The following is a 57,671-nucleotide window of genomic DNA, read 5'->3' on the forward strand; positions in this document are numbered from 1 at the left end:
CCAATGATGGCCCTTGCCTGCGTCGATTCCGACCCATGCGTGGGTGTGAGTTTCTCTCATTCGCTCCTCCATGTCGCCGACTCGTGTCAGGCCCGAGGAACACCCCACCGTCATCTCCGTAAACAGTGCTCGAAGCACATTTTTCAATCAGCAGCCAGGGCGTCCCGAAGCGCTGGGCGGCCACTCGTTTCGAGCCACACAAGGCAAGACACCATCAGCCACACCCAGCACTTCCGGACCAACTAACAACTTACGGAGGACACCATGACCGCAGCAGCATTCACCTTCACTCCCGATGCAGACTTCGTCGACCGCGCACTCGACGCCGAGCTCCGCCGCGACAGCGAATCCGTCGACCGGAAACTCCGCACCATGCTCGCAGCCCTCGACGACTCCCTCGCCGGAATCAGTGATGCACGCGAAGAGCTGCACACCCTCTACACCGCCCCCGGCACGGACACCGCCGAAGACGTTGCCGCCCATGACCAGGACATCGCAACTCATCTCGCCGAGGCTGCCCGCAACCTCCGCGCAGCTGCCGAGATCCTGCGCAGTCACCGGCAACTCACCTCACCGCGACCCTGACCTTTCATGCCCACCGGCGACAGCAAGGACAACACGATCTCGTGGACCTCGTTCAATCGACGTTGGCGCTTTTTGACGATCTGCGGCTCGAATGTCCCTTCCCGATCACGAGGGACCTCGATCGGAACGTGACCGCTGGCCTCGGTCAGCACCGTTTTCGATCTGGTTCCGTTTCGAATGTTCGTAGACTCCCGATCGGGCGGAGCTTGGTTTTTGTCGTGCCCGAGGTGCTCGGTCATCTCCTCGTTCAGTGCGGTTTCCAGGACGGTTTTGGTGAACTGTTTGAGCAGGCCGTCCGGCCCGGTCAGCGACAGGCCCTGCTCCTTGGCCAGGCGCACCAACTCTGCGGCCGCCGCAGCTTCCGCGGAGGGCTCGGCCCTCTTCTTCGTCACATCTTCCAGTGTCGTCATCTCGGCACCTCCTCGCCGAGCATTCACTCAGCGTCTCGGGCCAAAACACCGATTGCGAAACAGTCCCGGCAGCCACCAATACTTTGGAAAACATCGTTCTTCTGAACCTCGGCTCGTTGCTCGGATGGCGTGGCAGGGAGGGAAGCGGTGCATGCGCCCCGGTTGTCAGGGGGTCCTGCTCGCGGCATCGGTGCGGGTGAACCGGGTGAAGTACCGCAGGGCGTCGGGGTCGTCGATCGTGTCGGATCCGATGATGCGATCGACGTCCGCTCCTTGGACGATGCGTTTGATCGGTATCTCGATCTTCTTGCCGGTGCGGGTGTGCGGGATGGCGGGTACTTCGATGATCTCGTCGGGAACATGGCGAGGGGACGCGTGGGTTCGGATCGCGGTGGTGATGCGCTCGCGGAGCTCCTGGTCGAGTGACCTTCCCCGTGCGGGGACGACGAACAGCGGCATCCAGTAGCCGCCGCCGTCGAGTTCGATTCCGACGACGAGTGCCTCGCCGACTTCCGGCAGGTCTTCGACGATGTCGTAGATGTCGGCGCTTCCGAAGCGCACTCCATGACGGTTCAGCGTTGCATCCGATCGACCGGTCACGACGACGCTGCCGCGTTCGGTCACGATTACCCAGTCGCCGTGACGCCAGAGACCGGGATAGGTCTCGAAGTAGGAGGTGCGATACCGGGTCCCGTCCGCGTCATTCCAGAAGAAGACGGGCATCGAGGGCATCGGTTCGGTGACCACCAACTCGCCGACGTCGCCAATGACGGGCCGACCGTTCTCGTCGCGGGCTTCCAGGGCCACACCCAGCATCGGTGCGGACAGCTCGCCCGCCCACACCGCCGTGTTCGGGGCGCTGCCGGCGAACCCGCTCACCACGTCGGTTCCGCCGCTGACGGAGGCCACCTGGATCGTCGATCCGACGTGGCCGCGGACCCAGTCGTACTGTTGCTCGGCCAGGGGTGCGCCCGTGGATCCGAGTATCTTGAGGTGGCTTAGATCGAGGTTTCGGGCGGGTTCGACACCCATTTTGGCGCAGGTGAGCAGGTATCCGGGGCTGACTCCGAGGACGCGGGCTCGGCAGTCCGCGGCGATCGTCCACAGGCGCTGCGGGTTCGGATACGTCGGACTGCCGTCATAGACGACGATGGTCGACCCGAGCAGGAGTCCGGACACGACGAGGTTCCACATCATCCAATTAGTGGTGGTGTACCAGAAGAAGCGGTCTCCCGGCCCGAGGTCGTGGTGCAGGCCGAGCAGCTTGTAATGTTCGAGCAGGACTCCGCCGTGTGAATGCACGATGCCTTTCGGTATTCCGGTGGTCCCGGACGAGTACAGCACCCACAAGGGGTCGTTGAAATCGACTCGCTCGAACTGCACCGGCGCGGGGCGAGCGAGGATGTCGGCCCATGCGTGAGCATCGGCGACAGCGAGGGCGTCGGTCAGGACCGGGACGTGCACGGTGGACCGCACCGTCGGCAGCAGGTCCTGCAGCGCGGCGACGTCGCTGCGCCGGTCGTGGGGACGACCGTGCCAGGTGTTCAGATGCGCAATGGCATCACGCTGCAGACCGCGAGCGTGGTCGAAGTCGAACTCCTCCAACGATTTACGGGCAGGGAAACGAGCGGCGCGGATCCGGGATTCGCCGCCGTGACTTTCTCGCGCGGAGACTTCCCGCTGCAGGCACGCGACCAGAAATTCTTCGTGAGTCCAACTCTCTTCACGTGCTCGTTCGGTCAATCGTCCGGCGGCATCACGCAAGGTCGGTGCTTTGAGGGCGCGGGACAGGAAATTCAACTCGGCGGTCAGATCATGCTGAGGCTGCCGGGTTCCGCTGTTGTTGGTGGTCATAGTGCCTCCGTTCCATCGTAGTCAGGGACGTCGAACATGGCGTCGTAATCGCTCAGCGATCGAATCTGAACCTCCGGTTCAGCCGCCGGGTGAACCACTGTGATGCGGTTATGGCGCAGTGTGACAGCAGCTTTCACGTGATCGGAATCGGAGATCGTCTGATGTTTCGCCCACGCCCGAACATGATCAGCGACGCACCGGCCCGCGCACCACACTCGCACCCGGGCCAGATCGGCGGTGACCTCGATGCGCTGTCCGATCACCGACGGATGCACCGAGTAGTCGTTCGAATCGAGTCGGATGTAGTGATCGCGGGCCAGTCTGGTCGAGTACTGCCATCCGGTCACCGGTGGCACGGGCGGCAACTCGAGCATTCGGGCGCGGTCGGCATCGATGCGATCGGCCGGGGCGCAGCCGAGGGCGCGTTTGCGACGGCTGTTCGCGATCGCTAACCACGCCGACAGTTGCCGGTTGAAATCATTGGGACCGGTGAACGAACGGCCGGGCAGAAACGAGGTCTCCAGATAGTCGTGATTGCGTTCGATGATGCCCTTCGCTTCCGGATCGGCCGGCTTACAGACGAGCACTTTCGCACCGAGAGTGCCGCGAAATCCCTGGCAGTCCTGCGTTAGTTCCACCTTGCGGTGCCGCCATCGGCCGATGGCACCTTCGCCGTCCCAGACAAGTACTCGGGGCACTGCGCCGAGCCCGACGATCAGGTGCCACCAGCCGGCGAACAGGTCTTCGGCGCCGCGGGTGGGAATCAACAAGGCAGAGAACCAGCGCGAATATCCGCAGGTCATCGTCAAGACCGGTAGTTTCGTCGCGGTCCGAACATGGCCGTGATCGATCGGCAGAGTGATCGGAGGGAACCAGAAGTCGCACTGAGCGATCTCGCCGGGAAGATACGTGGTTCGTGAAGCCGGGTCCGGCGGCAGATAGACCGGTCGGAGTTCGGCAACCCTTGTGCTCAGGGTTCGGATTGAGCGGTCCCAGCCGATGCGTTCGGCGATCACCGTTGCGGGCATCGTCGGGAACTCGTGGAGCAACTCCCGAATGCGGGGTTCGACGACGTCGACGATCGAACCAGATTTGGCGCGTTGATATTTCGGTGGTCCGTCGGCGGCTAACGCCGAGCGGACGGTGTTGCGGGAAACTCCCATCAGGCGAGCGATTGCCTTGATCGGCAACCTTTCGCTTCGATGCAGACGCCGGATTTCGGCCCAATCTTCCACGGACAGCATCCCTTCGTCCCTCCTGGCTCGACTAGAGCCAGGATCGGCGGTCAGGGGTCAATATTGGGCTCTCCGCATTTGAGCGGGGCGTGTGCTGATTTCATGCTGCTGGTCTCTGCCCTCGGGTGAGGGCGATGTGGACCATGATGCGCCTTCGGTAGTTGTCCATGTTGGTGAAGCCGCATCCGACACGCTTGGTTTGCTTGATGATCCGGTTGAAGCCCTCGGTGCGGGCGTTGGTCACGTCCTCGGTGAGCGCGACGAGCACCGCTGGCCACCAGGTGTCGATCGTGGTCGCCAGGCGGCTGGTTTCCTCCATGTCGGCGCGGGCGGCGGCGTCGTAGAAGTCGTACAGCCTGCGCCGGATCTGGTGCGGCTGGTGTTCGGCCAGCAGCAGGCGCAGGCGTTCCTTGACGGCATGCGCGGCGGCGATCTCGTTGGTCGGATCCTCGGCGGCGAGGGCGGCGTTGAACCGGGCCTTTTGCTTCACGGTGAGGTGCTCGTAGCCGGTGAGCAGCAGTTGCCGGCTGGCCCAGACTTTGTCGGTGGCGGTGCCGCGGCGGCCGTGCAGTTGCCGGGTGATCCGTTGACGGACCTGGGTGACCATGAGGTTGGCGAGGGCGACGAGATGCCACTTGTCGACTGCGATCCGCGCGTCCGGCAGGGCGGTGCGGATCCCGGATCGACAGGTACAACAGCGCCCGCCCGCACACCCGCCTCGGCAACGCCCCACCCGCCGAGTACGAGGCAGCGCACTGCGCTGAGCCCACCAAGTCATCGCGACCGGCAATGACACCTGCATAGACGTGGCATCAACGCGTAGATGTTTCAGTTTCTTCTGTGCTGGGGCTGTGTCAGGTGCTGGACCGGGTGTAGGCAGCGGCGCGCACCACATCGTCGTCCTCCAGTCCAGCTCCTAGTGCTCCGCCCACGGTGGCCAGGCTGGCGGTGAGCCAGCTGATCTTCGCGTAGTCCAAAGCGTTCACTGGGTGACCGGCGACACCGGCCAGTACCTGCTCGTCGATGAGCAGCAGCGCGCCGACCCAGGACAGGATGAATAAGCCGAGGTAGAACACCACAACCCCGATGGCCACGGTCGCGGTGGTGGCCAAATTGAACAGGATCACCTGCTCACGTTGGGCTCGCCGCCGTGGGCGCTCCCACAAGTCGGCTCCCAGGATCAGGGTGGCACTCACCGCCCCGATCGCCATCACCGCCAGCAGGACCAGGCGCACCGGCCCGTAGGCCATGGCCAGTACCCATAGGTCCGAGGCCACCAATGTCAGCATGCCGGTGGCCGCTGCCACGACCATCGCCCGGGAGAGCCGGGCCACGAAGGCCCAAGGCTGGTTGGCGCGGATCATGCCCAGCAGCAACCGCACGTTGCCGCTCAGCACTCGGGCCGTGAACTGCACGACGTTGTCGTCCGGGCGTTCGTCGAGATCGGTGGACAGCTGGTGGGCTCTTCGAGCAAGATCCCGCTGGGCGTTGAGGTCTTCGGCGTCGTAGCCCAGGAGCTGCCCGACCACGTGCACGGTGGTCTCTTGCACCTTCTGCCGCACGTGCACGGCTCCCAGGGTTGGGACGGAGACCAGTCCTACCCCGTGCACGGGGCTGAGCTGGGTGAGCACCGGACGTCGGCCGGTCTTCAGGGGGATCTCGGTGAGCACCACGGCCAAATCCCAGTTCTCCTCCAGCACGCGGTTTCGGGCCGCCTCCAGCAGGTCCAAGGTCTCGGTGGGTGGATCGACCAGCCGGTCTTCGGCCATCTTCAGTTGCCAGCGCACTCCCGGATACCGCTGCACCAAAATCTTGCGCACCGAGGTGGTGACCTCGGGGCCGAGCATCGCACTCAGGGATGGTGAGACCACCAGGCCGATGAGCAGCTCGGCATCGGAAAGGGGTTCGGCAGGATCGGCGGTGGATCGGCAACGCTTAGCAGTCATCGCTCCATGGTGAGGCAACCACGGGCCGATTGCCACTGGCTCGATGGAGCCCCGAAGGTTTCGTGCAGCACCGCGGGCCGGATTCGGTGGTCGCCTCGATCCCGGAGAGAGCGGTGCTGCTCACTGCGAAATCCTCTCCCCGCCGACGCCGCCAGCGCGAAGACATCACAGCCAGCGGGCCCGGGACCTGCCGGTGTCGAGGACGGCTTCTCGATGATGCTGCAGTGACGGATCGGTTGAAGTGCTTCGGCGGTGTGGGAGCAGTGATCAGCGTGGGGGCGGTCGATTCCGTTCGGACAGGTGATGCATCGACTGCCCAGCGGCAGGTGCGGTACTGATGCGGGGGTACCCGGTGCAGGGGTGTCAAGGCCCAGCTCCGAAGACGGCAAGCCGGGCACGTGAAAGGCGAATTATGGCCCGCCGCAACCCGAGCGGGAAGGCATGTGTGTCACGAGGCGCCGAAGACGGGCCGGGCGTTTACTGCAGAGATAAATGGCTCTCCGCATTTGAGCGGGGCGTGTGCTGATTTCATGCTGCTGGTCTCTGCCCTCGGGTGAGGGCGATGTGGACCATGATGCGCCTTCGGTAGTTGTCCATGTTGGTGAAGCCGCATCCGACACGCTTGGTTTGCTTGATGATCCGGTTGAAGCCCTCGGTGCGGGCGTTGGTCACGTCCTCGGTGAGCGCGACGAGCACCGCTGGCCACCAGGTGTCGATCGTGGTCGCCAGGCGGCTGGTTTCCTCCATGTCGGCGCGGGCGGCGGCGTCGTAGAAGTCGTACAGCCTGCGCCGGATCTGGTGCGGCTGGTGTTCGGCCAGCAGCAGGCGCAGGCGTTCCTTGACGGCATGCGCGGCGGCGATCTCGTTGGTCGGATCCTCGGCGGCGAGGGCGGCGTTGAACCGGGCCTTTTGCTTCACGGTGAGGTGCTCGTAGCCGGTGAGCAGCAGTTGCCGGCTGGCCCAGACTTTGTCGGTGGCGGTGCCGCGGCGGCCGTGCAGTTGCCGGTGAGCAGCAGTTGCCGGCTGGCCCAGACTTTGTCGGTGGCGGTGCCGCGGCGGCCGTGCAGTTGCCGGTGAGCAGCAGTTGCCGGCTGGCCCAGACTTTGTCGGTGGCGGTGCCGCGGCGGCCGTGCAGTTGCCGGGTGATCCGTTGACGGACCTGGGTGACCATGAGGTTGGCGAGGGCGACGAGATGCCACTTGTCGACTGCGATCCGCGCGTCCGGCAGGGCGGTGCGGATCCCGCCCGCGTACGGCGCGGACGGGTCGATCACGACCAGGTCGATGCCGGCCCGGAACGCGGGTGTCTGCAGCGCGAGCCAGTCGATCACGCACGCCCCGGAGCGTCCCGGGGTCAGCCCGAGAAGGTGCCCGGGCAGGGTGGGGTCGGCGTTGACGAACGAGGTCATCCACGGGTTCGACCGTGTCCAGCCGGCCTCTTCGAGCACCCAGCGCACCGACCGGGCGCGGGTCTCGTCGATGCCGAGCACGCGGGTGGGTTCCGGCTCGGGCAGCCACTGGTTGGCCAGTGCGATGAGCGCCCGGTGCGCGGTCGACCACGCCACCTGGTACTCGCTAGCGACCTCGCTGACGGCGCGGTTGCCCGACGCGATCGCCGAACCGATCTTCTCTCGTAGCCGGGTCGTGAGCCGCGACCGTGCCGGCACAGCGCGGGACTGCTGCGTGAATGTCGCTGTCCCACAGGCCGGTTCGCGGCACACCAAGCGCCGTTTGAGCCACCACAGATCGGTTCTTTGGCCGGAGGCAGGCAAGTCCTTGACTCGAACCAGTGGCCGCTCCTTGATCCTTGAGGTGAGCACCCCGCACTCGGGGCAGGCGCCCTCCGGGTCGATGACCTCGATGACGACACGCACCGTGTCGGCATCGATTCGTTCGAGCTGCAGGACGGTGAACTCGTCCTCCAGCCCGAGCAGCACTGACGTACCCTCGTTCATGCTCGTGGCCTCGCTGTTGTCGCGTTGTGAGGAACCAACAGCATGTCGGGGCCACGAGCCCCATCAACTACCGGGCACCCCGCTCAAGCGCGAAGAGCCCAATATTGAATTGCCGTACTTGATCAGTTTTCACGTGCCGTCGACACCTGTGGTTTCGGGTCTCGGCGGGTTCCGCTGCGGTTTCTGCCGTCGCTTTGCTCGCGCTGGTTGTCGTGGGGATCTCGAAGGAATGGCTGGTAGTGCGGTACAGCGCAGTATTGGCCCCGTTGGGCGCGATTGTGGCGGCGTCGATTGCATCGGCTGGTGCCGCGCGATTGGCGATGGCTCAGACCGCAAATGCTGACAGAACTCGGCTCGAAGATGCCGAGAAAGATCTGTGGAGTCGATTCGAGGGGGCTGCGAAGCAGCTCGCTGATGAGTCGCACTTCGCGATTCGGGTAGCAGGGGTTTACGCCTTCGTCGGTTTGGCTGACGACTGGCTCCGGCTTCGACGCAAGAAGAATGTCACCGCTCGGGAGAACATCGTGCGAGCTGAGTGCGAGACGATCACAGACACCCTGTGTGCCTACCTCCGTCAAAATAATCGCAAAGTCCCGGATGTCACTGGTCCGAACGATGAGTCGCGCGCACGAGTAAAAGCTCAGCGAATAGTGAACGAGGCAATAATCAGCCAGTTCCGGATACATCTGCAGTTCGAGAAGAATGGCGAAGAAGCCGGGGGCCTGTGGGCTGACATTGGGCTGAGACTTGATCTGCGCGGCGTCGACATTACGAGCGCCTATTTCGACGGGATGGATCTGAAGGATTCGGTGTTCGTAGACGCTGACTTGTTCGACGTCGACTTGAGTCGATCCAACCTCAATGGTGCGAATCTGCGACGCGCGGACTTGTCCGGTGCGGATCTTACAAAAGCGTCGGTGGAGGAGACCAACCTTGAGTCGATCAAATACGACAGTGAAACGAAGTGGCCTGACGGTTTCAGACCGCCATCTAGTGCGACAATGCGGCGAGTGCCTCGCCGACACGAGCTGATCTGACGATCGGGGTGGTGATTGTGAGATTACGGTGGTCTTAAACCGATCAATGGAGAGAAACCGTGCGGAAAGCCCATAAACGGCGGGGAATTAGTCAAAAGTCCTTGACGTCAACGGATCTCCATATGTCGGTCGCAACTGCGCCGGCTGCATCCCTGCTGAACCTCGGAGATGAGATCCGGCAATCGCAGTCGGCTCTGCTATACGCCGATACGGTCACGCTCATCAGCCCACGTGCCACTCTCATTCATTCGATCGCGGTCGTCGAGGATGCCCCGGATTTGGAGATGCTCGAACTCTTGGTGGCGGTCGCGCCGGTTTACGCGCCACAAGCTACACACCAGCTCAAAGAAATTCTCCATAGGGTGCGTTCACTTCCCCCTGGCAACCAGCTTAACAGCACGCAACGCAAACGGCGGCGCCAGGCGCTCGGAGAGTTGTTCGACGCGATCCGTCCCGGCATCACAGAACTTCAAGACCGAATCGGTGAAAGCTTGGAGAAGATGCGATATCGGGAACTGGCACTCGCTATGGACGCAGGGCTGCTGACCATTGATCCACTACCCGACATCGATGTCCGCAACGTCGGCGACGACGCTGACGACGACATCGCCGCGAGGTATTTTGCACGTGTGCAACAAGCACTGACGAGCCAGAACACGTATCCGCTCTTCGATACGACGACGAACAACCTGGTTAACCTCGGGGTAGAGGAAGGAATCTTCAGCCCGCCCCCGTCAGCTCGCCGGCGAGGCCGCGACGCTTCCCTCGCCACTGGGCTTTTCGATCGCCTGCCGAACTTCGAACACGCGAACATGTCCGAAATCCTCGACATTCGCCAGGAACTGCGCGACCCGCTCCACAGGTTCCGGCAAGGCGTTCGTCAGATCACCAAAGACATTGAAACTGCTCCCGAAGATCCCCAATTTGCTCACGAGATCGACGAGGCATGGACTACCACCGTCGCGCCTGCATTGGCTGAAATTGAAGCCATGATCGAACAGAATTCCTCTCTGCGAGAGAAGGTTCGCCGAGTTGCGTCGGACCCTGCGGCGCTTTCGGGACTAGTGGGTGCTGTCGGGTTGGGAATTGCCGCCGGCCCGGCATCGGCCCTCCCGTCAGCAGTCGCACTCATGCTCTCCAGCACTGCTGCCGTAGTGGGCGGAGGACTTGCCGCTATCCGAACCGACCTGACGCAGCACGCAGCGCGTGAGGCGATTACGAAAACGCAGTTTTACTTTCTGTACGGCGCAAATGTTGCTCTGGCCTGAAGAAGATCGATGAGGTACATGACCTAGTGCGGTGGCATCCACGCTATGAGTCTGGTTGGTGTGGGTGGGTTCGGTGTCGGCGTTTTAGGATTTGACCTGCGGTGATGGCATGTCCCTGGGGTGGTTGTTGGGGGGGTGTCCCTATGGTTTCTGTCAAGCGGCTTGAGTTGTGGGAGGTTGGTAGAGGGTTTTGGTCTTGAGCATGGCGAATAGGACGTCGCATCGGCGGCGGGCGAGGCAGATGAGCGCCGCGTTGTGTTTCTTGCCTTCGGCTCGTTTTCGGTCGTAGTAGGCGCGGCTGGTGGGGTCGTGCAGCGCGGCAAAGGCCGAAAGAAAAAGTGCTCGTTTGAGTTTCCGGTTGCCCGACCTCGCGGGGTGTTCACCGCGGATCGAGGTTGCCGATCGGTGGGTCACGGGTGCGATGCCGGCGTACGCGGCGAGGTGTCCGGCTGATTTGAATGCCGAACCGTCACCGACTTCGAGGAGGATGCGTGCTGCTGTCCTGATTCCGATGCCTGGCATCGAGATCAGGACGGAGGAAAGAGGGTGGGCATCGAGCATCCTCTCGACGTCCACAGCGATTGTTTTTCTTTGTTGCAGTGTCTCTTTGAGCGAGTCCGCCAGTTTGGGCAGAACAGTCTCGGCAGCCGCGGATTCGGTTGCTGATGCGGGTTGCTTCGCCGGCGAGATCGTCATCGAAACCGATCAGCACATCCAGCTCGGCGAGTGTGTCATCGCCGGTATCTACTCGCCGCAGCGTGTGGGGCATGGTCCGGGCCGTATCGGCGATGATGAACGCATCCCGCGCATCAGTTTTGGCTTGCCCGGGATACAGATCTGCGATGCGGCGCATCGACAGACCTGGAAGGTACGCGACCTGGTGCCCGCAGGATCGGGCGACGGTGACCGGCAGGGCGCCGATCGTGTTGGGCTGATCGACGACGATCAACAGCGGCCCGTGTGTGGCGAGGCGGTCGAACACAGCGCGCAGGCGGTCCTCGTCATTGGGTAGGGCTTTGTCGTAGAGACGGGTTCCGTCGACGGCGAGACCGACGGAGTGATGTTCGGATTTTCCCACGTCGATGCCGCAAAACACGGCGTAACTCGTGTCCATGAAGCAGTCCTTCGTCCGGTCACCACCGGTCGCCGATCCGACGTCAACACCCGACACCCACGTTATGAAGAGACCTGCTCACGATCAGCGGCCCTGTCCCTAATGACATCCGAACGGTCGCTGCGGAACGGGTGCTGGTCTGCTGTGGTTGTTCGCCGCTGGTGGTCCCGGCCGACCGATAGATGCCTGCCCTGTCCCAGGGGACATGCGATCCCTCCTGATAGATCGGCGCTGCGGCGTGTCGGGACCACCACTCGCTTGTTGGTCCTCAATGTTGTTGGTTGTGGTCCAAGCCCGTCCGCACGGATCGATACCTCGTAGTTCGCGAGCTTTGAAGCTCTCAAACGAGACCGGAACCGTACGGATCGCTGGGATCGTGAACGGCTCATCGGAGGGAAGGCCATCGAGCCTCGTCATTAGGGTGCCGCGCGTTCTCGTTGGGTGGGGAAGCCACGCGAAGGAGATCAGACGTCGAAAGGTAGAGGTTCGTGAAACTATTCTGTGGGATTGATTGGGCCGAACGTCACCATGATGTGGCAATCGTTGACGGTGACGGCCTGTTGGTCGCCAAACTCCGGATCGATGACAGCGCTGAAGGATTCGGTCAATTACTTGGGTTGCTGTCCGAGGCGGGTGATTCGCCCGACGAACCGATTCCCGTGGCGATCGAGACATCACGTGGCCTGCTCGTCGCGGCGCTACGTGGAACGGGGAGAGCGGTCTATGCCATCAACCCGATGGCGGTGGCCCGGTACCGCGATCGGCACTCGATGGCACGGAAGAAATCCGATCACGTGGACGCGATGATGCTGGCGAACATTTTGCGTACCGATGCGCACGCGCACCGGACGTTGCCTGCCGACAGCGACCTCGCGCGGGCGATCACGGTGCTCGCCCGCGCTGCTCAGGATGCGATCTGGCGGCGCACCAAGGCAACCCAGGAACTGCGGGCACTGCTGCGCGAGTACTATCCGGGCTTCCTCGCGGCATTCGCCGGCAGTAGTCACACCAACCTCGCGATGCCAGATGCCCGCGCGATACTCGCGATCGCACCAACACCAGCGCAGGGCGCCCGCTTGACCAAGACTCGCATCGTTAGCGCACTGCGCCGGGCGGGCCGGCAACGTCGGCTCGAGGACACCGCGACCCGAATCCTAGAGGCGCTGCGGCGACCACAACTGCGACAACCCCTGCTGGTGGAGAAGGCGTTTGGCCGTCAAACGATCGCCTTGCTCGGCACTCTGAACGTCGAGTGCGAAAACGCCGATGAACTCAATGAGGCAGCCACCGAAGCATTTCGGCGGCATCCCGACTTCGAGGTCATCACCAGCTTCCCCGGTCTCGGTGAGTCCACAGGGGCCCGCGTCCTGGCAGAAATCGGCGATGACCGCGGCCGGTTCGCCGACGCTCGCGGGCTCAAGGCATTCGCCGGCTCCGCGCCCGTGACACGGGCGTCCGGGCGCAGCACCTGTGTGACCCACCGGCATGTGAAGAACAACAGGCTTGCAGCGGTGGGCTTCGTCTGGGCCTTTGCGGCGATCCCGCGACCGGGCCCGGTCAAGGACCAGTATGACCGGCGTCGAACACACGGTGACCGGCATGCTGCGGCGCTGCGCAACGTCTTCAATCGACTTCTGGGTCAGCTCTATCACTGCCTTCAGACCGGTCAAACCTACGACGCATCGAAGGCCTTTCCCGGCTCCGTTCATGATGCGGAACCGGCAGCTGCTTGACGACTTGCGTTGATCGGAGGTCTATCAGCGGTCCGTCGACGCCCCACACCCGGCGACACCACCCCCCGGATCATTGATGACAGGGGCGAGAAGTCATACCGGGTCTGGCGACCGTAGCCCTCGGTTTCAAGGACCAGCTAAAAGATAACGGGGCGTTTCCTGACTCCGTCTCGGATCCGCCATGGAATGGCGAGACAACAGCAGAGAGCGGGTAGGCGCAGAATAGTGCCGTCGTGCGCGAATCGGCCCGCACAAGTGGATAGGTGACCGGGATCGACGGCGCACCGTCGGAGATCGTGTAGGTGAGATCCATCGGCAGCCCTCCTGTTCACGTGAGCGGCGCAGTCCACGAATGTGCGAGGTCTGTGAGGAGTGTGACCGTGCAACGATCAGCTCATCCCATTGTGCGCCCGACGACGGGATGAAATGACGTTCGTCATTGGTGTGTCCGGAGCGTGCGGCGGTAGAGACTGACGAGAGGTGCACTGAATACGGCGGAGATCTACGAGTGATGCGACCTGAACGTCAGGTGATACCCCGCCTCGGGTGGGTTGCACGTCGTCGACCGGAAGGATTGTCGTTTCCGGTCGCCTCGTACTGTGAACTACTATCTCTTTTAGTAGTTCACAGTACGAGGGGGCATCGGCGATGACGAATTGGTCGCTCTGGCGTTGGATCACGGCGTCGGCAGGGGCGGTGGTTGCAGCGCTCATCGTGGGCGTCCCCGCCGGGATAGTCCCGAGCCCGTTCTACCAGCGGATGACTCCGGTGCTGTGGTGGAACTATCCGGTGTGGATCGCGACCGCGATATTGAGCGGATTGATACTCGCAACGTACGTGCGCACGCAATCCAGTTCTGCAGCCCCCTCGCGTGTGGGCATTGGCAGTAATGCGCTGGCTCTGTTGGCCGTCGGCTGTCCGGTGTGCAACAAATTGGTGATCATGACTGTCGGTGTGACGGGTGCGTTGAATCTGTGGGCACCGATACAACCGGTCTTGGGACTGATTTCACTGGCTTTGATGGCGGGCGCGTTTCGGCAGCGGCTGAAAGGCGAGCGGGCGTGCAGAGTGCGCCCTCCTGTATCGAAGGACTTGATCGGCACTGCGGTCCCCGAACGGTCCTAGGACGACATTGACAGTTGCGATGTCCCGAGTGAGCCCGAGAAGCCTGTCGCACTCCCGAATCCTGCGAGGGACTCGGGAGTGTCAACTCCACTCCTTGTGGTGGGCGTTCAGTTGAGTCCGTTTCTGCGAGAGAAGGACTCGTGGCGTCCTTGACTCTCTCGGCGATGTCACGGTAGCCGAGAGACCGCTCCGGTATGTGGGTCGAACAGCAGGGACCCACCCTCGAAGTCGGAGCGTGGGCCGTTCACGGTGTTGTACTCATCGCTGATGGGGAGGCCGAGCATGCTGTTCTCCGCGCCTGCGGCTTTCCATGCCTCGTAGATTCGGCCGAGGACTACCCAGGCGTTGCCGGCGATTTCGTAGATAGCGCCATTTTGATAATTGGTTCGGATGAGGCCGCCGGGGGTGGGGGAATCGGTTTCGACCGGACCTCCCAGGGGTCCGTCCTGGGCGCCTGAGGCGGCCCACTTCGTCGCGGTTGCGGACTCTTGTGGGTTCGAATGTGTTGTGCTGACAGGGGGTTTCAGGCTGGAGTTGTCGGAGGGGGTGGCGGTCTGTGGCGTCGGGTCGGAACCGTCGCCGTATGAGGCCGCAATAGTTCGAATGGTATCCATTTGTGCGTACCCCTGTTCGCCGGGATCGGCGGTGTTGCCGAGGTCGCGGTGCGCAGAAATGATCGGGATGTCGACGGCGGCCCCTTCGGGGAAGGACGTGAATTCGGTTCCTTCCGAGTACATGGTCGTGCGTCCTAGTGGATCCAGGCCGGCCAGTTTCAGTCGCCACCCCAGAAAGGTTCCCACGGTGTTGATTTCGGAGGAGGTCGGCTGGGTTGACGTGTAGTCGCCCATCATTGCCACGCCTACTGTGTTTTCATTGAATCCGCCGGTGTGTGCTCCCTGGACGGGCTTGTCCAGGCCGCCGGCTCGGCCTTCGAAGATTTGACCGTATTTGTCGACGAGCGCGTTGTAGCCGATGTCGCACCATCCGAGCGTTTGTGCGTGGTAGGCATAAATACCACGCACGATGTCGGCGGATTCTTCCTTGGAATATTCGTTGCTTCCGGCGGTGTGGTGAACGACAGCTCCCCCGAGGAACTCGTCGTAGACGGGTGCCTCGCATCGAAGGGACTCGTCGGCTCCCCATTGTGCACGGGTGATCACGGAGAATCCCGGACTTGCATTGGTGTCGGCTGATTTCAGGGGAGATGCGGGACCGCTGCCGGGCTCGATGAGTACGGCGGAGAGATCACCTTCTTTCGCTGGGGAGCGGACCAATGGTTGTGTCAGGGCCGCAGGGGTGTAGGCGGTAACGAGGGGAGGGACGACGGGAAGCGGTGGTCGTGGTTGCTCACTCGGCACGGCCGGATTCTGGATGGAGGGGACGAGGAGTTGAACGGTATTCGTGGTTCCGACGAATACCGGGTCCGTGCCTTGCAAGTGCCGGCCCGGCGATGTGTCGGCTGGCGCGGTCGAAAGCCATGGGCCCCAGCCTCCGTCCGATTGGCGCGCTCGTACGGCCGCTGCCGGCGCTGTGGGGCCATTCGATGTCAACGCGACCATCCGAAATGGCTCTTCCCTGGTGATCTCCTTGACCGACATCTCCGAAGGGATCTCCTGCCTCGGTGACGGTTCGGAATCGACCTTCGGTTTCGAACGTGGATCATCGGTGGGCAGATCAGTGCCGGTGGCTGCGGCAAGGACATTCAATCCCAGCCTGAGCAGGGCTGAGAGGTCGATGCCCGTGAACTCTTTGAGGGGTATCGAGAGATCCGGAATGCTCGCAAGGGCGACGTCGGCTATCTGTGCCGCAGATTCGGAGGCTGACGAAGACTGTGCGGAGCGGACTTCGGGTGAGGTGTCCGTCGTGACATGGGAGATGAAGGGGCTGGCGACGGCGAGGGCTGCGACGGAGCCGAGGACCAGCGAGAATTTTGAACGTCGTCGTTGGGGCATATGGCAGAACTTCCTGTGATGCGGGAGTTTTCGGCGATTCGCACACCGACGTCGACTGTTGAGGTCCGGTGTCGGCCGGGTGGGTCGGATGAGGCCCGACATCGTCATTCTGCCATAAAGTCTCGACTGTTACTTGAGGGTTGCGGCGTGGATGTGTTCGGAGGGTGTTGGCGCGGTCGTGGAAGAGCCGCCGATGCCGATCTGTGAATGGATGCGCGACAACCATTGAGGCGCCCACCAATTGGCTTCTCCCATCAGTTTCACCAACGCCGGGACCAGGAGCATCCGTACGAGTGTGGCATCGAGTACCAATGCCAGAATCATTCCGACACCCAAGAACCTCATGATCGACAGTCCGGACAATGTGAAGGCTCCGGTCACGACGATCAGCAGGAGCGCCGCCGCTGTGATCACCCTGCCTGTGCGCTCGGCGCCGATGCGGACGGCCTCTTCGGTCGTTGCTCCTGCACTGTGGGCTTCTGACATTCGTGCCATGAGGAACACTTCGTAGTCGGTGGACAGACCGAACACGACTGCGAGAATGAGGACCACGAACGTCGCTTCGAGGGGTGCCGGTGTGACGCCAATCCACTGGGCTCCGTTGCCCAACTGGAAGATCCATGTCAACGCTCCGAAAGTTGCGGCCAGACTCAGGCATGCCATCGCCACAGCCTTGAGGGGCAGGACGATCGAGCCGAATGCAAGAAGTAAGAGCGCCAGCGTCGAGGCGATCATGATGGACACCATCACCGGAAGCCAGCGCTTGATCGCGGAGTTTCCGTCGTCGAAGGTTGCTTGGCTTCCCCCGACCAGATATTCCGTATCTGCAGGTGCAGGTAGCGCCCGTAGATTCGTAATCACGGCGCTGGCTTGGTCGGGGGGTATCTCCGCGAAAAGCGCTTGGGCAATGACGGTGTCGTCCCGCGAGGCGACGACGAATGCTTGGGCGATTCCGTCGATTCGGGCAGCAGTCGATACGACCGCGTTGACCGCTCCGGCGTCGGGGGTGGCTCCGCTCCGGCTTCGGAAGAGGAGGGTCGCTCCGTCGCCGGTGGAGGGAAATTCGGAGACCAAGGTCTGTGCAGCCGAGCGTGCAGGGTCGTCTGCGGGGAGGGCGGTGAAGGTCGCCTCTCCGAGTGAGGCGCTGGCCAAGGGCGTGGCCATGAGCATCAAGCCCGTCCCTATGGTGACTGCGACGGCGACGGGACGTTTCATGACCCATGACACGACAGTGCCCCAGAAACGGCGGGCTCTGGCTTCTCCTGAGTGCACGGCGTGTTCACGCCAGGTGAGCGCGTTGATTCGGCTTCCGAGGACGGCGAGGACGGCGGGGACCGCCGCGACGGACAAGATCGCGGCACTGGCGACGGCGGCGATTGCCCCGAAGCCCAACGATCGAATCACGGCTTGAGGAAAAACCAGCATGCCGGCGAATGCGCAGATGAGAAGCAAGCCGGAGAACATGACTGTTCTCCCGGCCGTCATGGTCGTCCGGAGTGCCGCTTCGCGAGCGTCGCCTCCGGATGCGGTGAGTTCTTCACGGAAACGGCTGACGATGAAAAGCCCGTAGTCGATCGCGAGTCCGAGCCCGATGAGGGAGGCAACGTTGAGGGCGAACGAATTCACTTCGGTGAGTAGAGTCAGAAGTCGTAGTGCTGCAAGGGAGATGATGATCGCGAAGATCCCGACGAAGACGGGGACCGCTGCAGCGATCAACCCACCGAAGATGAAAATCAACAGGATCAGTGTGATGGGCAGTGCAATCGATTCCGCCCGGACGAGGTCGGACTGCAGACGGTGGTTGAAGGCTGTCCCGACTATCGAGCCGCCAGCGAATTCCGCTTGCGCTCCCTGGAGTTCGAGTAGGGGCAGCATCTCTGCGGTGTTCGCTTCTTGACCTCGAGGTCCTGGGTCGAGGGTGATTGCGATGGCGGCTTTGGTTCCGTCTGTCGAACGCAGAAGAATTTGTTCGGGTGGGGTCGATGACCAATACGACTTCACCGAATGAGTGGGTACCGATGCGGTGAACTTGTCGAGCATCTCCGTTGCCCCGCTGGTGAGGTCGGTGAGTTCAACACCTGCCGCGGGGGTGTAGATCGCGACGATGTCGGGGGTTTGTGGCCCGAAATCGGCCTCGACGGTACGCGCGACCTCGGCGGAATCGCTACCCGGATCGGTGAATCCGCTCTGCCCCATCTCGCGGAAGACTCCGATGCCCCATATCCCGCTGGCGGCAACTGTCACCATGATGACACCGAGAATCCACCAGGGGCGGGAGACGACGAACAATGCCCAACGTGTCATTTTTCTCCGTGATATCGAGCGGGACGGTGGATTGGATCGAGACTGTTCCCTGCGGCAAGACCCCGACGACGCCGATGCGCAACCGGTCTTGTCCCTGCTGTCTTCTTGACGGTATGGCGTTGCTGTGCAGGAACTTACGACCGAGTTCAGTGATGAACGGTCGACCGTGCCGCACGGTCTGTCGGGTGCCGAGCGTTGTACGGTACGCCCGGAGAATCAAACCACATGTACTACTATGATGCATAGTAGTACATGTCGCGTGCGATGCGGATTCCGATACATCACGAAAGGCATCAATCACGATGGTCGATCTCGTCGAAAACGTCCCCCGTCGAACTCCGGTAGAGCAACCACCTCGTCGAGGGTGGATGCGGGTGGGCGCGCGGGCCGTGGGCGCAGTGACGGCGGGTGGAGCGCTGTATCTGAGTTTCCCTCCGTATTCAGCGTGGTATCTGACTCCCGTCGGGTTTGCTCTTCTGGTGCTGGTCCTTCGCGGCCGATCGGTGAGAACTGGCTTCGGGTACGGGTATCTCGCCGGATTGGCGTTCTTCGTCCCACTGCTGCCCTGGGTAGGTGTCTACGTCGGAGCGCTCCCGTGGCTGGTCCTTGCGGCGATCGAAGCATTGTCGATCGGGCTCTTCGGGGCGATGGCGGCGGCGCTGAGTCGACTGCCGTGTTCGGTAGTGTGGATCGCCTCGGTGTGGGTGCTCCTCGAAGGGGTTCGCTCGCGACTTCCCTTTGGCGGCTTTCCTTGGGGGCGTCTGGCATTCGGTCAGGCGGACGGTGTGCTGTTGCCCCTGGCCGGCGTAGCTGGAGCCCCCGGCCTGAGTTTCGCCGTCGCGCTCCTGGGCTGTGGACTTGCGGGGCTGATAACAGCGTTGAGCGGTCGGCACTGGATGCGAATGTTCGCATGCATGGCGATTGTGACCGTTCCGCTGATGTCGGCGATGCTGCTTTCTGCACGTCCTACGCCCGCACCTGCGGCGATGAGCACAGTTGCCCTCGTTCAAGGAAACGTCCCACGGCTTGGTCTGGATTTCAACTCCCAACGCCGCGCGGTGTTGGACAACCACGTCGCAAAAACAAAGGAATTGGCCAGGGATGTCGACGCGGGACGGCTCCCTCGGCCGCAGTTGGTGATCTGGCCGGAGAATGCCTCGGATATCGACCCGCTACGTAACGGGGATGCGGCAACGCGCATCACCGATGCTGCGCGAGCGGTTGGTGTGCCCATTTTGGTCGGTGCGGTGCTGACGCGCGAGGACGGAACCACCTTGAACAGCGCGATCGTATGGGACCCTGATTCCGGGCCCGGGGAGCAGCACGTCAAACGAAAGCTCGTCCCGTTCGGTGAATATCTGCCGCTACCCGGTGTGATGAATGCGCTGTCCTCGTATGCCGCTCGAGCGGGAAAGTTTGTGCCGGGTGACGGTAACGGTGTCGTTACTCTCAACGGCACTCCCACTGCCGTGGCCACATGCTATGAGGTCGCATTCGACGACCTGGTGCGGGACTCGGTGCGAAGCGGTGCCCAAGTCATCACCGTCCCAACAAATAACGCGACATTTGGGCGTACCGATATGACGTACCAACAACTCGCGATGTCACGGGTTCGGGCGGTCGAACACGGGCGCCCCGTGCTTGTGGCCGCGACGAGCGGCGTCAGTGCGATCATCGAGTCCAACGGCGCCGTACTTCAGCAAAGCGGCATCTTCACCGACGACGTACTGGTAGGCGATGTTCAACTGCGCTCGGACATGACTCTGGCGATACGGATCGGTCCTGTGCCCGAAATCGTGATCTCACTGCTCGCGCTCGGAGCGCTGCTGGTGAGCGTCACTTTTCGGGTTACCCGCGCCGCTCCACCTACTAAGATGAATAGTAATTGAGAGCGGTTTCGTATATCGTTTCGTTACATTCGGATGGAGGCGCTGCTCAACGCGGGTGGTCCACATCGCAAAAACATGCGTGGTACAACCCGGAGGAGTGCAGTTTTGTCCCGTCACCGTAAGGAAGCCGGCGCCACATCCCGGCACGTCAGTGAGCTCGTTGCAATATCCGTCGGGTCGGGAAACTGCCAGGTCGCCGTTCGTGGGAGACATCGCACGATTACGCGCCATGGAGACAATGCGGTCGTGGCAGCCACGATGGCAGTCGCGGCAGGAGCGCTGATCGCCGCGGGAACCCAGATCTCCGGCCCCGCCCTGGCAAATGCACACACAGTTCACGACGAGTCCGACCAGTCTCGTGCAACACCCGATCCGGCGTCCGACACTGTTGCGGATGCAGCTCCGCCGCAAGCACTCATTTCTCCGACCACGGCCGGTGCCGGCGAACTGGTCGATCAGCTTGCCAAGGGTGCATGGCTGGCGGAACAACGGGACGCGCTCGAATCCGCGGTCTCGATCCCCATCTCGACAGGATCTGTATCCACCGGATCGTCGGCGCGCACGATCAAGCCTGTATCAGGCACTCTCACTTCAGATTTCGGACCTCGATGGGGAACCACGCACACAGGTCTCGATATCGCGAACGAGATCGGGACTCCGATCTACGCTGTCGCAGACGGGACCGTCATCGATTCCGGGCCAGCTTCCGGATTCGGGTTATGGGTTCGGCTCCAACATGACGACGGTTCGATCAGCACCTACGGCCATATCAACGAAACCCTCGTCAGCGTCGGGCAGCAGGTACGCGTGGGCGAACAGATCGCGACAGTGGGAAACCGCGGTCAATCCACCGGGCCGCACCTGCACTTCGAGATTGCAGACCCCTCGGGGCAAAAGGTAGATCCCAAGCAGTGGCTTGCGTCTCGGGGTGTGGAAGTTACGGACTACACCAGTTCCTGAACTACGGCCAGGTGCACCCACCAGGCTCCAACGTGACGCCGAGACTTCATGTTTGAAACCAACGCTTTCGGATTTGAGTCGACGAGAAGGTCGGTACCCGCCAGGTATCGACAGGGATGAAAGATGATCAGATGCGCGCTCAATGGCGGTGGACGGTATTTGCTCTTGCGGTCGTCGCCCTGCTCGTAGTAGCGATGTGGCCACGGGGACGCGAATCGACTGAAGTTGCGCAACCACCCGCTGCCACTGCCTCTCATGCCGGGGGATCTGCCACGGCCGACGGCGCTTCGCTCGCTGCACTTGCCGTCGCGGCGGCACTGCGTCCATGCCCCCTGCCTGATCCGCAACGGTCCGCCTCGGGACAGCTGTCCGGCGTGAATGTTTCATGCCTCGGGTCCCGGGAAAAATTCGATGTAGGAGACGCCCTCGCCGGCGAACCGACATTGATCAATCTCTGGGCGTCGTGGTGTGCACCCTGCCGAGAGGAAATCCCCATTCTGGGGGCTTATGCTGAGGAACCCGATTCAGTGAGGGTCGTCGGCGTCAACGTACAGGACAGTCAATCGTCAGCCTTGGCGCTGCTCGCCGACCTCGGAGTGCACTACCCCTCCTATGGCGACGCCGACGCGGTTCAAGGAACACTTGTCGCACCTCCAGTTCTGCCCCTGAGTTTCGTCGTGCAACGCGACGGCAGTGTCGAGCGGGTTACCGATCCTCCGGTCTTCCGTAATACCCAGCAAATTCGCGACGCAGTTGCGCGCATGGTGAGGTAATGCGTTGGGGGGAACAACAAAGCAGCCCCTGAACCGAACCGGAACTGCGTCCGATCGGGCATTCGCCGATCGTTGTCGGACTGACTGTAGTTTCTGGCCAGCTCCCGAAAGTCGGGGACGGCAGCGCGGCCGTGGGGATGGGTGCACGTTCATCAGGCTGCTGGAGGAGCGAGTCGCCAGAGTCGGAATGTGGTTCGTCCTTGGTGAGGGCCGCACTAGTTCCGTGATGGTCTCGCGCGTGCCAGCACGCAGAGGAATCCGAGTCCGGCGATCAAGAACGCCATCAGATAACCCAAGATCAGGTCCTGCCACCCCGCCGAAGCGAGAAGATGAAGTTGGCCGAGGTGTGTGATGACGTGAAGCAGTGCCATCGCCACCCCGATTCCGACCAGAATCCATCCGAGCACCTGACGGCGACGTTCACGGCGATACTCGGGTGTGTACAGGGAATCTTTCGCCATCTCAGTCCTCCGTGCAGTTCGGATCCCAACCCAGCTACTATGCTACTTAGTATTACAGTACGTAGTTCACCGAAGGGTTGCGCAGTGCCCATAACCAGTCATCCGGTCGGAAAGTTCAGTCCGATAGTCGAACTCGACTGTTCTCGGCAGAAGGACGATCTGTGACGGCCGAATCCCCATCACCTCACCCGTGTGTGAAACACTTCCACCGAATCCTGCGAGGACTGGTGCTTGCAACGGCCGTCATCCTTGCCGCGTCGTCGTGTGCCACCGGCACAGACGCTGTCGCGCAAGGCGGTAGCTTCGACTTCGTGTCTCCCGGTGGACAAACCGAAATCTTCTACGACCCACCAGAAATCCGCGGAACGATCGGCACTCTGGCAGGTCCGAACCTGATGGAGGAAGGACAACGGGTGTCACTCGACGACTATGTCGGCAAAGTCGTCGTGATCAACCTCTGGGGGCAGTGGTGCGCACCGTGCCGTGCCGAAGCGGACGACCTCGAAACCTCGTACGAAGCCACTCGCGATCTCGGCGTCCAATTCCTGGGTATCAATGTCCGAGATCCACAACGCGACAAAGCGCAAGACTTCGTCGTCGACAACCAGGTGACCTACCCATCCATCTATGATCCGCCGATGCGCACCTTGGCCGCGCTGGGCGGGAACTATCCGACGAGTGTGATTCCGTCGACCCTGGTTCTCGATCGTCAACACCGAGTCGCCGGCGTCTTCCTGAAGGCCCTGCTCGCAGACGATCTCACACCAGTGATCGAACGGGTGGCCTCGGAATGACCGTGCTGGCACAAGACTTGGGAACCACCTTCCAGAATGCAGTGTCCACAGGTCCACTGTTCGTGGCGCTCCTCGCGGCGGCCCTGGCAGGATTGATCTCCTTCGCCTCACCCTGCTGCATCCCCCTGGTTCCGGGATATCTGTCATATCTCGCAGGAATATCCGGGGCAGAGACGCCAGCAGTCGCCGACGGCGACACGACAACAGTCACGACTGGCCGCTGGCGGGTGACCGGAGCCGCTGTGTTGTTCGTGGCCGGATTCACGGTGGTCTTCGTCCTCGCCACTGCCTCTGTCTTCGGAGTCATGGGGATTTTGCAACTCAACCGGGAACTCCTGCAGAGGATCGGCGGCGTGATCACCGTCGTCATGGGCATGACCTTCATCGGTCTGGTCCCCGCCCTTCAACGCGACACCCGTCCGACACCGCGCCGTCTGTCCAGCTTGGCAGGCGCCCCCTTGCTGGGAGCCGTCTTCGGCCTGGGGTGGACCCCATGTCTGGGGCCGACCCTGGCCGGAGTCCTCTCGGTCACCGCCGGTACACAAGGCGCGACTGCTGCACGCGGGGTCGTGTTGATCATCGCGTACTGCCTGGGGTTGGGCCTTCCATTCATCGCACTCGCCTTCGGATCATCGAAAGCGCTTCGCGGAGTCGGATGGCTTCGTCGACATTCGCGAAGCATCCAAATCTTCGGTGGTGTCATGTTGATCCTCGTCGGGTTGGCATTGTTGACCGGATTCTGGGAACTGTTCGTCTCCTGGATTCGCGACGAATTCGTCAGCAACGTGGTGCTACCGATATGACACAACAGGACACTCACGAGACGACGACGCCCCACCACCGCTCGTTCTTCCGCCCAGCAATCGCGCTGGTCCGCAACACCTGGCGCAAACTGACTTCGATGCGTACCGCGTTGGTCCTACTGTTCCTGCTTGCGCTTGCCGCAGTACCCGGCGCCCTCCTGCCGCAGCGAAACCTCAACGTGGGCAAAGTCAACACATACATAGCAGCACGTGGCGCCCTCGGACAGTGGATGGACAAGATCGAACTGTTCGACGTCTTTTCCAGCTCCTGGTTCACCGCCATCTACGTTCTGCTGTTCGTCTCACTCATCGGTTGCTTGATCCCGCGCCTGGCAGAGCACCTCCGAGCCCTCCGCAGCACGCCGGTCCGTGCCCCGCGCAATCTGTCCCGCCTGCCGCACCACCACGCCGCGCAGGAACTGACTGCTGATTCCACAGCCGCAGTCGAGCGCGTCCGTGCGGCATTGCCGCGATGGCGGCTCGCGGTGCGAACAACAGACGACGGAACAACTGAGCTTTCGGCCGAAAAAGGTTATCTCCGAGAAGCCGGCAACCTCCTCTTTCACTTCTCCCTCCTCGGACTGCTGGTTACGATTGCGATCGGAAAGCTGTTCGGATATGAGGGCTCCGTCATCGTCATCGCCGATGGAGGACCCGGATTCTGCAACACCTCACCCGCCGTCTACGACTCGTTCAAAACCGGAAATGCGACGGACGGAACCGGTCTCGAACCATTTTGTATCAGGGTCAACGACTTCGCCGCCGACTATCTAGACAATGGCCAAGCTTCGATGTTCACCTCCAACATTTCCTACCAACAGGACGCGACAGACGACGGTCAATGGAACAACTATCAACTGAAAGTGAACTCCCCACTGAGAATTGGCGGCGAACGCGTGTACTTGACAGGACACGGATACGCGCCCCAATTCACTGTCACTTTCCCCGACGGCCAGACACGGACGGAATCACTGCAATTCCGCCCGGACGACGCCACCACTTTCCTCAGCAGCGGCGCACTGCGATTCGACCCCCCAGGCGGGACATACGGATCAGCGGAGGAGCGTCGCACCAATCAGATCGCCGTCGAGGGTTTGTTCGCACCCACAGCGGCATTCAACGGTAACCTTCTCACGTCTGCCTTTCCCGACATGCGCGACCCTGCGGTCGCCATCGACATCTACAAAGGGGACACAGGTCTCGATACCGGCATTCCACAGTCGATCTTCAGCCTCAACACCGAGATGATCAACCAGGGCCGCCTCACCAAGCAAGCGCGCGTCAATCTACGGCCAGGAGAATCGTCGAACTTGCCCGATGGCACTCGCGTGACATTCGACGGCGCAAAGGAATTCGCCAATCTTCAAGTTTCCCACGACCCGGCACAGATTTGGGTACTAGTCTTCGCCGTCACCATGATTACCGGCCTGATCACGTCACTGGTGATAAAGCGTCGCAGAATTTGGGTGCGAATCACCTCGACAACATCAGGCCCGGGTCCCGTATCGCTGATCGAACTCGGGGGACTGGCGAGAACGGACCACGCCGGATGGGGCGCAGAATTCGACATCGTGCACAGACGCATCTGGCAATCCGAAGAGCCCGCCCGCAGAGAAGAGTGACATGACGATCAATGAAACCCTTTCCCGATACAGCGATCTCAGCTACGGCACGGCATTCCTCGTATATCTACTTGCCCTTATTCTCTTCTGCGCGCAACTCGCCTCGGTACGCACACAGTCGCTCACGCCGACTGCGAGGGTGGGCGTCAACGCTGGTCCTGTACCGACCGCACCCGATGCGAGAGCCCCTGGGCGTATCGTCGAATCTTCTCCCCGATCGATGTCGGATCGGCTCGGCAACATGGGGTTGTCTCTGATAGTAGTCGCATTCGTGTTCCATCTCGGTGCGCTCGTCCTCCGTGGGGTAGCGACGCAACGAGTGCCCTGGGGCAACATGTACGAATTCGTCACCTTGACATGCGCGGCAGCAGTACTCGCCGGACTGCTGCTGTTACGGCGACCTGATCTGCGAACACTGTGGGTCTTCGCTCTGATACCGATCCTCGTTCTCATGTTCGTGGCAGGAACTGTCCTGTACGCGAATGCCGCCCCCGTCGTTCCTGCCCTACAATCGTATTGGCTTCCGATCCACGTCTCGATCGTCTCGATCGGTAGTGGGGTGTTCCTGATCTCGGGCGTATCGAGCATGTTGTTTCTGCTCAGAGTCCGATATGACGACCGTGGTGTCGACTCGAAGCTCGGCACATGGTTGCGGCGCCTACCCGAGGCGCACGTGTTGGATCGATTGGCTTACAAGACAACGATCTTCGCCTTCCCGCTCTTCGGGGCGGGAGTGGTTCTGGGAGCCATCTGGGCGGAAGCGGCCTGGGGTAGGTTCTGGGGGTGGGACCCCAAGGAAACGGTCTCCTTCATCGCTTGGGTGATCTACGCCGCGTATCTGCACGCGCGCGCCACTTCTGGTTGGCGCGATACCCGTGCCGCCTGGATCAACATCGCCGGTTTCGTCGCAATGCTGTTCAATCTCTTCATCATCAATATGGTCGTCTCCGGCCTCCATTCATACGCCGGACTCAACTGAGAGCGAGCTGGGTGAAAGCGACGCGGAACATAAAACTCAGGGGAGCACCGCGCCTGCAAAGGGCCGGCGCGACCCGAGGCGGCTCACGCTGGGCAATTCGAGTGAAACCCGCTGCAAAACAACTATTTGCGTTCGACTATCGGTCACTGGACGGCTGGAACTGCGCCGCCGAGCGGACCGGCAAACCCATTCTGATATTGCTTTCTGTACGAGGTGATCAAACGTGAATCGTGCACACTTGGCCCCTACCCGAAAGGTAGTCGTTGTGGGGCGCGTCAGGGAGTATTTTTGCCCGGCAACCTGCGCCGGCACTCGAGTTCATCGTGTATCACTGTCAATCTGATATGGTCGCACCTGCTCAGTGCCGGCTGGCTTTCGAGTCGGTACGCCTCCGCGATCAGCTCGGAGTCGGTCATCCCCCGCCGAACGTCTTGCATTGCGACCTCCACGTCGTCTGTTCTCGTTCGCGTACCCGATCAGTCCCTCGCTGGTCGATGGGCACGGTTTGCGCCTGAACCGTTTCAGGATGTAAATGAATCGATTCGGCTCGGTTTCAGGCGTCGGTTCCTTTGTGTTCGCGTTCCATCCTCGTCTTGAGGAACGACGAATGTGACCCGCGCACGCTGATCTCCAGATATCGGCGGATGATGACCAATCCCTCCACATGAGGTTGCCTCCAGACTGTTCGGCGTCCTCAGAGGGGTATTGGCCTGTCGCCGAGAAGGCTCGGTGCCTCTGCCGGGATCCTCGTCGAGCAGAGACACCGAGCCGCGTGCGCTCACATCCGAGTGAGATCTCGGTAACGACCGCCTGAAGTTGTGATCACAGCGTGGCGAGAATGTCTTCCATGGTGGTGATTTCCTCGTTTTGCGTGCGGATGATGTTCTGCGCCATGGAGATCGCTTCTGGATACTGTCCGGAATCAACTTCAGTTTGCGCCATCGCGACTGCTCCGCGGTGATGGTCGATCATCTGTGTGAGGAACAGTTTCGCGGCATCTGTTCCCTGCGCATTCTGCAGTGCAGTCATGTCCTCGGCGGACATCATCCCCTCCATGCCGGGCATCGTTCCCATGCTTTCGGAGGGCATGGGCATGTTCATACTGGTGGAGGGCATCGGCATGTTCATGCTGCTGGAGGGTGTCATGCCTTCCATGTTGTGAGAGGTGGTCGGCATATCCATGCCAGAGGAGGACGAACTCTGTCCCCAGCTGGTCAACCAGGCCTGCAGCTGCTCGATTTCTGGGCCCTGCGCCGCTTTGATCTGTTCAGCCAACGCTGTCACTCGGGGGTCGATACCGTCTTTGGAGAGGAGCATGTCGCTCATCTCGACGGCTTGACTGTGATGCGGGATCATCTGCTCGGCAAATGTCACATCTGCCTGATTATGAGTGCTCGCGTCCGCCGAGCTACTGGACTCGACACTCATTGACATCGGTGTGGAGGTGGTTCCATCGGAATTGGAACTGTTACATGCGGTGAGGACGAATAGTGCCGCAGTTGCTGCAGCGCTGATTGCGAGGATCTTCTTCATATCGGGGAAACCCTTTCGTTGGGAGATCGGTTGTCCGGTCATGAGGCGTTCTGTGAGGTCGTCTTCGGGGTAGTGCTTGGTGAAGGCCGGTGTTGATCCGGGGGAGAAGGGAGTCGTAGTCGCTTCAGCAGTAGTGCGTTGACGGCGACGATGAAGCTGGACCCGGACATCGACAGCGCTGCGATCTCTGGGCGAAGTACAAGTCCGAGGGAGGGTTCGAAGACTCCAGCGGCGATGGGGAGGGCGATGACGTTGTACCCGACGGCCCATCCGAGGTTCTGTCGCATCTTGCGGAGGGTGCCTCGCCCGATTTGTAGTGCGACCGGTACGTCGAGTGGGTCCGACCGCATCAGCACGAGGTCCGCTGTTTCGATTGCGACGTCGGTACCTGCGCCGATGGCGATACCGAGGTCCGCTTGTGCGAGCGCGGGAGCATCGTTGACTCCGTCCCCGACCATTGCAACTTTTTTGCCGGCATTTTGCAGCTCGACGATCTTGGCGGCTTTGTCGCCGGGGAGCACTTCCGCGATGACGGTATCGATACCGAGCTGGCCCGCGATGCGCTGTGCGGTGGCTTCGTTGTCGCCGCTGAGCATGACGACTTCGACGCCCAAGTCGTGCAGCGCCGCCACTGCGGCGGCGGAAGTCTCTCGGACAGCGTCGGCGAGTGCGATCACCCCGACGCCGTGTCCGTCGACGGCGACGAGTACTGCTGTTCGCCCGCTGGCTGCGAGGTCGTCGCGTGTGCCCATCAATGTGCCGAAGTCGACGTTTTCGGCGATCATCAGTTTGCGGTTGCCTACCGCCACTCGACGACCGTCCACCTCCGCAGCCGCACCGTGACCTGGCACATTACGGAAATTTGTGAGTGGAACTTCCGGGGCGCCGCGTTCGGCCGCGTAGCGGACGATCGCGCCGGCGAGGGGGTGTTCGGACTCGCGTTCGACCGCGGCCACAAGGGAAAGGAGTTCATCGGTGCCGATACCGTCGACGACGACGTCGGTGACTTCGGGTTCGCCTTTGGTGAGGGTGCCGGTCTTGTCCATCACTACCGTCTCGATGCGCGCCGAGGATTCCAGCGCGGTGGCATTTTTGAACAACACTCCTCGTTGAGCTCCGAGTCCGGTGCCGACCATGATGGCGGTGGGCGTGGCCAAACCGAGAGCGTCGGGGCAGGTGATGACAACGACGGTGATTGCGAACAGAAGCGCGGTCTGCACTCCTGCACCCGCCGCCCACCAGACAAGGAAGGTGCCGGTGCCGCCGATCAGAGCAACAAGGACGAGCCAGAACGCGGCCCGATCAGCGAACCGTTGCCCCGGCGCTTTCGAGTTCTGCGCTTCCTGGACCAACGCCACTATTTGGGACAGGGCGGTGTCGGCACCGACTTTGGTTGCTCGGACGCGAAGTGTGCCCGTCGTGTTGATGGAAGCCCCGATGACTGCGGATCCCGGTTCTTTGGATACGGGAAGGCTTTCCCCGGTCACCATTGACTCGTCGACTTCGGAAGTTCCGCTCTCGACCGTTCCATCGACAGGGACTTTGCCGCCTGGTCGGATCAGTAACAGGTCTCCGACGACAACGTCGGCGGTGGGAACTTCGACGGGTTCGCCGTCTCTCAACACGATTGCCAATGGCGGGGTCAGTTCGAGCAGTGTGCGAATCGCGTCGTTGGCTCCACCTCTGGCTCGCATCTCGAACCAATGTCCGAGCAGGACGAAAGCCGTCAGCACCGACGCGGCCTCGTAGAAGACCTCGCCGCCGCCGGTGAAGGTGACGGCGACGCTGTAGAGCCAACCCGCCCCGACGGCGACGGCAACGAGGACCATCATGTCGAGGGTGCGGGCCTTCAGAGCCCGATAAGCGCCGTCGAAAAAGATCCAGGCCGAGTAGAACACCACTGGCAAGCTCAGTATCAGGGTGAATACGTCGTCGCGGAGTCCGAACGGGGCGGGAACTGTGAATCCGAACATGTCGCGCCCCATCGGGGACCACAGCATGATCGGAATGGACAGAACGAGAGCGACGAGAAAGCGATTTCGCATGTCCCGGACCATGTCGTCCATCGACATTCCGGCGTGGGCGCCTCCGTGCCCCATCATGTCCTGTGCAGAGTGTTGAGCATGTGGTTCGTGCGCTGTGTGTTCGCCGTGAGGAGATTCGCCGGGGTGTTCGACCGGTGCGTCGGTTGATGTGTCGGCGTGGTCTGAATGAACGTGGTATTCAGAGGGCGTGGCGCTGGTGCTGTCGTTTGGTTCGGAGAGGGGGTCGCAGCTGTGGGAGGGCACTGATCGCCCTGCGCAGTGATAGCCGCAGTCCCGGATCCATTGGGACAGTTCGGGTATCGAGGTTGCAGCCGGGTCGTAGGTGACCGTGGCAGTTTGGTTGAGGACGTTGGCCTCAGCAGAGACGACGCCACGTCGGCGAAGGAGAGTTGATTCGACTGCGGCTTTCGATGTCGCCCACTGCAATCCTTGTACTTCGAGAACGGTGGTTCGATTCATCTCTGCGCCCTCTCGTTGTGACCGCCATTCTTGCGGCAGCGACTGTGCGGATACCTCGGTGGCATGTTCCCGTGTTGTGGCAGATCGTCGGCACCTCTGGGGCGTGATGTTGTGGGGTCCACGTGTGTCTCAATACTGAGCCTGCCGGTGGCGGATATGCCTTGGTTAGATGTTTGGTGAAGATTCGATGAAGGACCATGGTGTCCCAAGCAGTCGACGACTGCCCTCGTCCGTGATGGTGGTCGTCGTGAAGTGAAACCTTTGGATTCGTTGCGGGTGGACAGTGGGACCTCTCCCGCACATCGCGTCCGAAGAGTTCAGGGCAGACGGAAGGTCATCGGGGCAGTCGAATTCGGGATCAAATCAGTGATCGGAGCTTGTGGCATGACTGGTGAATCGTCGTAGGCGCAAACTGTTCGTGACGACGAAGATGGAGCTGAAAGCCATGGCAGCGCCGGCGATCAGCGGGTTCAACAACCCCAGCGCCGCCAGAGGCAACGCCGCCACGTTGTAGGCGAAGGCCCAGAAAAGGTTCCCTTTGATGGTTTTCAACGTCGAGCGCGACAGACGGATCGCATCTGCGGCGGAGCGCAGGTCGCCTCGGACAAGGGTGAGATCGGAGGCTTCGATGGCGACATCGCTGCCGGTGCCCATGGCCAGACCTAAGTCTGCTTGTGCCAGAGCAGCGGCGTCGTTGACACCGTCACCGACCATAGCGACTGTATACCCACGGCTTTGGAGGTCTTTGACGGCGCTTACTTTGTCCGCGGGCAAGACTTCGGCGATGACATCGGCGGCTTCGATCCCCACTTGTTTTGCGACGGCGACGGCGGCGCGAGCATTATCGCCGGTCAACAGGATGGGACGTAGTCCCAAGGTTCGGAATGCAGTGATGGCCTCTTTCGAGGTGTCCTTGACAGTGTCCGAAACGACCACGATTCCGCGGATCGAACCGTCCCACGCAACCCACACCGGGGACTTTCCGTCGGCTTCCGCGTCGTGTGCGGCCACTTCCAGATTCTTGGGTGCGACGAGAGACCAGTCCTGCTCTAACCAGGTTCGCCGACCTATAGCAACGGCTCGGCCGTCTACGACACCGGAGACGCCTCGGCCGTCGTGGTTGGAGAAACCTTCGATTCTCGGCAACGGCCGGCCGTCAGCCCGAGCTGCAAGAGTGATGGCCTGCGCGATCGGGTGTTCGGAGCCGTCCTCCAACGCTCCTGCGACAAAAAGTAATTCGTCGATATTCTCGCCATCTGCGCCGACTGTCGAATCGACACTCATGCGCCCGGTGGTGACGGTCCCGGTCTTGTCGAGCACGATGGTGTCGACCTGACGGGTGGATTCGAGAACCTGGGGGCCTTTGATGAGAATCCCCAACTGGGCGCCGCGGCCCGTTCCGACCATCAGCGCCGTCGGTGTTGCCAACCCCAATGCACAGGGGCACGCGATGATCAGCACGGCAACGGCGGCGGTGAACGCCGTCACCATCGAGTGACCGGTCAAAAGCCACGCACCCAACGTCATCAGTGAGAGAACGATGACGACCGGGACGAAGATTCCGGAGATGCGGTCGGCGAGACGTTGGACCTGAGCCTTGCCGTTCTGTGCATCTTCGACCAGTCGTGCCATCTGAGCGAGCTGAGTGTCGGCGCCGATACGAGTTGCTCGAACGAGGAGTCGCCCTCCAGCGTTGACGGTGGCGCCGACAACGGCGTCGCCAGGGCGCACTTCGACTGGCACGGATTCGCCGGTCAGCATGGAGGCGTCCACCGCAGATGTGCCGTCGGTGACGATGCCGTCGGTCGCGATCTTTTCGCCGGGGCGTACGACGAAGATGTCACCGACCACCAATTGTTCGGTGGGAATTCGGATCTCGGTGTGTTCCCTCAACACCGCTACGTCTTTGGCTCCCATGTCCATCAGTGCGCGTAGGGCTGCACCCGACTGCTTCTTGGCGCGGGCTTCGAAATATCGCCCCGCCAGTATGAAGACGGTGACCGCAGCAGCGACTTCCAGATAGATGTGGTCCGCTCCGCCCTCCTGCTGTGGGAACAGGCTGAACTCCATCTTCATGCCGGCCATTCCGGCATGACCGAAGAACAACGCCCACAGTGACCACAGGTAGGCCGCCGACACCCCCACCGAGATCAGAGTGTCCATTGTTGCCGCGCCGTGTCGGGCATTCGTCAGTGCAGCGCGGTGGAAGGGGAGTGCGCCCCAGACGACGACGGGAGATGCGAGCGTCAAGGCCAGCCACTGCCAGTTCGTGAACTGCAATGGCGGGATCATCGACAATGCGACCACAGGCACAGTCAATGCGAGCGAGACGAGCAGTCGGGTCCGCAGTTGCGAAGCCTCGTCCTGGATTCGGGCGTCCACCCCGTCGGTAGTGCCGACCTCTCCGGACGAGCCCTTGGGGGCAGGCAAGGTGGCGGTGTATCCCGTTGCCTCGACGGTGGAGATCAAGTCTTCAGGTGCTACCGCACCCGTGAAATCGACCTTCGCCTTTTCGGTCGCGTAGTTCACTGTCGCGGTGACGCCGTCGATCTTGTTGAGCTTCTTTTCGATTCGCGCGGCGCAGGAGGCGCAGGTCATGCCGCCGATGACCAGTTCGACACTGTGTGCGGACTCGGCAGCGACGGTCGTGTTGTCCAGGGTGCTCATCAGATGTACCTCTCCTGACCTGCCTACGCTGGCGGTGTGGGCGCCCGGTCAGATGTTCGCGAGATGATAGTTGCCGGCTTCGTCGAGCGCGGCAGTTACTTGTTCCTCGGTCAGTGGCGCTGAAGCTGTGACGGTCACGGTGGAGACTCCTCCGGCGACGAGATCGATCTCGACCTCGCTCACTCCGGGGAGGGCGCGCAGCTCGTCCGTGACGGCGCCGACGCAATGCCCGCAGGTGAGGCCGGTGACCGCGAACGTGTTGTTGGTTGCAGACATGATGTCCTCCGTAGGGGTGGGCGCGGATGTCGTGGGTGATTTCTTCGTCGAGTTGCATCCACAGCCGCGTTGCGTCTTATCGAGTAGATTCGGCTGCGAGTTAGTCTGACCGCTCATGATTCCCTTCCCGTCTGGTACCCCAGGGGGGTACCTGTTTCTACTATACTCGCGTTAGGAGAAGGTGAGTCAAGGCTGCGCCTCGACTACTTCCGTCGGACATTTGGTCGGATTCTCCCTCGTGTATTCGCCCGCGCAGAGAACGTCGAATTTCGAGCGCCCGTGGAGTGTCGCCAGGTGTACACCGGAGCCATGGGCAGTTGCGCCGTTCGCGGGATTTCGATCCCAGTCCAGCGGCAGGGCAGAGGCCGGGGATTCCGGGACGCTGACCCGATGCCGGGGCGGCCACAATCTCACCTCGCCGAACGGGGTAGGAAGAGGCATCGAATGAGATGCCGGCCCAATCAGGTCGCGCCTCCCGTGCTGGTGTGATCGTGTGTTCGGACGTCTCCACGTGTCAGACGATGTAGCCCAAGCGGGTCATCATACCCGACTCCTGGTGATATCCGTTGTGGCAGTGGAGCATCCAGTCGCCCGGGTTGTCGGCGATGAGATCGACAGCGACAGATTCCATCGGACGAACGATGACTGTGTCCTTACGAGGGCCGACACCGCCGTCACCTTTGACCACTTGGAACGTATGCCCGTGCAGATGCATGGGATGCCACATCATCGTCATGTTGGTGAACGTGAGCCGGGCTCGGTCCCCTTCTTTGACGGTCAGAGGTTCGGTTTGGTCGTAGTTCCGACCGTTGATCGTCCATTGGTAGCTCATCATGTCCCCCCCGAGGTCTGCCACGAGATCGACACCGGTGCCATCGCTTCGCGGCAGAACGACACTTTCGGCTGCAGTGAACGACTCGACCGTGCCCACTCGACCTGCCAATTCCCGAGGGAGGAACGACGCGTCGGGCGCAGCGCCCGAGCCTGTACGCAGCAGCGTCCGAGCCTGAGCGTTCTTACCCTCGGCCGCGGCGACGAGCGGGAATACACCGTCCTTGACCGTGACGATCACGTCGTAGCGCTCACCCATGCCGAGGAGAAGCGCATCGACTTCTGTCGGTACGACCGGAAAACCGTCCGTATGGGTCACGGACATCACGTGATCGGCAAGGGCGACTCGAAAAGCGGTATCCGCACCCGCGTTGATGATGCGAATACGCACACGCTGACCGGGAGCGGCCGAGAAAGTTGTCGGTGCAGAAGCTATCCGCCCGTTGATCAGATAGTACGGATAGCTGACGTCACCCGCGTCCCCACCGAGCAGAGCGCTTGATTCTACCGAGTTAGGGCCACCCGAGGTGGCGGGCAGCGTGGTTTCGGCCGACCCGTGGTTCATTCCACCCATGCCAGGCATGTTGCCCATCCCGGATCCGCCCATCGAACCCATGCCGTTTCCGGACTGAAGGTCGGAGAGGATCTGTTGCGGACTCGTGCCGACTCCATCCGTCCAGTCGTCGAGAACCACGATCCATTCGGCGTCGTAGTCGACGGGCTCGCGGGGGTCGTCGACGACGATGGGGAGATACAGGCCGTAGTCGGTGTCGAGACCGACATGCGGGTGAGCCCAATACGTTCCCGAATGAGGTACTGAGAACCGGTATGTGAAGTTCTGCCCCGATTCGATGTTCGGGCTTGCCGGCATGGCGCCGTCCATGTCGTTGCGAAGCGCGATGCCGTGCCAATGCACCGATGTCTGATGATCGAGTCCGTTGTTGACGGTGATCGCCAACTCGTCACCGACATTCGCGCGAATCAACGGACCGGGAACACTGTCGCCGTATGCCAGAGTGCGCACCGTGATGCCGCCGAGATCGATATCGGCACCCTGCGGATTGAGCGTGTAGTCCACGGTGCGACCGGTATGCGGGCGCGCTGCCTCAGCGGACGTGATGGCATTCTTGTCGAACGGCGGGGGGTTCGGGTTGGACGATCCGCTGGTGGTGCATGCGGTCAACGCCAGGCCACCCGCCCCCGCCGCCGTGGCGGCGAGAAACGTACGTCGACTGAAAGCCGATCCTGTGAACGGCGCAATAGCCATGATTGTGATTGTCCTTGTCTAGTCGTTGTGGAGAAACGGAACTGATACGCCACCGAGCCCGGGGCGCGCGTGCGGCAGAGGTCAACGACTCTCGTGTCGACGAGAGGATCGATCCAAAGCTTCACTGCGGGAGCGATACTCGTCATCGTCGATCTCGCCGCGGGCGTAGCGCTCATCCAACAGATGCTGCGCATTCGTACCACGGAGTTCGCTGCGGGTACTGCGCCTGGGACGAAACAAAGCAAGTAGGGCCGCAATGACCAACCCCCAAAATGCGATCATCGCCAGCGCCATCAGAATCCAGCTGACCCAACCCATTCCATAACCCGAATTCTCGCTCCACCACATCATGTCCGTTCACTCTCCTCACCTTCGACAGTGCTCGCCGAACCCTCTGGGATCGGTGTGCTTTCTATGAAGATTCGCTGAAGAGGTGACCGCATACCGTGTATCGCGTGCGCAGCGGCGACTGAGCAGTCCACGATGGTGGCATGGACAGTACGTCAACACGGTCAACCGACGGGTACGCAGGTTTTCGGGCACTGGTCGTCGACGACGAACGCCCACTGGCCTCGATCATCTCGAGTTACCTCGAACGAGAGTCATTCGAGGTGAGTGTGGCCTACAACGGTTTCGACGCTCTCGCCCTGGCACGTGAGGTCGATCCTGATGTGGTGGTCCTCGATCTCGGGTTGCCCGGTATCGACGGCATCGAGGTATGCCGGGAACTTCGTACATTTTCGGATGCATACGTGGTGATGCTGACTGCTCGCAGTGAGGAAGTGGACACCATCGTCGGGCTTTCTGTCGGTGCCGATGATTACATGAGCAAGCCGTTCAGCCCCCGAGAGTTGGTAGCGAGGATCCGCGCGATGATGCGCAGACCCCGCAGCGGAGTCGCGCACGGTACAACTGCGAGAGCGGTAACCCGAGACGAGGAGAGTCCGCCAATGACGTTCGGGGTGCTCAGGATCGACGTTGCCGGGCGAGAGGTCTCGGTCGCCGAGAAACCGGTTCTGCTGACTCGGACGGAATTCGACGTGTTGGCGGCATTGGCCGCTCGGCCGGGGATGGCGTTCAGCCGTCGGCAACTGATCGAAGCAGTGTGGGGTCCTGCGTGGACGGGGAACGAACATCTTGTCGATGTTCATATCGGTCATCTGCGCCGCAAACTCGGCGATGATCCCGCCGCGCCTTTGTATGTCAATACCGTGCGCGGCATCGGGTACCGAATGGGTTCCGGAAAATGACTACCCTGGAAGAACTTTCGTCTCATCAGGGGCGTACCCGCCGAGGACTCGGTGTCGGCGTGCGTTTGTTGATGGCCCAAACGCTGGTCTTGGTGGCAGGAGCGGCCACCTCATGGGTCGTTGCAGTCACTGTCGGTCCGAGTTTGTTCCGCGAGCATCTGCGCCGCGCGGGCGTGCCTCCGATGTCTGAGGAGCAAATGCATGCCGAGCAGGCATATCGCTCGGCAACTGCGGTCTCGTTGTCCGTGGCGATCGGCGCAGCTGCGTTGTGCGCGCTGGCTGTGACCTGGTATCTCAGTCGTCGGCTGCAGCGGTCGGTGACTGCGGTGTCAACTGCCGCCACGGCAGTCTCGGCGGGAAACTACGCGGCCAGAGTCCCGCCGCCGCAGCTCGGTGACGACTTCGACGCACTTGCGACGGCCTTCAACGAAATGGCGGTCCGTCTCGAGTCTGCCGAGTCGATGCGTCGACGGTTGCTGGCAGATCTCGCGCACGAGATCCGGACGCCGGTAGCTGTTCTCGAAGCATTCATGGAAGCGCTCGAAGACGGAGTGGAAGCTCTCGATGATCACACCATTGCGATGCTCAGAGATCAGACCCGACGTCTGGCACGGTTTTCCGGCGACGTCTCGGCGCTGTCCGATGCCGAGACGAATCGAGCTGCAATCGAACCGACATGGACCAGACCTGAGGTACTGGTGAGCTCAGCGGTAGCGGCGCACGAAGAACGATACGACACGAAAGCAGTCATTCTGAGCGTGGACGTCCCCGGAAATCTGCCGTCGGTGTGGCTGGACCCGGAGCGCATAGGGCAAGTGTTGAGCAATCTGCTCGACAACGCACTGCGCCACAGTCGATCACAGAGCACAGTGAAGGTGCGGGGACGGGTGAAAGGGGATCGGTTCATCCTCACACTCACCGACGAAGGCGATGGAGTCGCCGCCGAGCACCTCCCCTATCTGTTCGAGCGTTTCTATCGCGCCGACGCAGCACGCGATCGTGCTCACGGAGGGGCAGGGATCGGACTGTCCATCGCGAAAGCACTCGTCGAAGCACACGGTGGACAGATCACCGCCGCGAGTGACGGAGCCGGGCAAGGCACCACCTTCGTTATCGCGTTGCCAGTACATCGTCCGAAAGGGCGGCACATCGACTGCCGGGGAACTGTCGATGCGTGACATTCGACGCGACATTCGAGGTAATGGAAACGCTCCGGGAACACCCACTCACCCCGCCGCTACCGGCACACCTGGTCAAGAACTCGTGAGGTGAACCGATCAATGACGATTCAAGAGACCAGAGCGCAGAGGTGACCCGGCCCGGGGACTTACACTTCGATCGCTGTGACGTAGGCACTCGCGCACACCGAACCCGAGACCAGGAACCAACTACTCAGGCTCTCCCCTGAACTGTGATACCGCACGGTCACGTCGTTTCCCGCGGTGATGGGAGAGCGATATTCGAGAATCGCTCGGTAGGGGAGTGGATTTCGGGGTCCGGCCCAATCTCTGATCAGGTCTTCGACAGGCTGCCAATACGTGGCGTTGTTGACGTGGTTGAACGGATCGATATCGCTCGATCGTAAGACGAATGTCGTTTCCTCCCCATCGCCCGGATGAGCGGTGTGCCAGGGTTTCCACTTCAATCGGTGATCGTTGGCGGTCGAACCGAGTCCGGCCATGAAACTCTCTTCGATCCTGGAAGGCATCCCGTTGACCGGATTGAGATTTATCCAGAATCCTTCGGTCTCGATCAAGCCGCCGCCGTCGGATTCGATGCGGACACGCATCGTGCACCACCTGCTCGACAACCCCGAGCACCATCTGCGCATGCGCACACGAGCCGGCCAGCTGACCGGACGAATGACATCGATGACTGTGCGGCGCACGACCCACACCGGGTGGGCAGCCGCTGCGCCGCTCGCATCGAGATCGTCGAAACCGATGTCCTGCAGATAACGTGCAACGCCATCGAGTCGCACCGTCCCGGAGACGTCGATATCTCCCGTCCGTACCGGCCGAGAGGTTTCGAACACCGCGCCATTGGTCGGCAAATCCACCAGGCGGTGGTTGCGCATCGCGTCAGCTTCCATTTTGCAGATCCCTTAGATGTGATTGTTCGCTTCGATACTTTGCACACCCTTGCTGCAACGTAGTGCGATCCCTACGCCCAGTCCCGCATCAGCCGCCGGGTCTGCCGCAGTCGTACCCAGTAGTCCGTGCCCGGTCTCCGAACATGGTGAACAAGGAGCCTATCCAGTCTCGCAAACTACTACACTGTCCGCGCGATTGCCGGTTGACGTTCGATGTCCTTTCCAGGTCCTTCTTGAGTGTGCCCAAGATCGTTGCGGCACCATGGAATTCCCATATTCCTCGGCTCGGCCTCGAAGCGCCTCGTCTCGCCGCAGTGCCCACCCGCGCGTTCGCGCTCGACCTCTACCTACTATCCAGGTTCGTAGTTCAGCTACTATCGACCTTAGTAGTTCGGTGGGCATCCGCGCCAACCGAGAGATTGGGGCGACGGTGAGCAAAAAATCAACCAAAACCCGCGCGAAACAGCGGTCTACGACGCAGAGTCGAGCCCGACGCGCCACGTCACCGAAGCGGAACCCCACTTCACGACCGCACGACGAAGTCGGCACAACACCCCGTGCTAGGCCCAGTCCGGCCGGTAGTGCCGTGGAAGAACTGGCCGCAGCGGCCGCAGCGGCGTATCTGAGTAAAGCAGCGCCGACGCCAGCCTCGGCCTTGGCTCAAGCACCGCCGGCGCCGGCCATCGCCGAAAAGGCGATGCCCACCAAGCCATCGGGCACTGAACGCGTTGCCCGGCCATTGGGTGACGACGAGTCGACCGCTGCAACGGAACTCGCTGCGCCCGGCGGTGGGTGCGCTGAAGCGTTCACGCAGATAGAACCACAGGGGCTCGCAGCAACGTACTGGGGAGAATCGCCCGAGGTTACTTCCGATCTGTCGATTCTGTTCCGAGGAGCCCGCAACAGCCCGGGCAGCGAACCGGAACGTTTCGAGAGGGTCACCCACGTCAACGGTGTTCCAGCGGGGGAACGCTTCGCGGTGACTGCGAGAATCCGCGGAATCGCCACTGGTAGTTGGACTGTCAGTGCCGAGCGCATCGAAACTCCGGACGACACCACCGGGCAGTTCGACATCGCAGCTCCGCAGACCGCCACGGCCTGGACTACCGCAGCGCCATTGGTGCACGGGCCCGGCGTGCGACTCTGGACGTGGCCGCTGTTGGTCGGTTTGGGTGCAGTGTTCGCCATCGTCATGCAGGCACTGCTCTTGACCCGTATGAGCGAGAACGCCACTGCGGCAGTTCTCATTTCGATCCTCGGCTGCCTTCTCGGCTACGTGGGTGCGAAGCTCTGGTACTTGGCACTTCACCGCCAGAGCCTTCGAAAATTCGTCTCTGCCGGCGCATGCATACAAGGATTTTTGGTGGTGTCGCTCGCGGTATTGGTGCTCGGCGGAGCAGCCTTCGGTCTGGGCGTCGGTGTGTTACTGGACATGACAACGCCCGGGTTGTTTCTCGGGATTGCGATCGGGCGCCCGGGATGCTTTTTGACAGGATGCTGTTCGGGTCGACCTACCAGGTCGAGATGGGGAATGTGGGCTTCGGACCGGACTCTCGCGGTGCGCCGAATCCCCGTGCAACTGATCGAAGCGTTCGCAGGCTTGATCATCGGCCTCGCGACACTGATTTTCGTCCTCTACGGCACCGAAACGCCCTATGACGGAGCAGTATTCGTTGTCGCCGCGGCTATCTACACGTGGGTCCGTCAAGGGTTGTTCCCCTATCGTGCGGACCCTCATACACGGCGCGGGCGGCTTCTGACCAGCGCGGCATGCGGAATTGTCATCGTCGCGACGATTCTGCTGGGCGTGGTGTGATCGTGACCCAGAGTAGTAGCCTTTTGCGCTTTTCTGCCGATGCCACGTGCGCAGAAGGTGAGTCTCACGAAAATTGGGATGGCCACGAATCAAGTTTCGCGCGGGATCTGGCCAATTCGATTGGCGCCGCGTTCGGTGCATGAGGCCGGTTCAGTTCGAGGAGGGGGTGAACCGGCCTTGAGCACTGGCCCCCTGCGGGCCGGACTCCTTGTTCGTCCACGACCCGGTTTCGCACTGTTTCAAGCACCTGCTGCGCATGAAGCCATCGCCATCGCACCCAGTAGCGCCAGAAGAGGCGCCGCAGGTAGGACGATCGCCGTTCCGCAGGCAGCAAGGGTGCGGAGGTAGCGAATGGGCGCCGGGTGGTGGGTGCGGTGGGAGGACAGACGATCAAGTCGCAACGCCAGGCAATCCTGCGCTATTCCCAGAGCCGCCACGGGCACCTCGTGAGGTGTCATACTGCAGAGTGCGCGGTGCACGGATTCGCGCCCATGCTGACGAACGGCTCGGGAGTCGGCTTCGATTTCCACCAACGCACGGACCAATGGGGGCGAAGATCGCATGATCGGAAGCCACGGAAACGCGTAGGCGAGCGTTTGAGCTGCGCTGACGAGCAGATGGTGCCGCCCCGTGATGTGTGCTCGTTCATGTGCGAGTACTGCAGCAAGAGCCTCGGTGTCGAGTTGATCTCTCAATCCGTCGCTCGCAACTACAAGCGCGGGGCGCCCAGCGATACTGTAGGCGAAGGGCACAGAAACCGGGAGCCAGAGCAGTGACGAGGACCGTGCACCCCCCAGAATGCGCAGCAACCCGAGGTGCTGCTGGTGTAGCTCGCGGCGAGTGCGGGAGAAGCTGAACAGATGGACGGTGCCTCGCACCGCCCCGATGACCAGGGCTGACCCACCGAGTACACCCACCGCCGTCTCGAGCCTGGCCGGCGCGTCGTCGTGAAGGGCGAGCCAACAGCTGTGGGCGAATTCGATCAGCGACGAGACACCACCGTGACTGGGTAAAAGGCTCAAGATCACCGGGACACTGATACTCACTACAGTTCCGAGTGCCAGAGCGCCCCACAAGACGAGGACGACATGCGGATCAACGCCGCGACGCATCATCGATCCGAGGAACAGCGGGGAGAGTGCGGCAACGAGAAGGCCACCGACCGCCCACGCGAGGACGGCTGTCACTTCTTGCCTCGTTCACGCAATCCACGCGCCAGGATCTTCGATTCGACGTCGGATGTCCCGCGAACAAAATGCAACAGGACCCCGGTCGGGTCTCCGGTGGATTCGAGAAGTGCGCGCAACCCGTCAGCTGCCGCTTCCTCGCGGCTTCGCGTGGCTTCGTACCAGTACGCGCGCCCGTTTCGCTGACGATGCACCCAACCTTTGCGATGAAGATTGTCCATGACGGTCATCACCGTCGTGTACGCCGGTTCACGGTCGTCATCGAGGCCGTCGATGACGTCGCGCACACGGACCGGTTCGGTGGAGCGCCACAGCACATCCATCACCAGCGCCTCGAGCTCTCCCAGACCTTGCATTTTTCCTCCTCGTAGAGCTGCATTCGTCACCGCACCGTGCGAGTGCCCAACCTGCAACCTCCGTCGCTTTCGTACGGGGCCCAACCAGCGCTGTCGGTGATTCGTCGGTCACAGTGATGTGGGACCGCTCGATGAGGGTGTCGTGTCGACTCTGCACGCTGGAGGTTGCCGAGACGGCGAACCGAAGCCCTGTAGAAATACTATCTGTTCTGCTTCCCGTCGCCGCCCCGATACGGCGGCGGTGTCTGGCGACCTCCTCCCGTGACGATCTGCCGAACCCCTGTCAGCTCTGACAGTGTCAAAAGGTTTATCCAGCACTTTCGCGTCGACTACGGGAGAACGTCTCGCGCGGAGCTTCTGTTTGCGATTCAGCATCGTTTGCCGGCAGGGCGACAGGTCTTACAGCGCGCTGCCTTCCGACCATCGGTCCCACGGCACACTCCAGTCGCCGTTCTGCCACAATTCGAGAGGGGCGCCGCCGGTATTGCGTATCTCCACGACATCTCCGGGAAGCGAAAAATCATAGAACCATTGAGCATTGGCGCGACTGAGGTTCAAGCAGCCGTGTGAAACATTGGTATTGCCTTGCGCCCAGACTGTGTCTTCGAGTTCGTGAAGGTAAATTCCGTCGGTGCTTATTCGGGTGGCGTAGTTGATTTTTTCCTTGTACCCCAGCCGGGAATTGACGGGAAGTCCGTAGGTCGACGAGTCCATGATCACGGGGTTGGCCTGATCGAGGACGGTGTAAATGCCTGGTTGGGTCCAGAAGGAGATCGTTTGGCCGTTGACGAGCTCGGTTCCTCCCATGCCCATCGATGTCGGCATAGTGCGCACAGTTTTGCCGTTGCTCGTGACCGTCACTTGCTTGGTCGTATCGTCGGCGACGGCGATATGCGAGTCGCCGATGGTGAATGCAGTCGTGGCGTCTTCCTGTCCGAACAGTCCGCCACCGAGCGGGACGCCGAAGACCGCAGCCCGGACCGTGACCTCGGTGCCGGGGGGATAGTACGCACGAGGTCGCCAGTGAACATTCTGGTCATCCACCCAGTACCACGAGCCTTCGAGCGGCACCGACGTTTGCACAGTCAGGCTTTTCTCCGCCGCTGCACGATCGAGGATCGGCTCGTCGAAATGCGTGACAATAACGATCCCTACCCCGAAAGTGCCACCATCTGTGAGGAGGTTACCCCCGGCCGTCACGAAGGATGGTTTGGTCAGGTTCCGCGGCTTGACTGTGGAGAAGGTGCTGGACTGATCGAGACGTGAGCCATCGTTTTGGGTGGCTGACGCTGTCATCGTGTAGGTCTTCCCGTAGTCCAAGGACGCGCCGGGTTTCCACACCTGCCGGTCAGGGGTGAAGATGCCATCGACCACAGCCCCGCCCACTTCGGTGAGCACTACCGAGTCGAGCCTCCCGCCAACAGATTCCACCGTGACCGGATCAAGGGGGTTGACGGTATCTGTCCCCCCGGAAGGAGTCATCACCAGCGCGGAGACAGGAGAGTCGTTCTCGGCGGGCGCACCCGTGTCACTCGGTGCGGACTGCGGTGCTGTGGAGGTGCATCCTGTCAGCGTTGCGACCATAAGGACAAGGACGACTAACCCTGTATGCCGTGTTGAGGCCATAATTGTTCCTTCACGTCAGTGGGTGGGGAGCGCCGACGAAGACAGTGATTCGCAAGGGACGCAAGTAATCAGATGGAAGATCAGAGCGGACAACGAGAAGAGAGGCTTCGACGGACAGGCCTAGCCACTCGCCAGTTTCCGGATCAGTTCTGTTGCAAAAGTGCTTGCATCGCGGTGATCTCGGACTGCTGTGCGGCGATGATATCGGTAGCCAATTGCTTGGCGTCGGCGTTGTCGCCATCGGATAGTTCCGATTGGGCCGTCGCGATCGCGCCGGAGTGATGTTCGATCATCATCTTCAGCCACGCGGTGTCGAAGTCCCCATCGCGCAGCCCCTCCAATTGAGCGATCTGCTGCTGGGACATCATTCCTGAATCAACCCCGCCGTGGTCCATTCCATCCATGGAGTCCACAGGGGAGGTGGCGTCGGACGTAGGTTGACCCCATTGTTCGATGAGCGCTGCAATCTGATCCATTTCGGGCCCGCGAGCGGTTTGGATCGAAGCGGCGAGTTCGAGTATTCGAGGATTGGTGGTGCGACTGTCAACCATCTTTGCAATCTCGACGGCCTGTGCGTGATGTGGATACATCATCGCGACGAACTGCATATCCGCGCTGTTGGCGCCGTTGGGCTGCGAGGCCGCGGAGGAGTTGGACATGTTTCCGCTGTCGTTGCTCGACATTTGGCTCATGTCATGGCCGCCGCAGCCGGCGATCAGCATCAGACCGGCGGCAGACCCCGCTGAGACTGCGATACGTGTGGAAACAGCACGTGTAAGCATCATATTTTTCTCCTGGAATGTGTTGTTGTGCAAAAAATTCTTCTGGGGAGGGGCCGTCGACTCGGATGGTCAGTAGTTCCGCTATGAGCGTCTGTCGTATCCGCAGCGCCGACAGTTGGTTGTGTAGGGGCAAGGTGTCGTGCACGATGCACGTCTGCGGCAACAGGGGAACGTGCAACCCTCCACTCACGCGTGCCGGTATGATCCTTGTCTTCGCGCTCGATGACGACTGTCGCGGTGATCAGCGTGGTGTCGTGCGCGCCGGGCAGGACCAGCGAGGTGACGGTGGAACCTGCAATCAGAAGGTTGCGGTGATCAAGACAAGCGACAGCAGGGGATGAGTGGTTGAACAGACTGCAGGCCAGAGCCACCGCTACCGGTTCGTCACCCTGCGTATGCCGTAGGAATTTCGAAGGCCTGGGCGCGGCCAGTGCGCGGGTGCGACAGAACTGGCAGGGGTGAATGAACGAGTAAGGGGAGATCATCGCAGCTTCCGTTCCTATTGCACGGTGACAGTTCACTGGACGTGAATATCTCGTCAGTTCTCCCCCATCAGTTCACTTCGGGGTAGACGAAGGTGCGGGTGATGAGATGTTTTGCATCGCTTAGTGTTTCGGAAACTATTCGTCCAGTTTGGTCGAGGTCGAGCAGTACGTTCATACCCGCAGCCGGATAGCCCAATGCCAGACGGAGTTGCCGTCCGGCGCTGGGTAAGCGCACCGCGATGGGCGCAGTCCCGTCCGCATACGGCTCCTGGGCGAGGAAGAACTCGCTGGACAGACTTAGTTGCTGAGGTTCGGGTCCGACGTTTGCGGCATCACTGGTCACCGATTCGTAAAAGGTCAGATTCTTCTGAGTGCGGGTGATATCTACGGCTCGAGCGAGATCGGTGTCCCCGGACTGAACAGGCCATGGAATTAACATGCTGACCGTCCCGCCCAGCCACCCTGTCGCCGCGGCCTCGAGCGTGAGCATGCTTTCACCCAGTGGCCAATCGGCTTGCGCCACGAAGCATCCGGATCCGCACCCGCGCAAGGGAAGGGAAGTGTTCTGCCCGCTCGCCCGCAGTGCGCCGATCAAGGTGTATTCCTGGTCCGGTTCCTGAGCGTAGTAGTCGACGCGGCGCGGAGTCGACAGTCGAACCACCAGCTGCCCTTCGCTGGCGGCGACGCTCACCCCAATCTGTCCAGCCAATGTTCCCAGCGGCAGAACCGGACCGATGGCTGCAGGTGGTCCCGGCTGGGCGGGTGAATTGGCAGGCGCCGTCGAGACTAATGCAGCACTGATGGCGAGCACGGAGATCAGGAGGATGCTCTCGATACGAATCTGATTGCGCAGTTTGCCCACTTGTTCAGTTCTGCGCATCGTCCGCCGTGCAGATATCGCCACACCCGAGGCGGCGATGACGAAGAGTAGTTTGACCGTCAGAAGTTGCCCGTACGGGGTGGAAAACATTGCGGCAACGGGGATCAGCAACAATGCCGAGATCGTACCGGTGGTCACGACGACGATGAAGGTCCACAGCGCAAGTCGTGTGTAACCGGCCACGACCCACCGAACCGGGGCATGCTGACCCCGCCACGCGAATGCAGTGCGAACCGTGTGGAGCAAAGCGCCGACCCAGATTGCCGCTGCCGCGAGATGAACGGCGGTGAGAAACGCGCCCCATCCGGGAGCGACGACGTTTGCGTGCGAGCGCAGCCCTTCGGCGGCAATGACCAGCAGAAGGGCTGCGCTCGCAAGTCTGGGGCTCCCCGCGGCTTTCAGCGCCAAGGCCAACATGAGCCCACACGTCTCTACGAGCAAGATGATGCCCGCACGTTCTTGCCATAGCGCAGCAACGCTGGACGAAGCGGCGAGCGAAACCATAAGGCCTGCAACACCTACCAAAGCAATACAAGCGCCGGCCGGAAACCAGGTGCGCAACTTCTTCAACGAAGGGTTCTCGGCGTGCGGTACAGACGACAATCTCTCCGCGACAAGTGTCCCGAGCGCGAGGGCGAACCCGACGAACAGCAGCCACCGGAGCACGGTTTCCGTCCACGAGGTCGAGGCGCTGTCGTCGCCACCGCCACCGCCGCTGTCGGTCAAAGCGAGGCCGACGGCAAACCGAAAGTCTTCCTCGACGAGGTCACCATCTGCGCCGATCACTTGCCACCGGACGGTGTAGGTGCCCGGCGACGGAGCATCCGAGAGCCGGGAAGTGATTGCACGGCCACCTTTGGACGACTCTGCTGCCTCCATCGGGCTCTCACGGCCTGCGCCGTCCAGGACTTTGATCGCATCGGTCCCGGCGGTGACTTGTTCGTTGAAGATCAGGGTGATGGCTTGCGGAGGCTCGGAAACGGCAGTCTCCGAGCCAGGTTCGGTAAAGAGCAGCGTGGGGTGAGCGTTGGCGATGCCGGCGCCCAGAACCACAAGGACTCCCGCAACGAGCACAAGTGTGATGCTCTGGAACATTCGAACGAACAACGACATGTTCAGGTCAGTTCAAGGCATACAGAGACTGAGAAGTCGCCGCGTACGCGCTGTCGTAACTCGCCGCAGTCAACGCTTCGACTGCTCCGACATTAGCGCGCTTCTCCCAGCCTTTTCCCTCCCTGCTCCGCCAGGCGAATCCATCTTGATCGACCCCCCACAGTGCATCCGAGGAGCCCGCGATCAGCACCATGGACGGCGCTCCAGCGAACTTTGTGAAGGTGCGCCCGTCGTCGCTGCTGTACTGCAGCCCTGACGAGGTGACAGCCCATGTCCCACTCTCGGTGAGAGCGAGGGACGCCACACCCAGGGCACCGCCGGATTCCCACGACTTTCCCTGATCCTTCGACACCGTGACACCTCTGGCCCCGTCGAAGCCGACGAGTGTCGTGCCATCTGTAACCAGAGAATGAAAGTCGACCTGTCCCGCGAGCGAGCTATCCGTCCAGGTTCGGCCGCCGTCGTTGCTGGTGCGTAGGCCAAGTGGGTTGGCTGCGGTACTGGACGGTCCCGGGTGCCCTGAGGAAAAGAGCGTGTCACTGCCCGCCACGCCCGCCAACCCCATCAAATCGTCGTCGGAATCACCCACTCGCACTGTGTCGCCCGAATCTCCGATCGCGAACAGTCCGCGATGCGTACCCGCCAAGATGGTGCCATCGGCGTTGATATGCAACCCGTGCAGATGGTCAAGTTCGGGTGTGAGCTCCACCCCTGGTATGGGCGGGACGATGGACTGGCCGGCCTTGTCGTCGTTTCCCTGCGTCGAACAAGCCGCAAGAGAAACGGCGATGAGAGCGGCGCCGACGAGCCCCACGATTGGGGACGTTCGCGCACGACGACTATTGGGCATCTGGGTGTCTCGTCCTGTATTCGAAGGGATGGCAACATTTCCGGGCGACTGGTACCTTATCTACTAAGATGCATAGTAGATGAGGGTGTTGGCTGGCTGCGAATTCACCCCCTGCAATGGTCTAGTGCAAGGGAAATGCTCGCCGTCGAAGCCCCTGATCTGATACGGCAGGGAGGTGCAATTGGTCTGGTCCCACGCACGGGTCGACGGGATGACGGCGCATCGCGTCATTGGTGGCGCAACCGGCGGTGGGCAGGAAGTTTGAACACAGGGCGGGTGCAGCGGTACTGCCTAGCCCTGGTGGCAGGAATGATTGAGAGTTCTTCTCGTGTGGTCACTTACCCGGAGATCTTGCAGTTGGCGAAGCGCCCATACAGACGGGATGCTGCTCAACGTGCCTTCGTGTGTGCCACTGCTGCACTACACCGTAGCCAGGGCAGGTCCAATCGATTGTCGCCCACCATGGAGACGACGTGATTTCGCGTCTGGCCCACTACGGGCGACGAGACCAGGGGAATCTCGTGGGCACAACTAATCCGGTTGGTCCAGGCCGTCGTGACTATGCGACCCACGGATACATCAGCGCAAAGGACTTGTACCTCAAACGCCTCAAGCGTATTGAGGGTCAGTCGCGAGGGCTGCAGCGAATGGTTGAAGAAGAAAGGTGCTGCATTGACATCCTTACCCAAATATCGGCGATGAAAAAAGCGCTGCATGCAGTAGCTATGGAATTGCTCGAAGACCATCTCAGTCATTGTGTCGTCGATGCCGCCGCAAGAGGGGGCGCCGAATCCGACGCCAAGATCAGGGAGGCCGCCGAGGCGATCAGACGGCTCGTGAATTCGTGAGGACCCTCCCATCTGATGTCCGAAACGATCTACTAGTCGGTGGGGCGGAATTTCGATGCCGTTTTATCGAAAGTCATTTACTTAGAATGTAGTTACGATCGAATCATGTTTTTTGAATGCGGGAGCGGGCGGCACATAGGGAAGCACTCCGCATGTTCCGTATTCCGGAGCGATTTCTGCTCGCCACAACCGGGATCCGAGGTCCTCGACGGGAATCGAGTTCATGATGAGCGCGTGCGGTGGCAGTCCCCACCGGGTGGGGATCGCCGAAGCATCATGGTGGCGCACCCGGGCTTATCGTGGGCCTGGGGTATCTGACGGTGATGGGCTCGTCGTGGTGGTGCTCGGTGTCGAGGATCCGTCACTTATGTACAGGGTGATGGTGGAGCCCGGAAGTGCCGCTCCCGACGGAGCTGTCGCGGTTGCTGTCCCTCTCGCGCTCGGACTTGACGTGAGGGAGACCGTCACTTTGAACCCGGCGTTCTGCAACAGAGATGTTGCGGCGGACTCGGTCATCCCGACCACGTCGGGTACCTGATCCCCGGCCGAACCGCGAACATATTTCTGGTCCAGCGGGGGTAGCGTGATGGGTCCGAAGTTGCTCGCGATCGGTCCCATCGCGTTGTACCACGTTCGGGCAGGTTCATTGCCGCCGTACAAATCGTCATTGGTGAACTCGTTTCGCTTGTGCACTGGCACCGACACTGAATTACTATCATGCATAGTAATTCATGTTCTCGTTCTTTCACCCCGCCGAACCCGGTACATGCCTCTGAAGAGTGCCGAAGCGGCGAGAGAAAGCACGATCGCAGACAACGCGAGTTCCGGAATCGAACCCACACGTGTTGCCAACGTGAGATCGGAACGCAGGGCGATCTCGTCGGTCAATGCTTGTGCTGTGAAGATCTCACTCTGTTGGCGTACCTCTCCCGTCGGCGTGATGATTGCGCTGACACCGCTGGTTGCTGCGATCAGCACACTGCGGCCGTGTTCGACCGCCCGCACCCGCGACATGGCCAGCTGCTGAAAGGTCATCTCGGTCCGGCCGAAGGTCGCGTTGTTGGTGGGAACCGCGATGACGGTGGCTCCTGCCTTGACGGACTCGGTCACCAGATCGTCGAAGGCCACCTCGTAACACGTGGCAACAGCTACCTGAATTCCGTTGAGGTCGACGACGCCGTTCCCGTTCCCGGCAACGAAATTGCCCGCAGAATCGGCATATGACGACACCGCACTAACGATCGATCGGAGCGGCAGGTACTCCCCGAAGGGCACAAGCTGCCGCTTGATGTGTTGCTGCCCAGGGCCGTCCGTCGGATCCCAGACCATGGCACTGTTGATCGATGTTCCTGGCTCGCCCTGCAGGACCGTACCGACCAGGATCGGGGCGCCGATAGAACGGGCTGCTCGGTCCAGTCGATCCGCCGCATCCCGATTCGTCAAAGGATCTATATCCGAAGCGTTTTCGGGCCAGATGACAAGTCGTGGCCGGGCTGCTCGGCCCGCTGTGACCTCAGCTGCGAGTTGTTCGGTGCGGGCAACATGATTGTCGAGCACCGCTCGGCGTTGGGCGTTGAAATCGAGGCCGAGTCGCGGCACGTTGCCCTGAACGACGGTCGCAGTGACGACCTCGTCAGGGGCGGCACCGGGAGAACCGGTCACCAATGCACTCACAAAGATGAGGACGATGCAAGCGCCACCTTTCGCCAATGCTTGCCATCGAACATTCAAGGGCCCAGCCAGTGACCAGGCGATGAGTGTTCCGATCAGTGCAGTCACGAAGGAAAGACCTGGCGCCCCCGCGATCGAAGCCAACGGCAGCAGCGGGCCGTCTGCCTGCCCGAAGGCCAAACGCCCCCACGGGAAACCGCCGAACGGAACTCGGCTACGAAGTGCTTCTGCGGTGACCCATGCACCCGCAATCCACACCGGGGAAAGCGGAGCGTGGCCGACGGCCACCGCCAGTACGCCGAACACTCCGAACGCGAGCGCTTCAATCGCCGCCAACGCCAACCAAGGCGTTGCACCCACGTACGCTCCGACCCATGGCAGCAAGGGAACGAAGAATCCCAGTCCCGCGGCATAGCCGAATCCGAAACCCGCACGGAGACTGCGCCCCTGGAGAACGACGGTCAGCAGGGCGATGGCTACAGGGGCGAGAAACCACAGCGTGCGCGGCGGAAAGCTGAGAAACAGCAGCCACCCAGCGCCCACCGAAAGAGCGAGACGCAAAGCGATCCCACCGTGGTGCCGTTTGGGGCGACCACTCTTCAGGCATGCATCTAATTCACTGTCGGCAGTGATCGCACGGTCGACCGAAAGGACCCTCACAGGCCCGCTCTCGTAGAAGGAGAACTGCGCTGGTCAGTCAACAATTTCTCACAGAGATCGTCGAATTCGCCGCCCCAGCCGGCATGATCGGTCCGCGCGAGTCCACCGAGTTCGAGATCAGCCTGCTCCGGTCCCGTCCCCGGGCGTAGGCGGATCCACACTCGCCGCCTCCTGATCACGAGCGAGATCAGAAGTCCGAGCATCATCGTGATCGCAAAGACGAGAACCCACTGTTGCGCAGGGTCGTACGACACCTGCAGATTGGCGAATTCCTTGGCGCCGTCGAACCGAACCTGTGTTCCATCGGTGAGAGTCCGCGTCTCTCCAGGGCGGAGGTTCACACGATCTTGTTTGACCAGCCTTCCTTGGTTGATCATTTCCTTGTTCAACGAGAAGATCGATTGCGGGATGCCGGTGTCCAGACCCGTATCGCCCTTGTAGATGTCGATCGCGACCGCAGGGTCACGCGCATCGGGAAACGACGAAGTCAGAAGCGTCCCGCTGAAGGAAGCGGTCGGCGCGAAGAGTCCCTCGATGGCGATCTGATTCTTCCGGCGCTCGTCCGGATTCGGAAACGATCCACCTGGCGGATCGAACCGCAACGCCCCACTGCTCAGGAACGTGACCGCATCGTCCGGTTGAAACTGCATCGTCTCGGTACGGGACTGTCCGTCGGGAAAAGTGACGGTGAACTGCGGCGCGTACCCATGGCCGGTCAGATAAACACGGGCACCGTCGGTACGCAGCGGTTCGTTGACCCGAAGACGATAGTCTTTCCAGGTATTGGTCGCGATATCCTGCCCGCTCTGATACGAAATGTTGGAGGTGAACATTTCGGCCTGACCGGTATCGAGATAATCTGCGGAAAAGTCGTTGACCTTGATGCAAAAGGGCGCGAGACCCGTGCCGTCAGTAGCACTTCCCGCGCGGAACGAGTCGTACACGGCAGGTGACGTATTACAGAAACCGGGGCCGCCGTCGGCAATGACGATCACCGAACCCTCGTACCCCACCAACTTGCCGATCGCGACGGTGACGAGCAACCCGATCAGCGAGAAGTGGAACACCAGATTCCCGGCCTCACGCAGATACCCCTTCTCCGCGGAAACCGCTACCTCGGAATCCTTTTCGGACCTGACCGCTACCCGCCAGCCCTTGAGCGACTGCCGCACTCTGGTGAGGGCCTCGTCATGCGAGATGTCAACTACGCCGCGAAAATGGTGAGGCAACCTGGACAGATTTCGAGGCGCTCGCACAGGTTGGCTCCGAAGCGCGCCGAGATGCGCCTGCAAGCGTGGAACCAGACAGCCGATGAGAGAGAGAAACAGCAGGACATAGATCGCAGTGAACCAGAAGCTGGAAAAGACGTCGAACAACTCCAGCTTGTCGAATAGCGGGCCGAGGGTTGGCTGCGCCGCGATGTACTGGGAAACTTTCTGTACGTTGAGATTTCGCTGAGGCAACATAGCACCGGGAAGTGCTGCGAGCGCCAAGAGGAACAGGAGCACGAGCGCGGTACTCATCGACGTCAACCTGCGCCAATTCTGGCGCAGTAGCCGAACGCTTTCTCGGATCATCAGTCTCGGGAGGCGACGGATGCGACCTCCCGCGGTGGCGCTATCTGTCATATCGGCAACACGACCGAACTGACGAATTCGTTGCGCAACCAGCCGACGAACATGCCCCACACGCCGGTGACCAGTGCGAGCCCGACAGCGACGAGCATTATTCCGCCGACGATCTGAATCGTCCGTGAATGGCGTTTGAGCCACCCGACGCCGCGGAGCGCCTTCGCCGACCCGAACGCCAGCACGATAAACGGAAGTCCCAATCCCAGACAGTAGGCGACGATCAGTATCACCCCTCGCGCTGCTGTCGTGCCTTCAGTTCCGGCCGCAACCGAAATAACCCCAGCGAGGGTGGGGCCGAGACACGGTGTCCAACCCAACGCGAACACGCCCCCCAACAAGGGAGCGCCGGCAAGGGATGAGATACGCCGCGGGGCGAACCGTGCGTCTTTCTGCAAGGCAGGAATCAAGCCGATGAACGTCAACCCCATCACGATGGTGATCACACCACCCACCCGTTGGAGCAGGTCTTCGTTGATACGAAGGGTGCCGATCACCCCGAACACCGACGCGGTGGCGAGAACGAACACCACGGTGAATCCGGCAACGAACATCGTTGCCGCGCCGGTAACCCGCCATCTGCCTGCAGGTTCCGAGGTCTCGTCGCCACGGGTCACCGCTGGAGAATCAGCTCCGGAAATGCCGGCCAGATACGACAGATATCCGGGAACGAGCGGCACCACACACGGCGATGCGAACGACACCAGACCGGCCAGAATGCACGCTGCTACGGCGAGCAGTAACGGGCCGCTCGCGGCGGCTGTCTGGAAGCTGGACCCGACACCTTGGGCGAGTTCGTTCACCGCTCGGCCGCCACACGCTCGATGACCGGTTGCAGATCCTCGGTGAGAAGTGCGCGAAGAAACACAGCGGCGACGCGCTGTCTGCGATCCAACACCAAGGTGGAGGGAATCACGCTTGTCGGATAGTTTCCGCCGAGCGCTGTCAAAGTTCTCATCGACGGGTCGTAGATCGAGGGGTAGCTCACGCTGTTGTCGACGACGAAGTCCTGGGCCTTGTCTCGTTGAGGATCCCGAACATTGATCCCGAGAAACTGAACACCGAGACTTTCGGTTGCTTCGTACGCGCGCTCGAGATCGTCGGCCTCGGACCGGCACGGGGCGCACCATTGCCCCCACAGATTGATCACGACGACCTGACCGGCGTAATCAGTGAGTGAAATATCGCTACCGTCGGCCATGAGGTCAGGTCCGGCCAATACACCGATCATGTTTCGCGATTCGGGCGGGTCGTACAAGATATCGGTTTGTCCTCCCGGTGACACGAAATCGAAATTCGCACCCGAAGCGACTGCATCGGTGCCGGTTGCACATCCACTCGCGGCGACGACGATCGCAGTGAGAATAGCGACCAGTGGGAGGATGCGGGTCGGTTTTCCGAGTACGCGTTGTCTCGATTTGCGAGGGAGTGCGGGGGCATTCATTTCATCAACTCACTTACAGCGGAGCGTATTTGTGTCAATGGCCACGAAGTTCTCCCCGTAGGCGGCCAGTAGTTCTCCCCGCTGGTGGCCACGGGTTCTCCCCGGTGGCGGCCAGTTGTTTTTCCCCACCCGCTTTCTGATTTGGGTTAGCTGAAGGGCTTCACCCCCTTGCCGGTGGTGGCTTCGGTGAGGCGGAAGGAGTCGCCGTCGGTGACGACGACGTGCGCATGGTGCAGGAGCCGGTCAACGGTGGCGGTGGCCAATGTTTTGGGCATGATCTCGTCGAAGCCGGAGGGGTGCAGGTTGCTCGAGACGGCAATCGCTCGGCGTTCGTAGGCAGCGTCGACGAGGCGATAGAATCCTTCGGCGGCGTCTTCAGAGACCGGGAGCAGACCGATGTCGTCGACGATGATCAGGTCGGAGCGGATGATCCTCGTCAGGGCTCGGGCGATGGAGTCGTCGGCACGGTGCCGGCGGACCAGGGCACCGAGGTCTTCGATGGTGAACCAAGACACCGCCAGCCCAGCTTCGACTGCGGCCTGCCCGAGTGCCTCGGTGAAGTGAGACTTGCCAGTTCCCGAAGGCCCACAGACGCAGAAACATTCACGCCGCCCGACCCACTCCAGGGTGCGGAGCGCGTCCTGGGTGGCGCGGGGAATCGACGATTTCGTTTCGTCCCAGTCGCCGAAGGTCTTGCCGGTAGGGAAACCCGCGCGTTTGCGGCGAGTGTGCAGGTTCGCCCGGTCCCGGCCGGCGGCTTCCTCAGCGAGGAGAACCCGCACGACTTCGGCGGGGTCCCAGCGTTGGGCTTTCGCGGTCGGGATGATATCGCTCAAGGACCTGCGGATATGGGGCAGTTTCAGGCGTTTAGTCAGGTCGATCGCCTCGGCCAACGGGTCGCCGTTAGCGCTGGTAACAGTGCGCAAAGGGGTGCTCATCAGGCGTCATCGCTTTCATCGTCAGTAGTGGCTGGGCTGGCCGGCGCTGGTGTCTGGCCGAAGGTGGACCAGGCGGCGGTGCCCGGTTGCAGAGTGTGGTTCTCGCTGCGACGGACCGGATCAGCGTGTTCGTGGGTGACTTGGTAGTCGAGGATCGAGATCAGGTCCCGATCGGCGAACCGGCCGGTCATCGCCGCCGTCCCCAACGCTCTGTCGACTGCGTCCGGGGAGTGCAGCTTCGAAAGGTCCACGGCCTCGGCCATCTTCGCCCTGATGCGGCGCGCTCCCGCGGCGGCAGCCTCGACCAGCCAGCTGTTGGCACCCTGGCCCAACTGTAGGAAGGCGAGCTCGGCGGCGGTACGAGGCTTGGGCACCCGGTCGGCGGCGTCGCGGTCTGGGCGGGGTGGGTAGTGGTCGTTGTCGAGGACCGGTGAACCGGGTTGGCCGCGGCGGTGCCGCGCGACTTCGACTGCACCGCCATCATTGTCGACGGCGGTCACGATCAGCTCCTCACCATGGAAGCGGGCCCAGACCCGAGTGTCGATCAACGTGTGCGGCACCGAATACCGCACCCCTTCCACCGAGATCGTCGACTCCCAGTTCACCCGCCGGGTAGTGCCGAACACCGCGGTGAACGGAGATTTCGGCAGCGGATGCAGCCGCTGCAACTCTTCGGCCAGCCGCTCGACCGGCCGCCGCCGAGTAGAGCTGTGGACGCGGGTGTTGACGTCGGTGCAGAACTGCCGGCAAGCCGACTCGAGCTCACCGAAAGAGTGATACTGCTCGCGCAGGTTCACCTCCTTCGGCAACAGGTCGGCTTTGGCGATCCGCACCGTCGCCTCACTTCCTCCCTTCGACTCCGGATCAGCAGGTAAACACGTCCGCAGCGTCGTGCCGTAATGCCGTGCCACCTCCACGATCTCCGGATTGCGGACCGCGATCCCGGCCACGTGATCGATCGTCGCGGTCTTCTCGTTGTCGGTGAGGACATAGACCGGAACCCCGCCCAAGCGGCGGAATGTCGCATCCAAACACGCCGCCACCGTCGGCAATGTCTTGTCCCAGATCGGGATCACCACCCGAAATCGCGACCACGCCAACCATGCGCAGAACAACGTCGTCTTCCGGCCGGAAATCGTTGGCCCGTCACCGAAGTCGTACTGTAACCACAGCCCAGGTTCGGTTACCCACGGCCGATACACTCGCCGCCGACCAGCCCGAAACTGGGCCTTCGCCTCCGCGACCGTCCGGCGCGTGGTCCGCTCACCGCCGGTGAACCCCAGCGCGACGATCCGTTCGTGGATGACATCCGCGCGGACCTTGCCCTGCGAGCGGACCACCAACTCCTCGATCTTCGGCAGAAAGTCGTCGATCGCCCGCGCTCGATGCCGCCGGCGGTCCGGCGGCTGCCCCGCAGCGCGCATCTGCACATACCGGGCCACCGTGTGGTGATCACACCCAGCCAGCTCCGCCGCCGCCCGATAACTACCCGTGAGGTCGTACGCCTCCAAAATTTCCATGATCTCCCTGCTCGATTTCATCCACCCAGCGTTGCCGGGACCGAATCTGACTCACAGCAGGTGGGGAACTATCTGGCCGTACGCGGGGAGAAACCATGGCCACAAAATGCGCCATAAATGGCCGCCAGTGGGGAGCTTACGATGGCCGTCGACATATTTGGTCAGTGTTTTCGAAAACCATGGGGGTTGTAATCTGTTCGACGGACCCGTCTTGTTGGACGAGAAAGCTCAGCGGCAGAACTGGCGGCGCCGATAGCGCAATTCCGATGTCGTCGACCGCAGCGAACGAGGGATAGTGCACGCCTGCAGCGGTGAGAAGCGCTAGTGCTGTGGACATGTCGTCCTGGACGTTGATCCCGACTACTCGGATGGAGCCCGGAGTACCTGCATAGTCATTCAGGACCGGGATTTCCGATCGGCACGGCCCGCACCACGAGGCCCAGAGGTTGATCAGGGTCGGCTCCCCGGACAGCGCTGCACCGAGGTCGACCACAGTATTCTCGCCAAGACACGTCGCTTTGATTCCCAGGAGTTCTCCTCCAGCGGGCGGTACTGCCGGGGCCACAGGACAGGGAACCGCTGCTGCCGCGGACTTCGAGGAAAACCCCGAGTCGACGCGATCTTCATCTGCCTGGGCGGCCGGAGGCAC

Annotated in this window: 47 protein-coding genes and 2 pseudogenes (2 of these 49 running past the window's edge); 17 read left to right on the forward strand and 32 right to left on the reverse strand. The window is 61.6% G+C overall.

The annotated features are described in order from the left end of the window. Positions 1–60: the beginning of an IS110-like element IS2112 family transposase gene (locus tag RA302_RS33405; RefSeq protein WP_030538088.1), read on the reverse strand. 1,143 nt of this gene lie to the left of the window's left edge; the window shows 60 of its 1,203 coding nt (coding positions 1–60); the start codon lies at positions 58–60; the stop codon falls past the left edge of the window. Between the two features lie 204 nt (positions 61–264). Between RA302_RS33405 and RA302_RS33410 the strand changes: the two genes are divergently transcribed. Continuing rightward, positions 265–585, forward strand: a complete 321-nt coding sequence (locus RA302_RS33410) for a hypothetical protein (RefSeq protein ID WP_030538089.1) — start codon at positions 265–267, stop codon at positions 583–585. Between the two features lie 17 nt (positions 586–602). Here the strand turns inward: RA302_RS33410 and RA302_RS33415 are convergent. The 6 genes and pseudogenes from RA302_RS33415 to RA302_RS33440 all read right to left on the reverse strand — a co-directional run. Continuing rightward, a pseudogene (locus RA302_RS33415) lies at positions 603–995 on the reverse strand (transposase); the annotation flags it as partial. Positions 996–1,160: 165 nt separating this feature from the next. Continuing rightward, on the reverse strand, positions 1,161–2,849 hold the full coding sequence (locus RA302_RS33420; RefSeq protein ID WP_051721018.1) for an acetoacetate--CoA ligase: 1,689 nt from the start codon (positions 2,847–2,849) through the stop codon (positions 1,161–1,163). Further along, positions 2,846–4,093, reverse strand: a complete 1,248-nt coding sequence (gene istA / locus RA302_RS33425; protein ID WP_030538092.1) for an IS21 family transposase — start codon at positions 4,091–4,093, stop codon at positions 2,846–2,848. Before istA (RA302_RS33425) ends, RA302_RS33420 begins: the two co-directional genes overlap by 4 nt. A 91-nt stretch (positions 4,094–4,184) precedes the next feature. Beyond that, a complete protein-coding gene (locus tag RA302_RS33430; protein ID WP_116058458.1) occupies positions 4,185–4,979 on the reverse strand; it encodes a transposase in 795 nt (264 codons plus the stop codon). Further along, positions 4,939–6,030 (reverse strand): hypothetical protein, encoded by a 1,092-nt coding sequence (locus RA302_RS33435; RefSeq protein WP_003941566.1) that lies wholly within the window; start codon positions 6,028–6,030, stop codon positions 4,939–4,941. Before RA302_RS33435 ends, RA302_RS33430 begins: the two co-directional genes overlap by 41 nt. A gap of 528 nt (positions 6,031–6,558) precedes the next feature. Then, complete coding sequence (locus RA302_RS33440; RefSeq protein WP_338481280.1) at positions 6,559–7,224, reverse strand: transposase; 666 nt, start codon at positions 7,222–7,224, stop codon at positions 6,559–6,561. Here RA302_RS33440 and RA302_RS33445 point away from each other — a divergent pair. The 3 genes from RA302_RS33445 to RA302_RS33455 all read left to right on the forward strand — a co-directional run bounded on the left by RA302_RS33445 (position 7,115) and on the right by RA302_RS33455 (position 10,289). After that, complete coding sequence (locus tag RA302_RS33445) at positions 7,115–7,666, forward strand: hypothetical protein (protein WP_269138916.1); 552 nt, start codon at positions 7,115–7,117, stop codon at positions 7,664–7,666. The two genes, RA302_RS33440 and RA302_RS33445, sit on opposite strands and share 110 nt — an antisense overlap. A gap of 584 nt (positions 7,667–8,250) precedes the next feature. After that, positions 8,251–9,021 (forward strand): pentapeptide repeat-containing protein, encoded by a 771-nt coding sequence (locus RA302_RS33450; protein ID WP_128638078.1) that lies wholly within the window; start codon positions 8,251–8,253, stop codon positions 9,019–9,021. A 122-nt stretch (positions 9,022–9,143) separates the two neighbouring features. Beyond that, positions 9,144–10,289 carry a hypothetical protein gene (locus RA302_RS33455; protein ID WP_030537799.1) on the forward strand — a complete coding sequence of 382 codons (1,146 nt, stop codon included), beginning with the start codon at positions 9,144–9,146 and terminating at the stop codon, positions 10,287–10,289. Between the two features lie 153 nt (positions 10,290–10,442). Here RA302_RS33455 and RA302_RS33460 read toward each other — a convergent pair. Next, a pseudogene (locus RA302_RS33460) lies at positions 10,443–11,403 on the reverse strand (transposase). A 488-nt stretch (positions 11,404–11,891) separates the two neighbouring features. On the opposite strand from RA302_RS33460, the gene RA302_RS33465 reads away from it, so the two are divergent. Further along, on the forward strand, positions 11,892–13,136 hold the full coding sequence (locus RA302_RS33465; protein ID WP_029537710.1) for an IS110 family transposase: 1,245 nt from the start codon (positions 11,892–11,894) through the stop codon (positions 13,134–13,136). Between the two features lie 648 nt (positions 13,137–13,784). Beyond that, the gene (locus RA302_RS33470; protein ID WP_019747353.1) at positions 13,785–14,261 is read left to right on the forward strand and encodes a hypothetical protein; all 477 of its coding nucleotides are present in this window, start codon (positions 13,785–13,787) and stop codon (positions 14,259–14,261) included. 167 nt (positions 14,262–14,428) lie between these two features. Here RA302_RS33470 and RA302_RS33475 read toward each other — a convergent pair whose 3' ends face one another. Both RA302_RS33475 and RA302_RS33480 read right to left on the reverse strand, forming a co-directional pair. Next, positions 14,429–16,213: an N-acetylmuramoyl-L-alanine amidase gene (locus tag RA302_RS33475; RefSeq protein WP_019747354.1), complete on the reverse strand. Its 1,785-nt coding sequence runs from the start codon at positions 16,211–16,213 to the stop codon at positions 14,429–14,431. A 129-nt stretch (positions 16,214–16,342) separates the two neighbouring features. Then, entirely contained in the window at positions 16,343–18,517 is a 2,175-nt protein-coding gene (locus tag RA302_RS33480) for an MMPL family transporter (protein ID WP_030537797.1), read from the reverse strand. Positions 18,518–18,885: 368 nt separating this feature from the next. Between RA302_RS33480 and lnt (RA302_RS33485) the strand changes: the two genes are divergently transcribed. From lnt (RA302_RS33485) to RA302_RS33495, 3 genes are all read left to right on the forward strand, one after another. After that, positions 18,886–20,406, forward strand: a complete 1,521-nt coding sequence (lnt, locus tag RA302_RS33485) for an apolipoprotein N-acyltransferase (protein WP_030537796.1) — start codon at positions 18,886–18,888, stop codon at positions 20,404–20,406. A gap of 246 nt (positions 20,407–20,652) precedes the next feature. Beyond that, a complete protein-coding gene (locus tag RA302_RS33490) occupies positions 20,653–21,366 on the forward strand; it encodes a M23 family metallopeptidase (protein ID WP_037127163.1) in 714 nt (237 codons plus the stop codon). A gap of 116 nt (positions 21,367–21,482) precedes the next feature. Next, positions 21,483–22,139, forward strand: a complete 657-nt coding sequence (locus RA302_RS33495) for a TlpA disulfide reductase family protein (RefSeq protein ID WP_080712825.1) — start codon at positions 21,483–21,485, stop codon at positions 22,137–22,139. Positions 22,140–22,354: 215 nt separating this feature from the next. Here RA302_RS33495 and RA302_RS33500 read toward each other — a convergent pair whose 3' ends face one another. Further along, positions 22,355–22,600, reverse strand: a complete 246-nt coding sequence (locus tag RA302_RS33500) for a hypothetical protein (RefSeq protein WP_030537793.1) — start codon at positions 22,598–22,600, stop codon at positions 22,355–22,357. A 227-nt stretch (positions 22,601–22,827) separates the two neighbouring features. On the opposite strand from RA302_RS33500, the gene RA302_RS33505 reads away from it, so the two are divergent. Genes RA302_RS33505 through ccsB form a run of 4 tightly spaced genes read left to right on the forward strand, consistent with a single transcriptional unit; the run spans position 22,828 to position 26,798 of the window. Further along, positions 22,828–23,394, forward strand: a complete 567-nt coding sequence (locus tag RA302_RS33505; RefSeq protein ID WP_230587701.1) for a TlpA disulfide reductase family protein — start codon at positions 22,828–22,830, stop codon at positions 23,392–23,394. Next, positions 23,391–24,197: a cytochrome c biogenesis CcdA family protein gene (locus RA302_RS33510; protein WP_030537791.1), complete on the forward strand. Its 807-nt coding sequence runs from the start codon at positions 23,391–23,393 to the stop codon at positions 24,195–24,197. The genes RA302_RS33505 and RA302_RS33510 overlap by 4 nt, the downstream gene beginning before the upstream one ends. Beyond that, positions 24,194–25,819, forward strand: coding sequence for a cytochrome c biogenesis protein ResB (locus RA302_RS33515; RefSeq protein WP_037127160.1), 1,626 nt, complete (start codon positions 24,194–24,196; stop codon positions 25,817–25,819). Before RA302_RS33510 ends, RA302_RS33515 begins: the two co-directional genes overlap by 4 nt. A gap of 1 nt (position 25,820) precedes the next feature. Then, positions 25,821–26,798 (forward strand): c-type cytochrome biogenesis protein CcsB, encoded by a 978-nt coding sequence (ccsB, locus tag RA302_RS33520; RefSeq protein WP_019747365.1) that lies wholly within the window; start codon positions 25,821–25,823, stop codon positions 26,796–26,798. Between the two features lie 822 nt (positions 26,799–27,620). Here the strand turns inward: ccsB and RA302_RS33525 are convergent. The 6 genes from RA302_RS33525 to RA302_RS33550 form a co-directional block, all read right to left on the reverse strand. Beyond that, the gene (locus tag RA302_RS33525) at positions 27,621–28,331 is read right to left on the reverse strand and encodes a DUF305 domain-containing protein (protein ID WP_029537721.1); all 711 of its coding nucleotides are present in this window, start codon (positions 28,329–28,331) and stop codon (positions 27,621–27,623) included. 38 nt (positions 28,332–28,369) lie between these two features. Next, a complete protein-coding gene (locus RA302_RS33530; protein ID WP_019747368.1) occupies positions 28,370–30,835 on the reverse strand; it encodes a heavy metal translocating P-type ATPase in 2,466 nt (821 codons plus the stop codon). 363 nt (positions 30,836–31,198) lie between these two features. Beyond that, entirely contained in the window at positions 31,199–33,502 is a 2,304-nt protein-coding gene (locus tag RA302_RS33535; RefSeq protein WP_047270630.1) for a heavy metal translocating P-type ATPase, read from the reverse strand. 48 nt (positions 33,503–33,550) lie between these two features. Next, a complete protein-coding gene (locus RA302_RS33540; protein WP_030537788.1) occupies positions 33,551–33,778 on the reverse strand; it encodes a heavy metal-associated domain-containing protein in 228 nt (75 codons plus the stop codon). Positions 33,779–34,292: 514 nt separating this feature from the next. Beyond that, positions 34,293–35,876 carry a multicopper oxidase family protein gene (locus RA302_RS33545; RefSeq protein ID WP_030537787.1) on the reverse strand — a complete coding sequence of 528 codons (1,584 nt, stop codon included), beginning with the start codon at positions 35,874–35,876 and terminating at the stop codon, positions 34,293–34,295. Positions 35,877–35,957: 81 nt separating this feature from the next. Beyond that, a complete protein-coding gene (locus tag RA302_RS33550) occupies positions 35,958–36,227 on the reverse strand; it encodes a membrane protein (RefSeq protein ID WP_030537786.1) in 270 nt (89 codons plus the stop codon). Positions 36,228–36,367: 140 nt separating this feature from the next. On the opposite strand from RA302_RS33550, the gene RA302_RS33555 reads away from it, so the two are divergent. After that, positions 36,368–37,126 carry a response regulator transcription factor gene (locus RA302_RS33555; RefSeq protein WP_030537785.1) on the forward strand — a complete coding sequence of 253 codons (759 nt, stop codon included), beginning with the start codon at positions 36,368–36,370 and terminating at the stop codon, positions 37,124–37,126. Further along, complete coding sequence (locus tag RA302_RS33560) at positions 37,123–38,304, forward strand: ATP-binding protein (RefSeq protein WP_030537784.1); 1,182 nt, start codon at positions 37,123–37,125, stop codon at positions 38,302–38,304. Before RA302_RS33555 ends, RA302_RS33560 begins: the two co-directional genes overlap by 4 nt. A gap of 149 nt (positions 38,305–38,453) precedes the next feature. Here the strand turns inward: RA302_RS33560 and RA302_RS33565 are convergent, their stop codons facing one another. Continuing rightward, a complete protein-coding gene (locus RA302_RS33565; protein WP_030537783.1) occupies positions 38,454–39,218 on the reverse strand; it encodes an acyl-ACP thioesterase domain-containing protein in 765 nt (254 codons plus the stop codon). Positions 39,219–39,804: 586 nt separating this feature from the next. Here RA302_RS33565 and RA302_RS33570 point away from each other — a divergent pair. Then, on the forward strand, positions 39,805–41,034 hold the full coding sequence (locus RA302_RS33570; RefSeq protein ID WP_051720982.1) for a prolipoprotein diacylglyceryl transferase family protein: 1,230 nt from the start codon (positions 39,805–39,807) through the stop codon (positions 41,032–41,034). Between the two features lie 239 nt (positions 41,035–41,273). Here RA302_RS33570 and RA302_RS33575 read toward each other — a convergent pair whose 3' ends face one another. The 6 genes from RA302_RS33575 to RA302_RS33600 all read right to left on the reverse strand — a co-directional run bounded on the left by RA302_RS33575 (position 41,274) and on the right by RA302_RS33600 (position 48,313). Beyond that, the gene (locus tag RA302_RS33575) at positions 41,274–42,221 is read right to left on the reverse strand and encodes a M56 family metallopeptidase (protein WP_019747376.1); all 948 of its coding nucleotides are present in this window, start codon (positions 42,219–42,221) and stop codon (positions 41,274–41,276) included. Then, on the reverse strand, positions 42,218–42,577 hold the full coding sequence (locus tag RA302_RS33580) for a BlaI/MecI/CopY family transcriptional regulator (protein ID WP_019747377.1): 360 nt from the start codon (positions 42,575–42,577) through the stop codon (positions 42,218–42,220). Before RA302_RS33580 ends, RA302_RS33575 begins: the two co-directional genes overlap by 4 nt. 399 nt (positions 42,578–42,976) lie before the next feature. Beyond that, positions 42,977–44,161, reverse strand: a complete 1,185-nt coding sequence (locus tag RA302_RS33585; RefSeq protein WP_019747378.1) for an Ig-like domain-containing protein — start codon at positions 44,159–44,161, stop codon at positions 42,977–42,979. Between the two features lie 185 nt (positions 44,162–44,346). After that, complete coding sequence (locus RA302_RS33590; protein WP_223304577.1) at positions 44,347–45,018, reverse strand: DUF305 domain-containing protein; 672 nt, start codon at positions 45,016–45,018, stop codon at positions 44,347–44,349. A gap of 519 nt (positions 45,019–45,537) precedes the next feature. Further along, complete coding sequence (locus tag RA302_RS33595) at positions 45,538–47,463, reverse strand: copper resistance protein CopC (RefSeq protein WP_030537779.1); 1,926 nt, start codon at positions 47,461–47,463, stop codon at positions 45,538–45,540. Between the two features lie 7 nt (positions 47,464–47,470). Continuing rightward, complete coding sequence (locus RA302_RS33600) at positions 47,471–48,313, reverse strand: F510_1955 family glycosylhydrolase (protein ID WP_030537778.1); 843 nt, start codon at positions 48,311–48,313, stop codon at positions 47,471–47,473. 521 nt (positions 48,314–48,834) lie between these two features. Here RA302_RS33600 and RA302_RS33605 point away from each other — a divergent pair. Continuing rightward, positions 48,835–49,161 (forward strand): metal-sensitive transcriptional regulator, encoded by a 327-nt coding sequence (locus RA302_RS33605; protein WP_051720984.1) that lies wholly within the window; start codon positions 48,835–48,837, stop codon positions 49,159–49,161. Positions 49,162–49,455: 294 nt separating this feature from the next. On the opposite strand, the gene RA302_RS33610 is transcribed toward RA302_RS33605, so the two are convergent. The 8 genes from RA302_RS33610 to RA302_RS33645 form a co-directional block, all read right to left on the reverse strand. Then, entirely contained in the window at positions 49,456–49,866 is a 411-nt protein-coding gene (locus RA302_RS33610) for a PASTA domain-containing protein (protein ID WP_058228112.1), read from the reverse strand. Between the two features lie 24 nt (positions 49,867–49,890). Further along, entirely contained in the window at positions 49,891–51,492 is a 1,602-nt protein-coding gene (lnt, locus tag RA302_RS33615) for an apolipoprotein N-acyltransferase (protein WP_338481278.1), read from the reverse strand. Further along, positions 51,489–53,069, reverse strand: coding sequence for a cytochrome c biogenesis protein ResB (locus tag RA302_RS33620; RefSeq protein WP_155277976.1), 1,581 nt, complete (start codon positions 53,067–53,069; stop codon positions 51,489–51,491). The genes lnt (RA302_RS33615) and RA302_RS33620 overlap by 4 nt, the downstream gene beginning before the upstream one ends. A gap of 47 nt (positions 53,070–53,116) precedes the next feature. Next, positions 53,117–53,923 (reverse strand): cytochrome c biogenesis CcdA family protein, encoded by an 807-nt coding sequence (locus RA302_RS33625; protein WP_011133458.1) that lies wholly within the window; start codon positions 53,921–53,923, stop codon positions 53,117–53,119. Beyond that, complete coding sequence (locus RA302_RS33630; protein WP_011133459.1) at positions 53,920–54,564, reverse strand: TlpA disulfide reductase family protein; 645 nt, start codon at positions 54,562–54,564, stop codon at positions 53,920–53,922. The genes RA302_RS33625 and RA302_RS33630 overlap by 4 nt, the downstream gene beginning before the upstream one ends. A 146-nt stretch (positions 54,565–54,710) precedes the next feature. Beyond that, positions 54,711–55,502, reverse strand: a complete 792-nt coding sequence (gene istB / locus RA302_RS33635) for an IS21-like element IS1415 family helper ATPase IstB (protein WP_003944771.1) — start codon at positions 55,500–55,502, stop codon at positions 54,711–54,713. Beyond that, positions 55,502–57,043: an IS21-like element IS1415 family transposase gene (gene istA, locus RA302_RS33640; protein WP_030538069.1), complete on the reverse strand. Its 1,542-nt coding sequence runs from the start codon at positions 57,041–57,043 to the stop codon at positions 55,502–55,504. Before istA (RA302_RS33640) ends, istB begins: the two co-directional genes overlap by 1 nt. Before the next feature lie 115 nt (positions 57,044–57,158). Continuing rightward, positions 57,159–57,671, reverse strand: the 3' portion of a protein-coding gene (locus RA302_RS33645) for a TlpA disulfide reductase family protein (protein WP_030538068.1). 114 nt of this gene lie beyond the right edge of the window; 513 of the gene's 627 nt are visible here — the last part of the coding sequence; the start codon falls outside the window, past its right edge; it ends in the stop codon at positions 57,159–57,161.

The organism is Rhodococcus sp. DN22 (assembly GCF_036669995.1).
In the GTDB taxonomy this organism is placed as follows: Bacteria; Actinomycetota; Actinomycetes; order Mycobacteriales; family Mycobacteriaceae; genus Rhodococcus_F; species Rhodococcus_F erythropolis.

Coding starts and splice junctions, on each gene's coding strand:
- RA302_RS33410 (WP_030538089.1), top strand. CDS start 265: ATGACCGCAGCAGCATTCACCTTCACTCCCGATGCAGACTTCGTCGAC.
- RA302_RS33420 (WP_051721018.1), bottom strand. CDS start 2,849: ATGACCACCAACAACAGCGGAACCCGGCAGCCTCAGCATGATCTGACC.
- istA (WP_030538092.1), bottom strand. CDS start 4,093: ATGCTGTCCGTGGAAGATTGGGCCGAAATCCGGCGTCTGCATCGAAGC.
- RA302_RS33430 (WP_116058458.1), bottom strand. CDS start 4,979: ATGTGGTGCGCGCCGCTGCCTACACCCGGTCCAGCACCTGACACAGCC.
- RA302_RS33435 (WP_003941566.1), bottom strand. CDS start 6,030: ATGACTGCTAAGCGTTGCCGATCCACCGCCGATCCTGCCGAACCCCTT.
- RA302_RS33455 (WP_030537799.1), top strand. CDS start 9,144: ATGTCGGTCGCAACTGCGCCGGCTGCATCCCTGCTGAACCTCGGAGAT.
- RA302_RS33470 (WP_019747353.1), top strand. CDS start 13,785: ATGACGAATTGGTCGCTCTGGCGTTGGATCACGGCGTCGGCAGGGGCG.
- RA302_RS33475 (WP_019747354.1), bottom strand. CDS start 16,213: ATGCCCCAACGACGACGTTCAAAATTCTCGCTGGTCCTCGGCTCCGTC.
- RA302_RS33480 (WP_030537797.1), bottom strand. CDS start 18,517: ATGACACGTTGGGCATTGTTCGTCGTCTCCCGCCCCTGGTGGATTCTC.
- lnt (WP_030537796.1), top strand. CDS start 18,886: ATGCGGGTGGGCGCGCGGGCCGTGGGCGCAGTGACGGCGGGTGGAGCG.
- RA302_RS33495 (WP_080712825.1), top strand. CDS start 21,483: ATGAAAGATGATCAGATGCGCGCTCAATGGCGGTGGACGGTATTTGCT.
- RA302_RS33500 (WP_030537793.1), bottom strand. CDS start 22,600: ATGGCGAAAGATTCCCTGTACACACCCGAGTATCGCCGTGAACGTCGC.
- RA302_RS33510 (WP_030537791.1), top strand. CDS start 23,391: ATGACCGTGCTGGCACAAGACTTGGGAACCACCTTCCAGAATGCAGTG.
- RA302_RS33515 (WP_037127160.1), top strand. CDS start 24,194: ATGACACAACAGGACACTCACGAGACGACGACGCCCCACCACCGCTCG.
- ccsB (WP_019747365.1), top strand. CDS start 25,821: ATGACGATCAATGAAACCCTTTCCCGATACAGCGATCTCAGCTACGGC.
- RA302_RS33525 (WP_029537721.1), bottom strand. CDS start 28,331: ATGAAGAAGATCCTCGCAATCAGCGCTGCAGCAACTGCGGCACTATTC.
- RA302_RS33530 (WP_019747368.1), bottom strand. CDS start 30,835: ATGAATCGAACCACCGTTCTCGAAGTACAAGGATTGCAGTGGGCGACA.
- RA302_RS33535 (WP_047270630.1), bottom strand. CDS start 33,502: ATGAGCACCCTGGACAACACGACCGTCGCTGCCGAGTCCGCACACAGT.
- RA302_RS33540 (WP_030537788.1), bottom strand. CDS start 33,778: ATGTCTGCAACCAACAACACGTTCGCGGTCACCGGCCTCACCTGCGGG.
- RA302_RS33545 (WP_030537787.1), bottom strand. CDS start 35,876: ATGGCTATTGCGCCGTTCACAGGATCGGCTTTCAGTCGACGTACGTTT.
- RA302_RS33550 (WP_030537786.1), bottom strand. CDS start 36,227: ATGATGTGGTGGAGCGAGAATTCGGGTTATGGAATGGGTTGGGTCAGC.
- RA302_RS33555 (WP_030537785.1), top strand. CDS start 36,368: ATGGACAGTACGTCAACACGGTCAACCGACGGGTACGCAGGTTTTCGG.
- RA302_RS33560 (WP_030537784.1), top strand. CDS start 37,123: ATGACTACCCTGGAAGAACTTTCGTCTCATCAGGGGCGTACCCGCCGA.
- RA302_RS33565 (WP_030537783.1), bottom strand. CDS start 39,218: ATGGAAGCTGACGCGATGCGCAACCACCGCCTGGTGGATTTGCCGACC.
- RA302_RS33580 (WP_019747377.1), bottom strand. CDS start 42,577: ATGCAAGGTCTGGGAGAGCTCGAGGCGCTGGTGATGGATGTGCTGTGG.
- RA302_RS33585 (WP_019747378.1), bottom strand. CDS start 44,161: ATGGTCGCAACGCTGACAGGATGCACCTCCACAGCACCGCAGTCCGCA.
- RA302_RS33595 (WP_030537779.1), bottom strand. CDS start 47,463: ATGTCGTTGTTCGTTCGAATGTTCCAGAGCATCACACTTGTGCTCGTT.
- RA302_RS33600 (WP_030537778.1), bottom strand. CDS start 48,313: ATGCCCAATAGTCGTCGTGCGCGAACGTCCCCAATCGTGGGGCTCGTC.
- RA302_RS33620 (WP_155277976.1), bottom strand. CDS start 53,069: ATGATCCGAGAAAGCGTTCGGCTACTGCGCCAGAATTGGCGCAGGTTG.
- RA302_RS33630 (WP_011133459.1), bottom strand. CDS start 54,564: ATGAATGCCCCCGCACTCCCTCGCAAATCGAGACAACGCGTACTCGGA.
- istB (WP_003944771.1), bottom strand. CDS start 55,502: ATGAGCACCCCTTTGCGCACTGTTACCAGCGCTAACGGCGACCCGTTG.
- istA (WP_030538069.1), bottom strand. CDS start 57,043: ATGAAATCGAGCAGGGAGATCATGGAAATTTTGGAGGCGTACGACCTC.